The following is a 55,945-nucleotide window of genomic DNA, read 5'->3' on the forward strand; positions in this document are numbered from 1 at the left end:
CCTTCGACGTCGACCACCACCGGCTTCTCCCCGGGCGCGACGGTTGCCGACTCCCGGTAGGAGACGCGACCGGGGATCTCCACGTCGTACAAATGGATCTTCCGGTAGGCGGCGGCGAGCGCGCCCTCGCGGTCGAAGACCAGCGAGGTGTTCCAGGTGTGCGCGGCGTCCGGCCCGGCCTCGTGGAACGAGCCGGCGATCACCCACATGCCCAGCCGCCGGGCGGCCTCGGCGAAGAACCGTCCCACCTCGCCGTCGACCGGCTCCGCGGGGGGCATCCGGTCGGCGGGACCGAGGTAGTCGACGTACTCCGGGAGGAGGGCGAGGTCGGCGCCGGCCGCCGCGGCCCTGACCAGCAGGGCCTCGGCGGCGGCGAGGTTCGCCGCCCGGTCGTCGCGGGCGTTGAGCTGGCAGACGGCGACGCGCATGACCCGAGGGTACGGGCGGAAGCGGGCGGACGACAGGGCTCAGACGCTGGACAGCACGAGCGCGGCGGCGGCGAAGCCGAGTCCGGCCAGTTGCACCGGCCGGAGCCGTTCCCGGTCGACGGCGAGCGCGAGCAGGACGGTGCTCGCCGGGTAGAGCGAGGCGATGGCGGCGACCACGCTCAGGTGACCGCGTCCGGCGGCGGCGAGGAAGAGCGCGTTCGCTGCCGAGTCGAGCAGGCCGGCGGCCGCGGCCCAGCCGAGCACCCGCCGCCCGAGGCGCAGGCGTGTGCCGGTGCGCGCGGCGAGCGCGAGGCCGAACGCGACGGAGCTGACGCGTACCGCCAGCACGGGCCACATGCCGGCGCTCTCGTCGGCCTGGCCGAGCAGGGCGAAGAAGACGCCGAAGAGCAGTCCCGCGGTGAGTGCCATGGCCAGGACGCGGCCGGAGACGCGGCGCGCGGCGCCGCGCTCCCCCAGGCTGACCAGCGCGATGGCGACCACGGCGAGCCCGGCGCCGCCCAGCGCCACGGCGCCGGGGGAATGGGCGAGGACCAGGCCGGCGACGATCGGCACGATCGCCGCGGTGATCGCGGTGACCGGCGCGACGACGGCCATGACGCCGGTGGCCAGCGCGCGGTAGAGCAGCATGACGCCGCCCGCGCCCGCCACCCCGGCCAGCAGTCCCCAGCCCAGGTCGAGCGCGCTCGGGGTGCCGGGCACGACGAGGACGAGCACGACCAGCAGCGGAAGGCTGAGCATCTGCGACACGACGGTGACCGCGATCGGGTCGGCCCATCGGGACGCCTTGCCGCCGGAGAAGTCGGCCGTGCCGAAGGCGAGCGCCGAGACGGCGGCGAGGACAATGGGGAGCACCCCGCAGTCGTACCACAATAGTGACCGTGAAGGACAGTGTGATGACCGACGCAAGCGGCCGGGTCGGCGCGGTGACCTCGGCGGTCGCCCGCCAGGTACGTGAGTTGCGAGCCGCCCGCGGCTGGTCCTTCGAGGAACTGGCCGGCCGGTCCGGAGTCAGCAAGGGCATGCTCGTGCAGATCGAGGGCGCCCGCACCAACCCGAGCATCGGGACGCTCTGCCGGGTCGCCGACGCGTTCGGCGTCAGCATCGCCCGGCTGCTGGAGCCGGCCGAGGAGAGCACGGTACGGATCAGCGCGGCCGATGACGCGCCGGTGCTGTGGCGCGGCCCGCACGGCGGCCTGGCGCGGCTGCTCAGTGGTCTCGGCGAACCCGACCTGGTCGAGCTGTGGGACTGGCGGATGGAACCCGGTGAGGTGCTGCGCTCCCCCGACCACGCCCACGGCACCCGGGAGATCCTGCACGTGCTCGACGGCGCCGCGACCGTCACCGTCGACGGCGTCGACCACGAGGTACGCGCCGGCGAGACTGTCGAGTTCCACGCCGACCGCGAGCACGGCTACCGCACTGCAGGCGACGAGCCGGTACGCCTGATGATGGTGGTGGTCACCCCGTCGGGCGAGTGGGACCGGCGGACCCGCTCACGCGGACCGCGCCCGAGCTGACCCGGGCGCGGTCGCGACGGCGGTCAGGCCGACTTCTCCTCGCGGTCCCGCCGGCGCCGGCCGGTGAACTCGCGGGGCACGATCGTCGGGTTGACGTTCTCCAGCACGGCCTCGCGGGTGATCAGCACCCGTGCGGCGTCGGGGTTGCTCGGCACCTCGTACATCACGGAGAGGAGAACCTCTTCCATGATCGCCCGCAGCCCACGGGCGCCGGTGCCGCGGAGCATGGCCTGATCGGCGATGGCCTCCAGCGCGGGCTGCTCGAACTCCAGCTCCACGCCGTCCAGCTCGAACAGGCGCTGGTACTGCCGGACCAGCGCGTTGCGCGGCTCGGTCAGGATCCGCACCAGGGCCGACCGGTCCAGGCTGCGCACGTTGGTGATTACCGGAAGCCGGCCGATGAACTCGGGGATCAGCCCGAACTTCAGCATGTCCTCCGGCATGACCTGGCTGAAGATGTCGTCGGTCGACCGCTCGGAGACCGACCGGAGCCGGGCGCCGAAGCCGGTGCCGCCGGAGCCGGTGCGGGCCTCGATGATCTGATCCAGCCCGGCGAACGCGCCACCGCAGATGAACAGCACGTTCGTGGTGTCGATCTGGATGAACTCCTGGTGCGGGTGCTTGCGCCCGCCCTGCGGCGGCACGTTGGCGACAGTGCCTTCGAGCATCTTCAGCAGCGCCTGCTGCACGCCCTCCCCGGAGACGTCACGGGTGATCGAGGGGTTCTCCGACTTACGGGCGATCTTGTCGACCTCGTCGATGTAGATGATGCCCGTCTCGGCGCGCTTGATGTCGTAGTCGGCGGCCTGGATCAGCTTCAGCAGGATGTTCTCGACATCCTCGCCGACGTAGCCCGCCTCGGTGAGCGCGGTGGCGTCCGCGATCGCGAACGGGACGTTGAGCATCCGGGCGAGCGTCTGCGCCAGGTGGGTCTTGCCGCAACCGGTCGGGCCGAGCAGCAGGATGTTGGACTTGGCCAGCTCCACCCCGTCGGTGCCGGAGCCCGGGGCGCCGGCGGCCTCGGCCTGGATCCGCTTGTAGTGGTTGTAGACCGCGACGGCGAGCGCCTTCTTGGCCTGCTCCTGACCGACCACGTAGTTGTCGAGGAACTGGCAGATCTCCATCGGCTTGGGAAGCTCTTCCCACTTCACCTCGCCGGACTCGGCCAGCTCCTCTTCGATGATCTCGTTGCAGAGATCGATGCACTCGTCGCAGATGTAGACGCCAGGGCCCGCGATGAGCTTCTTGACCTGCTTCTGCGACTTGCCGCAGAACGAGCATTTCAGTAGGTCGCCGCCGTCACCGATCCGTGCCACCTACGTTCTCCCTGCACTCATCGGCCGGAAGCCGGCCCTGACCTGCGAACGCCGGAGCGCCCGTCCGTCCTGTCGTTCCACCATGCTGTCGGATCCACCCGATCCGACCGGCGGAGCGGTACAGACCCGACGTTACCCGGTGGCCGGGTTTTCTCCGACCCCCAAAACCGGTGTGTCAGAGGTCGACCGGGAACGATACCCCGACCGACCTCCGACCACACGTGGCTCAGCCCGCGGCGTGCGACGCCAGCAGACCCTTCTTGCGGCTGGTCAGGATGGTGTCGACCAGCCCGTACTCCTTGGACTCCTCGGCCGTCATGATCTTGTCACGGTCGATGTCCTTACGGACCTGCTCGATCGGGCGGTTGCAGTGCCGGGACAGCATGTCCTCCAGCTGCGTCCGCATCCGCAGGATCTCCCGCGCCTGGATCTCGATGTCCGAGCCCTGGCCGTAGCCGCCCTCGGTGGCCGGCTGGTGGATGATGATCCGGGAGTTGGGCAGCGCCATCCGCTTACCCGGCGTGCCCGCGGAGAGCAGCACCGCCGCCGCGCTCGCCGCCTGCCCGAGGCAGACGGTCTGGATGTCCGGGCGGACGTACTGCATGGTGTCGTAGATCGCCGTCATGGCGGTGAAGGAGCCACCGGGCGAGTTGATGTACATGATGATGTCCCGGTCCGGGTCGGTGCCCTCCAGCGTCAGCAGCTGGGCCATCACGTCGTTGGCCGACGCGTCGTCCACCTGGACGCCGAGGAAGATGATCCGGTCCTCGAAGAGCTTGTTGTACGGGTTGGACTCCTTCATCCCGTACGACGTGCGCTCGACGAACGACGGCAGGACGTAGCGGTTGTGCACGGCCGCGAACTGGGGCGGCAGGCTCAGGTCGGTCATCGTCAGCTCCTCGGTCAGCTCAGGGTCCCGGCGCCATCCGGAACCTGGGCGGCCCCGATGATCACCTTGTCGATGAAGCCGTAGTCCATGGCCTCCTGGGCGGTGAACCAGCGGTCACGGTCCGAGTCCGCCTCGATCTGTGCCTGGGCCTGGCCGGTGTGGAACGCGACCCGCTCCTGGAACATCCGCTTGGTGTAGAGCATCTGCTCGGCCTGGATCGCGATGTCCGACGCGGTGCCGCCGAGGCCACCCGACGGCTGGTGCATCATGATCCGCGCGTGCGGCAGGGCGTACCGCTTGCCCTTGGTGCCGGCACAGAGCAGCAGCTGGCCCATGGAGGCCGCCATGCCCATCGCCACGGTCGAGACGTCGTTGTCGATGTACTGCATCGTGTCGTAGATCGCCATGCCGGAGTAGACCGAGCCACCCGGCGAGTTGATCCAGAGGAAGATGTCGCGGTCCGGGTCCTCCGCCGCGAGCAGCAGCAGCTGCGCGCAGATGCGGTTGGCCACCTGGTCGTTCACCTCGCTGCCCAGGAAGATGATCCGCTCCTTGAGCAACCGGTTGTAGACCGAGTCGTCGAGGTTGCCAATGGAGTCGCCACCGCGGGCCTCGTTCACCCGGAGCGACTTCTTGGGGATGTGCATGTCGGTCATGGCAGCCCTTCGCTCTCCGTACCGTCCTACCCGACACTAACCGCTCACCCGGGAGGCGTACTCCCGGTCGGGGCACTGTTCGCTCTCAGCGCAGTCACCCGCACGGCGTACCCCGGAAAGGGTTTCGGCCGCCTCCCGGCGCGCAGCGCGGGACGGCGGCCGACACCCCCGACGGTCAGTGCTGGTGGTCGTGCTCGGCCTCGTTCTGGGCCCGCAGCGCGTCGAGGGAGACCTCGTTGCCCGCCGAGTCCTTGATCTTGATCTTCTCCATCACCGCGGCGAGCGCCTTGCCCCGGCGGACGTCGCCGAAGACGGCCGCGGCGGCGCCGGAGCGGACCAGCTGGTCGTAGTACTGCTGCGGGGCCATGCCGGCGCGCTGCGCGCGGTGCACGATCTCGTGCCCGAACTCGTCGTCGGAGACCTGCACGTCCTCGGCGTCGGCGAGGGTGTCCAGCAGGAGCTGGATCTTGACGCCGTCGGTGGCCGCCTCGGTCAGCTCGGTGTCGATCTGCTCCTCGGTCTTCTCCTCCGCCGCGAGGTATTCCTCCAGGGAGGCACCGATGCGCTCGAGCTGGTCGACCATCGCGGCCTTGCGGCTCTCGACCTCCTCCTTGACGACACCCTCGGGCGCCGGCACCTCGGCGGCGGCCACCATCTGCTCCAGGGCCTTGTCGCGGGCGGCGTAGATCTGCTCGACCTGCTTGTTCCGGGTCACCCGCTCACGCAGGTCGGCGCGCAGCTCGTCGATGGTGTCGAACTCGCTGGCCATCTGCGCGAAGTCGTCGTTGAGCTCGGGGAGCTCCTTCTCCTTGACCGTGCGGACGGTCACCGCCACGTCGGCGTCGCGGCCGGCGTAGTCGCCGCCGACGAGCTGCGTGGTGAAGGTGGTGTCGTCGCCGGCGGCCAGGCCGACGAGCGCCTCGTCCAGACCCGGCAGGAGTTGCTTGCTGCCCACCTCGTGCGAGATGTTGCTCGCCGAGCCGCCCGGGACCTCCTCGCCGTCGACAGTGGCGTTCAGGTCGATCTGCACGAAGTCGCCCTCCTGGGCGGCCCGCTCGACGGTCTTCAGCGTGGCGAACCGCTCGCGCAGGCTGTTGATCTGCTCGTCGATCTCGCTGTCGGCGATCTCGATCTCGTCGACGGTCACCTCGATGGTGGCCGGGTCCGGCAGGGTGATCTCCGGCCGGACGTCCACCTCGGCGGTGAAGTTGAGCGAGTCGCCGTCGGCGAACTCGGTGATCTCGACCTCGGGACGGCCGAGCGTCTTCAGGTCGTGCTCCCGGACCGCGGCGAGGATGTTCTGCGGGATGGCCTCCTGCACCGCCTCGTTGAGCACGGTGCCCCGGCCGACCCGCTGGTCGATGACGGCAGCGGGGATCTTGCCCCGGCGGAAGCCGGGAACCTGGACCTGCTGGCCGATCTCCCGGTACGCCTTCTTGAGGCTCGGCTCGAGCTCGACGAACGGCACCTCGATGGCGAGCCGCACGCGCGTCGGGCTCAGAGTCTCGACGGTGCTCTTCACAGGCGTACTCCTTGACGGATCTGGGTGTTGGTTCTGGGGCGTGATTGCGCGCATCGAGTGTAGGCGAGCCGGCCGACGGCATCGGCAGGGCCCGGGCACCGCACGGAAAAACCGGCGGTTCCCGGGACGACCCGGTCGCGAACGACAGTCGGGGTGGCGGGATTTGAACCCACGGCCCCTCGCTCCCAAAGCGAGTGCGCTACCAAGCTGCGCCACACCCCGTGGCGACGAAGAGTGTATGCCGTCCGGTCCCCCACGCGGGTGACCGGGGCGCGGCGCGGCGTCCGCCGGGCGGTGTCGGGTGGTGTCGGGCGCCAGTTCGGGGAAGTGGCTGGGTCCGAGGGCCTGGGAAGGCGCCACCTCGCCGAAGTAGTGGCGATCTTGACGGTCGGCGGCGACCGCGGGGGTATGCGCTTCGCGACGTCTACCGGGATTGGGTACGCTGTCGGCGCGCCCTGCCGTGGTGGGGCGCACGCGGGCGTAGCTCAATGGTAGAGCTTCAGTCTTCCAAACTGACGGTGCGGGTTCGATTCCCGTCGCCCGCTCCAACAGCCTCCGGCCCAGGTCAGAGGCTGCCTCCCCTGATCCTGGGCCGGTCACTCCCCCGGGCCATCAGCTGCTCTGGCCGCATGGGTGTCAGGCGCGGCAGAGGATCTCGCCGTGCAGGATGACGAACCAGCCGTCGTCCGCCGCGGCCCACTCCTGCCAGCCCAGGGAGACGCGGCGCAGATCCTCCTCGGTGGCCATGTCCGAGCTCACGAGCTGCCGGGCCAGGTCTGAGTGCAGGATCCGCTCTGCCCACATTCCGCCCCACCATTGGCGGTCCTCGGGGGTGGCGAAGCACCAGGTACTCGCGGTGGCGGTGACGTGGTCGAAGCCGGCGGCACGGGCCCAGGAGAGCAGGCGCCGGCCGGCGTCCGGCTCGCCGCGGTTGGCGCGGGCGGCGCGTTGGTACAGGGCCAGCCATTCGTCCAGCACGGGGAGGCTCGGGAACCAGGTGAACGCCGAGTAGTCGCTGTCCCGCGCGGCTACGAGGCCGCCGGGGCGGCAGACCCGCCGCATCTCGCGCAGCGCCTGCACCGGATCGGCCACGTGTTGGAGTACCTGGTGGGCGTGGACGACGTCGAAGGTGTCGTCGTCGAAGTCGAGGGAGTGCACATCGGCGACCGCGAAGTCGATGTTGTCCTGGCCGCGTGCGGCGGCCTCGGCCTGGGCGAGCTGCAGCGCCTCGGCGCTCATCTCGACGGCGGTGACACGGCCGGGCGTCACCCGGGCGGCGAGGTCGGCGGTGATGGTGCCCGGACCGCAGCCGACGTCGAGCAGTGACGCGCCCGAGGCGAGTTGGGGCAAAAGGTAGGCGGCCGAGTTCTCCGCGGTCCGCCAGCGATGCGACCGCAGCACCGACTCGTGATGCCCGTGTGTGTAAACGTTTTCGGCACTCACCATTGCAGCCCAGCCTCCCGGACGACTTCCTGACGGCCCGTTGAGCATAGCTCCAATGTCTCGAATTATAGGACGACTATCTTGAATAATGGGATGCGGTCGCATCCACTAGCCTGTCGCCGTGGGAACCGACATCTATGGCTTCGTCGAGGTCCGGCACCCCTTCGCGGATGAGGACTGGTACGAGTGGGAGCCGTGGGTGTGCCTGATGCCGATCGCCCCGCTCTATCTGAACGACGACGACGATGCCTTCGCCTGCCTCTTCGGCGTACGGAACTGGCTCCGCTGGGAGCCGGTCGCGGCTGAGCGTGGCCTCCCGGCGGACGTGTCGAGCGCGGTACGTGGCAGCTATGAGAAGGACAGGCAACTGGACTCGGCCGTTCATGGTGCGAGCTGGGTGTCCTGGGCCGAGTTGCGCGACCTCGACATGTCGGTCGTGCCCCTTGCTCGCGGGCTCCTGCGAGTGGAGGATCCGCCGCTGCTGCGCAGGTTCCGGGTGGACGACGAATGGCCCCGCGCGTTCGTCGACAAGTACGGCGTTCCCCCTGCCGGCGCGTCGCCCGTCGAGGCGGCGCCGGGTCGCTGGGACGCGGGCGGGGTCACCGTCGAGTACGGACCGGTGATGACCCGGCACGACGTGCTCGGGCCGGGCACCGGATGGGAGCACGTGTTCGCCGTCATGCGCGTGCTCGGGCAGCGTTTCGGCGATGACGGCGTGCGCCTGGTGGTGTGGTTCGACTAGAGCCACAGTGGTTCGACTAGAGCCACCCGGCTGGAGAGACCTGGTCCTCTGCCTGCTCCAGCCAACGCCGGTACCAGCGGGCGAAGCCGAGCGGCGTGCCGTCGTGGTCGTGGAGCGGCCGGAAACCACTGCCCTCGCCAGCGCCGGGCGCGGCGCCCAGTCGTGCCAGCCGCTCGCGTACGTCGGACCAGTCGGCGCTCGTCACGCGCGGCACGATACCGGCCCCGCGGCGCCGTCAGCCGGCACCCGGGCTGCCCGCCCGCGCGGCAGGCTTCGCGTCGGCGGCGGGCACTGCCGGCTTCTGTCGCTTCGCGAGAACGATCACGAGCACCAGAAGGAGCACGAGCGAGGCCGGCACCAGCACGGGCGCCAGCGACTGCCAGAGCGGCCACACCGGCTCGGCGAGCCCGTCCGTGGCCAGGTCCGTCCAGGTCATCGCGGCGCCCGGGAGCAGGGCGACAGTCACCAGCACACCCACCAGCCGGGGTACGCGCGGCTGTCGCCGCGCCAGCAGCCAGAACAGGGCCGCGCCGGCGGCGGCGCCGAGCAGGGTGCCGGTGATCGTGGCGGCGAGGAACCCGCGGGGCGCGGCCGGTTCCATGCTCAGCCTCGGCCCGTTCGCCAGGTGGGTGAGCGTGAGCGCCGTTCCGTCTCTCTCGGCCCGCCAGCCGTCACACGGGGAACCCGGCACGTCGCGGAACTCCCGCCACCCCCGCGTCTCGGCGGCGACCCGCAGCCGCTCGGACAGCGCGCAGTCCGCACCGCCGCCGTACTGGAGTTCGACCTCGCCACTGCCGAGGTCGTCGGGAGCCAGCGCGACGCCGTACCGGTAGCCGAGCGCGGTGAGCGAGCCGATCGGCTCGGTCCCGGGGAGCAGTTCCTGGGCCGCGCTCAGCGCCTTGTCGAGGCTGACCGGGACGGCGCCCCGGCCGCCGTACCAGGACCCGGCGGCCAGACCGACAATGCCGAGCAGCAGGGCACCGAGCAGGACCACCGCGACGTGCCGCAGCCGATGCCGCACCGGCCCACCCCCTGAAGTAGTGCGGCTCAGCGTAGCCATCACGCGCCATCCCCGGTGCCCGGCGCGAGGGCCGGAACCGCCTCCTAGTAGTGCTCCTCGATCGGCCGGCGCGCCTCGTCGAACAGCGCCGGTCCGTCGTACCGCACCGGGCGCGGCGCCGGGGTGGCCGGCTTGACCTGCTCGAACTGCTCGGTGGACAGCGCGTACACGACCCGGCCGAGGCCGGACGCGTTGATCGCCACAGTGCACATCGGGCAGGGCTGGCAACTGGTGTACATGGTGGTGGCGACCGCGGCCTCGGGGGCGAGCTGCCGGGCGGCCCAGCGGGCCAGCTTCAGCTCCGGGTGCGCGGTGACGTCCCGTTCGGAGACAACCGTGTTGTGGTCCTCGATCAGGACGGTGCCGTCCGCGCCGACCAGCAGCGACGCGAACGGCCGCTCGCCGGACGCGCCGGCCCGGTCGGCGAATTCCACGGCGCGGCGCAGGAACGCTTCGTCGTCGGGGGTCATCGGCTCTCCAGGTGGTCAGTCGGCGGCGATCTGCTCGACGGATCGGGCGGCGACGGCGAGCAGGACCGGGTCGCCGCCGCGGGCGTACGCGTCGCTCAGGGTGTCGGTGAATTTGATCGCGTGCGCGTCCCCGGTGTCCAGCGCCCGCGCCATGACCTCGCCGAGTTCCAGCCCGGCGGCCGGCGGGAGGGCACGAGCCTCGGCCGGTGCGTAGGCGGCGGTGACGGCGGCGGTCGCCGCCCAGGCGGCGGCCAGGCTCGGCTGCCACAGCGTCGGCGGCAGGGCCGGCAGGGCACGCAGTACGGCGTTCGGCGCGGTCGCCGCGTGCACGAGCATGACCGGGGCGGCGTACCCGTGCGTGCCGTGCCGGAGCACGGCGGCGTCGACGACCGCCGCGAGCCGGGTGGGCGCGTCGTCGGCCGCGTCGCCGGGCACCGCCGCCGTCACGGCCGGCCACCGGGTCAGGTCGGCCAGTTGCGCCAGGCGGGACCGGATGCCGAACCGCTGATCGGGTACGCGGGGCACCGCGTCGAGCGCGGACCGCGCGTCGGTCGCGGGGTACGGCCCGGCGCCCGGCGGCGCGAGCGGCTGCCAGCGGGCGGCCCAGTAGGCGAGCCCGTTGCCGAGTTCGGTGACCCGCGGTCCGGTCTCGGCGTCCAGCAGGGCGCGTACGGCGTGGCCGACCCGGATGACGCCGTGGGTGGCGCCGGCGGCGATGCCCGGCAGCAGTCGTGGCCACCACCGGGCCAGCACGTCGCGCCACGGTTCGCCGGCCAGCTCGCGGTCGAAGAAGTCGAGCCAGTCGCCGGTACGCACCGGGTCGCCGAGCGGATCGCGCCACTCGTCGGCGGCGATGCGCCGGATGCCACGTGGACGTTCCTCCAGCCGGTCGGCGTACGCGTCGATCCAGCGGTGCACCGCCCGCCCGTGACCGTGGCGGACCAGCGCCTCCGCGGCCATCGGCACGTGGTTGGACAGCCACCCGTCGCGCTCGGGACCGGTGTGGCGCACGCGCTCGTACGCCTCGTCGAGAACAGAGTTCGGCACACCCGGAAGCGTCCGACCTGAAGTCCGGTTGACGTCAAGCGGCGCGGAACCCGAGTGGGTCGGACGACGTCGAAGCGGTCATGAGACTTCGTGCCCTACTTGTCGTCGCACTGGCAGCTCTCGGCCTCGTCGTGGTCATGTCACCGGCCGAACCCGCCTGGGCGTGCTCGTGCGTCGGGTCCACCACAGAACAGGACGACCGCGCCGACAGCATCGTCGTCGGCACCGTCTCGCAGGTGACCGACCGCGGGGTCGGGCTCACCGTCGAGTCCGTCGAGAAGGGCGGCGCCCAGGTCGGGCACACCCTCGCGCTGAGCGTCCGGCCCGGCAGCGCCTCCTGCGGCTACGACTTCCGCCTCGACACCCGGTACCGGGTGAACTCGACGGGCGGCGCCACCGGCCTGTGCGCCGGAATCCGCGAGGTGTCGGCCCCGACGTCGGCCACCACGTCGTCCGTGGCCTCGGCGGAGCGTACGCGGGTCGCCGGCCGGCATGTCCCCGCCACCTGGTGGATCGTCGGCGGCGTGACGGTGGCGGCGCTCGCCACCGCCGGGCTGGTGGTGGCGGCCAGGCGGCGGACCGGACGCGGACACCCCTGACGGGCGCGGTCAGGACAGGCGGCGGCGGATCCGCGCCATGTCCTCCTCGGGCAGCGCGTCGGCCACCAGCAGCCGGGGCAGCAGCTCCGTCTCCAGTGTCGTGGCCCGGAACACCAGCGCCACCGTCACGTCGTGGTCGGGCCGGTGCACGACCTCGACCGGGTCTCCGGCCCCGACGCTGCCGGGCGTGACCACCCGCAGGTACGCCCCGGGCCGTACCTCCTCGGTGAACCGCTTCATCCAGCCGCGCTCGCCCAGCCACCCCTGGAACGTGCCGCACGGGATGCGCGGGCAGGTGACCTCCAGCACCAGGTCCGGGCCGATCCGCCACCGCTCGCCGATCAGCGCGCCGTTGACGTCCAGCCCGGTGGTGGTCAGGTTCTCCCCGAAGCAGCCGTCGGCGAGCGGGCGGCCCAGCTCGGCCTCCCAGTGGTCGAGGTCCTCCCGCGCGTACGCGTAGACCGCCTGGTCGGCGCCGCCGTGGTGGGCCACGTCGTAGACCCGGTCGCCCGCGAGCCCGACGGCGCCGGTGCCCTTCGGTCCGGGCGCGGTGACGGCGACCCGGCCGTCCACGGGCCGCTTGTCGATGCCGGTGGCCCCGATGCCCTTCCAGGGGTTCGGTTGCGGTCGGCCCACGTTGACGGAGATCACCCTCATGACGGCGACGGTATGCGGAGCAGGGCCGGACGGGCCAGTCCATTCCCCCGGGCCGGGTGAACGGTGAGGCGGCGCGGCCTGCGTACGATGCGGGCCGGACATCCTCGTCGGGTGGTGGAGGTAGCCGCGGATGGCAGGCCAGCAGGACGGTTTCGCCCTCGGCGTGGACCTCGGCACCTCGAACACGGTGGCGGTGTTGCGCTGGCCGGACGGGCGGACCCGGCCGGTGCTCGTCGACGGCCATCCGATCCTGCCCTCCGGCGTGTACGCCGACGCGGACGGTCACCTGCACGTCGGGCGGGACGCGCAACGCCTGGCCCAGGCCGACCCGGCCGCCTACGAGCCGAACCCGAAGCGCCGGGTCGACGAGGAGACCGTCGAGCTGGGCGGGCGGGCGTACCGGCCGGCGGAGCTGCTGGCCGCGACGTTGCGCGCGGTCGCGGACGCGGCGGTGGCGGCGGTCGGGATGCTGCCCCCGGCGGTGGTCACGCACCCGGCGGCCTGGACGCCGGCCCGCCGTCAGGTGCTGCACGACGCGCTGGAACTCGCCGGCTGGCCGGCCGCGGCCGAGCACACGCTCGCCGGGCCGATCGCGCCCGGCACCCGCCTGCTGCGCGAGCCGGTGGCCGCGGCGCGTTACTTCACGCAGGTGCTGCGCCGGCCGGTGCCGGTGGGCGGTTCGGTGGCGGTGTTCGACTTCGGCGGCGGCACGCTCGACGTGGCGGTGCTGCGCAACGAAGGCGCCGACCCGTGGGGCGACTCCGGCTTCCAGTTGATCGCCACCGGCGGGATCCCCGACCTCGGCGGGCTCGACCTGGACGCGGCCCTGCTCGGACGGCTCGGTGAGCTGGTCGGCCCGGCCCATCCGGGCGAGTGGGCCCGGCTGACCGATCCGACGACCACCGCCGAGCGGCGGGACCGCCAGCAGCTCTGGGACAACGTGCGCGGCGCGAAGGAGATGCTGTCCCGGGCCATGGTGGCGCCGGTGGCCGTACCGGGGGTGGAGGCGGCGGTGCCCCTGACCCGGGAGGACTTCGAACGCCTGGCCGCGCCGCTGCTGGCCCGGGCGGTGACGGAGACACGGGAGGTGACCGCCGCCGCCGGGCTGCGCCCGGAACAGCTCAGCGGCCTGTTCCTGGTCGGCGGGTCGACCCGGGTGCCGCTGGTGGCCCGGCTGCTGCACGCCGAGCTGGGCATCGCGCCGACGGTGCTGGAGCAGCCGGAGATGCCGGTCGCCGAGGGCGCGCTCACCGACCTGCCGCTGCCCCGGCGGTCCGGGCGCCCCGCCGTGCCGGCCCAGCTCGCGTCGGCCCAGCCCGCGCCCACGCAGCCCGAACGGACAGGGCCCGCGCCGGGCGGGACCGGCACCGACACGGCGAGCGCCGCCACGGTCGCGGCCGGTGCGACGAGGACGAGCCCGACCGCGCCCCTCGGCGGTCCGGACGCGGCGCCCGCCGGTCCGCACGGCACGCTGGTCGCCGACGGGCCCGTCCCGCAGACCCCAGCCACCAGGTACGACGGCACGCCGCTCGCCGGCCCGGTTCCGCCCCAGCCCACGAGGTACGACCACATGCCGGCCGCCCACGGTCCGGTTCCGCCGTACCCGGGTTACGGCGTACCCGGACCGTCCGCGCCCCCGCCCGGCGGCGGCCGGCCGTCCGGCGTACCCGGAACGCCCTTCTCCCCCGCGCCGAACGGTGTCCGGCCCGGCGGCGGCCGGCCACGGCGCGGCCGGTGGATCGCGCTCGGCGCGGGTCTCGTGGTCGTCGCCGTGGCGGCGGTGGTGCTGCTCTGGGTGTTCCGGGACCGGCACCCGGCGCTGGACTTCCACACCGCCGAGCTGGTGAAGACGGTGCCCGCCGGTGACACGCGGACGGGCCAGATGTTCACCGCGACGCTCGGGAACCGCTCCTATCTGGTCCGGTCGCTGCCCGACGGCCACCTCCACGTGACAGCCGTCGAGGCGGCCACCGGCACGACGGTCTGGGAGAAGCGGACCGACGCGGCCACGCAGCGGTGGGCGGGGGTCCGGGCGCTGCCCGACGGGCTGCTCGTCCTCGGCGAGGGCACCGGCAGCACCCCGCGCGTGCTCGCGGTGCTCGACGGCGATTCCGGCACGCAACGGTGGCGGACCGAGATCGGCCGCGACGACGCGCTGTTCTTCGGGCCCGACACGGTGGTCCGGGTCGACCGCGCCGGCGAGCGCCTGGTCGGGTTGCGGCTGGACGACGGCCGGCAGCGGTGGGAGCGGCGCAACCCGCGCACCGAGTACGGCGACGCGCGCACGAAGGTGCTGCCGGTCGGCACCGGCGCGGCGCTGGACGGGCCCGGGAACGCCGAGGGCTCACCGCTCGTCCCCTGGGCGGGGAAGGCGGACCGGCTCGTGCAGGTCGGCGCGGACCGCTCGGTCCGGGTCCTGGAGCTGCGCAGCGGCAAGATCCTCAAGGACCGGGGCAACGTGGCAGGCCTCGACGATCCGATGGCCGCCCGCGACGACCGGCTGTACGTGGCGGAGGACGACCGTGGCCTGCGGCTGCTCGCCTACGACCTGGCCGGTCTCGGCACGCCCAGCGTGCTGTACGAGGCGCCGGAGCAGGGCGGCCGGGTGAAGGATCTGGTCACCTGCGGGGAACGTCGCGTGTGCCTGCTGGAGACGCCCGCCGGCGGCGCCGACGGCACCCGGGTCGTGGCGGCGACCGAGGGTGAGGGCACCCGGCAGTGGGCGGCGCCACGCGCCGAGTCGCTGGTGCCGGTCGGTCAGCACGTGCTGGCCGTGCAGGGCTCGCCGGACGCGGTGACGCTGTTCGCGCCGGACGGCACGGCGAAGGTGCTGCGGGACCGGGACGGGTTCGCGGTCCGGCTGGATGCCGGCAACCTGCTGATCTTCTCCGAGGCGCCGAGCGCGTACGAGGACGACCGGGTCCTCGCCGGGACGGCGGTGGACGGCAAGCCGGTCGAGATGGGGCAGTTGAAGCAGATCCGCAGCGAGTCCTGCTCGTGGAACACGGAGATTCTGGTGTGCGGCGCGGACAAGGAGTTCCGGTTGTACCGGTTCGCCGGCTGACCGGAAGTGAGCTTGACAGCGATCGATGCCTCGACTGGTGTGAACGGCAGAGAGATCGACGTTCGTCAGGAGGCCCCGTGTTCGTCCGACGACGGTGGACCGCGCTCGCCACCACAAGCATCCTGATCGCCGCTGTCCTGTCCCATCCCGGCCCCGGCGCCGCCGCGCCGGCCGCCCCCGCGATCACCCTCGCCCCCGCCGAGACCGCCCTGGTGCGCGTCCAACTGGCCGACCGGGCCCAACTCGACCGCCTCGTCGCCGGCGGCGCGGACCTGGCCAACCGTCCCCGCTCCCGCGACGGCGAGTGGATCGCCGACCTGGTCCTCACCGGCCGGCAGCTCACCGACCTCACCCGGCAGGGCGCCACCGCCCTGCAGGTGGTGCAGCGGGCCGACGACGGCACCCGCAGGATCGCGGAGAGCCGCCGCGCCGCCCAGGAGCGCACCCGCGCCGGGCTGCGGACGAGCGGCGCCGCCACCGCTGTCGACACGCTCCAGTTCCTCCAGGCGTACTGGTGGACCACCGGCGGGCGGACCTTCCTCCAGGCCCAGGTCGCCACCACCGCCACCGACGACCCGGACGTGGAGATCACCGTCACCTGGCGTACGGCCGACGGCGCCACCGGCTCGTTCCCGCTGTACCGCTTCGAGGACTCGGGCGAGTACCAGTACCACTACGAGCTGCCGCAGCCGGTGCCGAGCCGGCCGGTGCAGCTCACCGCCACCTCCACGCTGGGCGGCACGAGCCGGCCGGTGACGCCGTCGCTGTGGCCGAACGCGACCCCGCCGCCGCAGCCGGCCGGCTACCAGAAGGACTTCATCGACGCGTATCTGACGCCGGTGGACATCAAGGCGCGCATCGCCCGGCTCGGCCGGCAGTACCGCGACCTGGTCGACGTCATCGACCTGCCGAACAAGACCCAGGGGTACCGCCGCAACGCCGCCGCCTACCTGGGCGACCCGGCGGCCGCCGCCGTGGTGGTGGAGTCGGTCCGCTTCGGCGACCAGGGCATGAACGGCGTGCAGGTACGCACCGTCGACCCGGGCCGGCCGAACCGGCCGCTGAGCATGCGCTACCGGGACCGGGTGCTCACGATTTCGCTGGCCACCGACCGCGCGGGCACTGTGACGAGCACCACCGACGACGTCGCCGCCCTGATCAACGCGCCGCGCGGCGCCCGCTTCCGGGCAACTGTGGAGGAGGGTTCGGCCGGGCTGCCGATGCCGGTCGCCGGGCCGGTACGCCTCGACGACGGATTGCAGGGCACCGAGGTGCCGGCCCGGCCGTGGACGGTGCAGGCGCTGCGCATCGGCAAGCACCGTGACGGCTCCCGGATCGGCGTGCTGGCGTACTCGCAGGAGCACGCCCGCGAGTGGGCCACCCCGCTCGTCACGCTGGAGTTCGCCGAGCGGCTGCTGGCGAACGCGCGTACCGACGCGGCGACCCGCAAGCTGCTGGAGCAGGTGGACGTGTTCGTCATCCCGACGGTCAACCCGGACGGGGCGAACTACTCGTTCCACGACTACAACTTCCAGCGCAAGAACCTGGTCAACCACTGCGCCGGCGAGGCACGGGACCCGAAGTACCGGAACATGTGGGGCGTCGACGTCAACCGCAACTACACCGTCGGATCCCTGTTCGACGGGTACGTGGGCGCGAGCGCGAACTGCCTGTCCGGCAACTACGCGGGCACTGCGGAGCTGTCCGAGCCGGAGAGCCGCAACGTGGTCGACCTGGCCAAGGCCCATCCGAACATCAGGTTCGCGATGAACGTGCACTCCTACGGCGGCTACTTCATGTGGCCGCCCGGGGCGTACAAGGCCGACGGGCGGGTGACGCTGCCGCGCCCGTCGATCGACGAGTCGACGCTGTTCCTGGCCAGCGCCCGGCGCATCGTCGGGGCCATCGCGGCCGAGCGCGGCACCGTCACCTGGCCGTCGCAGACCGGCCCGGTCGCCGACGTGCTCTACTCGGCGGCCGGCAACTCGGCCGACCAGCTCTACTACGAGCTGGGCATCTTCGCCTGGGACTTCGAGGTCGGCAACGACAGGTGGAACGAGGCCACCGGCCAGTGGGAGGGCGTCGGCTTCCAGCCGCCGTTCGACGAGGCGCACGGCGAGGCTCAGGAGTACGCCGGCGGCCTGGTGGAGCTGGTCCGGGTGGCCCGCGACTACGCGGCCCGCAACCCGGTCCGGCGCTGAGGGCAGGCGGTCCCCGGCCGGTGGAGTCCGGCCGGGGACCGCGTCAGCCCTGCCCGTCTCAGCCCGTGGCGCCGAGGTCGCGGAAGACGGTGAGCGCGCCCGGGTCGTCGATGGTCGCCGGGACCGGCTCGTCGCGCCCCTCGACCAGGCCCCGCATGGTGCGGCGCAGGATCTTCCCGGAGCGGGTCTTCGGCAGCGCCGGCACCACAGTCACCCGGCGGAACGCGGCCACCGGGCCGATCCGCTGCCGGACCAGCGCGACCAGCTCGGCGGCGAGCGCGTCCGGGTCGACGTCGGCGCCGGCCTTGAGCACCACGTACCCGCTGGGCACCTGCCCCTTCAGCGCGTCGGCCACGCCGATCACCGCGCACTCGGCCACCGCCGGGTGCGTCGCCAGGACCTCCTCCATCGCGCCGGTGGACAGGCGGTGCCCTGCGACGTTGATGACGTCGTCGGTGCGGCCCATCACGTACAGGTAGCCGTCCTCGTCGAACCGGCCGCCGTCACCGGTCAGGTAGTGACCGGGGAACGTGGACAGGTAGGAGCGGACGAACCGCTCGTCGTCACCCCAGAGCGTGGGCAGGCAGCCGGGCGGCAGCGGCAGCCGGATGACGATCGAGCCGTCCGTGCCGGGCGGCACGTCCCGGCCCGCGCCGTCGACCACGCGCACGTCGTAGCCGGGCACCGGCACCGTCGGCGACCCCGGCTTGATCGGCAGCGGCTCCAGGCCGCGCGGGTTGGCCGCCACCGGCCAGCCGGTCTCCGTCTGCCACCAGTTGTCGACAACGGGTACGCCGAGCCGCTGCCCCGCCCAGGCCCAGGTGTCCGGGTCAAGCCGCTCACCGGCGAGGAAGAGGGTACGCAGCGCGCTCAGGTCGTACCGGTCGATGTGCGCGCCGTCCGGGTCCTGACGGCGGATCGCCCGGATGGCGGTGGGCGCGGTGAACAGGGCGGCCACCCGGTGCTCGGCGGCGACCCGCCAGAACGCCCCCGCGTCGGGGGTGCCGACCGGCTTGCCCTCGTAGAGCACTGTGGTCGTGCCGGTGAGCAGCGGCGCGTACACGATGTAGGAGTGGCCGACCACCCAGCCCACGTCGGAGGCGGCCCAGAAGACGTCGCCCGGCTCGATGCCGTAGACGTTGCGCATCGACCAGCGCAACGCCACCGCGTGCCCGCCGTTGTCCCGCACCACGCCCTTGGGCCGGCCGGTGGTGCCGGAGGTGTAGAGGACGTAGAGCGGGTCCGTGGCGGCCACCGGCTCGCACGGCGCCGGTTCCGCGTCCGCCATCACCTCGGCCCAGGTCAGGTCGCGGCCCGGCACCAGCGGGGCGGGCTCCTGCGGGCGCTGCACCACCACGCAGCGCTCCGGCGCGTGCGCGGCCTCGTCCAGCGCGGCGGCCAGGATCGGGTGGTACGGCACCACCCGGTCGGCCTCGATGCCGCAGGAGGTGGCCACCACCACCTTCGGCCGCGCGTCGTCGATCCGGACGGCCAGCTCGTGCGCGGCGAAGCCGCCGAAGACCACCGAGTGCACCGCGCCGATCCGGGCGCACGCCAGCATGGCGATCACCGCCTCCGGGACCATCGCCAGGTAGAGCAGCACCCGGTCGCCCCGGCCGACGCCGAGCCGGCGCAGCGCACCGGCGAACCGGGCCGTCTCGGCGACCAGTTCGGCGTAGGTGAGCGTTCGGACCGTGCCGGTGACCGGGCTGTCGTGGATCAGCGCGGGCTGGTCGCCCCGCCCGGCGGCGACGTGCCGGTCGAGCGCGTTGTGGCAGGTGTTCAGCACCCCGTCGGGGAACCAGCGGTACAGCGGCGCCGCCTCCTCGTCCAGGATGCGCTCCGGCGGGATGACCCAGTCGATGTCGGCCGCCGCGTCCCGCCAGAAGCCGGCCGGATCGGCGATGCTCCGCTCGTACGCTGATCGATACGCGCCCATGCCGTCATGCTGCGCGGCGGCGGCGCGGCGGCACGACGGCCGGACGGGTCCGGTGCGCCGGAAGCACGCCCCGGCTCGCTGAACGGCCGCCCACGGCGGCGGGCGGTACCGTCGCCTGTCGTTTCCGGCGGCCCTGCCGGGGGTAGGGCGGGCACATGGAGACGAACACGAAGGCGTACCTGGTGGGCGGTCCCCGCGACGGCAGCACCCAGGACGCGGACGGCAAGGCCCTGGTGGAGATCGAGATCGACGGGATGATCCACCGCTACATCCGGACGACCAAGCAGCACGGCGACGACGGTGTGGTCTACAACTACGACGGCATGGTGGCGCCCGGTGGCGGCGAGCCCGGCGTCGAGGACCCGGCCGCCCGGGTCGCGTCGCCGAAGGCCGACGAGCAGCGGTGACCGCTCAGCCCAACGGGCGACGGATGAAGCCCGTGGGGCGGGGTAAGGCAACACGGTCCTGGTGGAGAGACGACCGGTGCCGCGGCGTACCGCGGCCGGGCACGCGGGCGGGCGGCGAGATGCCGTCCCGCCCGCGCATCCCAGGGCCGACCCGGGCAAACCGACTTTGATCAATGACGGCCGTCGACTAGCGTGCGCAGGCGTGAAATCGAACCGGATCTTCCCGATCCTCCTGACCTGTGCCGTGCTGGCCCTCGCCGGGTGCGGCGACGAGAAGCCCTCGACCACGGCCGGGCCGGCGGCCACGTCGGCCTCCGCGGTCCCCTCCACGGCGGCGCCCTCGCCGTCGGCGGCCGCCGTGAGCGACAAGGACCTCTGCACCGCCGCAGAAAAGATCAACAAGGACATGCGGACGAAGCTCATGGCCGTCGTGCAGGGAGGCGGCGACCTGACGAAGGAGACCGGCGCGATCCTGACCGAACTCGGCGACCGGGTGACCAAGCTGGCCGGAACCGCCGGCGACGGCGAGGCGGCCACCGCCCTGAAGGAGTTCGCCGCGGAGGCCGGCAAGGCGGGCTCGGCCCCCGACCCGGGCACCGCCGCCGACAACCCCGCAATGGAGAAGGCCAGCAAGGACATCAACGCCGCCTGCAAGACGGCCGGCGCACCGACCACCTTCTGACGCCGACGTCCCCTGTCGTCCGTCCGGCGTGCGCCGGACGGACGACAGTCACCTAGACGCCTGTCACCCAGTTCCAGGCGGAGACCACCCACTCGGTCTGCTGCAGGTACGCCACCCCCACGCCGACCAGGAACAACGCGGTGACCAGGTGAGCGCCCTTGGCGCTGCGGCGCACCCGGCCCAACTGCCGCTCCAGGACCAGCCGCCCGAGCAGCCGGGCCAGCGCGAACAGGCCGACCGCGGTGAGCAGGCTGAGCACGAACGTGAGCAGCGGGGCGATCAGGTTGCCCCGCCCGGAGATCGCCCAGATGCCCCAGCAGACGAACGCGAACAGGGCCCCGGCGGCGCTCAACTCGCCGCCCTTGCGAGCCTGGGCGAGGTGCCAGCTCATCGGCCGGCGCGGCGCCGGCTCACCGGCCCAGTCGCCGTGCTGCTCGACGGTGGGGAACTGCTCGGTGCGGGGCGTACGCGGCGTGCGCGGCTGACCGACCGCCGCCACCCCGCGCTGGAACGCGTCCCGCTGCGGGGGCACCACCCCCGGCTGGGGCGGCACCTCCACGGTGCGCTCGGCCCACGGCTGTGTCTGGTCCGCCATCTTCGTCCTCCCCCTCGACCGATTCCGGCCTCGGTTCCGAGGGTAGCCAGCCCGCAAATAGGGTGCCGACCCCCGTCACGGTGCGATACACACGTGCCGTGACCGACGTGCTGGTATCCCGGGCTGAGGACTTCGACGACATCGCGGCGCTGCTGGCGCTGGCCTTCCACGGTGATCTCGACCCCGACGTGCAGGCGCTCGAACGCCCGATCTTCGAGCCGGACCGGTCGTTACTGGTCCGCGACGGCGGGACGGTCGTGGCAAACGCCGCCGCGTTCAGCCGCGAGATCGCGGTACCCGGCGCGCACGTGCCGGCCGCCCACGTGACCATGGTCGCTGTCGCACCGACGCACCGGCGGCGCGGCCTGCTCACCACGCTGATGCGCCGCCAGCTGCGGGACGTCCGCGACGCCGGCCGGGAACCGATCGCGGTGCTCTGGGCCAGCGAGAGCCGCATCTACCCCCGCTTCGGCTACGGGTCGGCGGCCCCGCGGTACGTGCTGTCCGTGGACACCACCGGGCTGCGCCTGCCCGCCCCGACGTCCGCCGAGGGCACGCTACGACTGGACCGTCCGGACGCGCACCGGGACGAGCTGGCCCGGCTGTACGAGCAGGCACGCGCCGACCGTCCCGGCTGGTCCCGCCGCGACGAGCGCTGGTGGTCGTACCTGCTGGCGGACCTCAAGGCGCACCGGGGCGGCGCCACCGAACGCCGGGTGCTGCTGCACGAGGGCCCCGGCGGGCTCGACGGGTACGCGCTCTACCGGACGAAGGACAGCTCCTCGGCCACCGGCCCGCAGGCCGAGACGCATGTCGGCGAGGTGGTGGCGCTGACGCCGGAGGCGTACACGGCGCTGTGGCGGCTGCTGCTCTCGGTCGACCTGACCCGCCGGCTGTCGTTCCCGATCGCGGCACTGGACGAGCCGCTGCTGCGGCTGGTGGACGAGCCCCGCCAGCTCTCCCCGCAGCTCGCCGACGCGCTCTGGGTACGGGTGGTGGACGTGCCGGCCGCGCTCGCCGCCCGGCGCTACGCCACCGACGTCGACGTGGTGATCGAGGTCACCGACGAACTGCTGAAGGAGAACACCGGCCGCTGGCGGCTGGTCGGCGGTCCCGACGGCGCGCAGTGCACGCCCACCACCGCCCCCGCGGCGCTGGCGTGCGACGTACGCGCTCTCGGCGAGCTGTACCTCGGCGGCGCGAACCCGTCCGCGCTGGCCGCCGCCGGGCACGTCCGGGAGCTGGTCCCGCACACCCTGACCGCGCTCACCCCCGCGTTCAGCTGGCACCGCGCCCCCTCCCCCATGGAGGTCTTCTGACCGCCCGCGCTCGTGGGAGCGCCGATGGGTGTGGGGCGGTACGGTCGGGGGATGGGTGAGGCGGAGCGACGGCGGCGACGGCTACGGCATCACGGCGAGGCCGGCGCCCCGGCCGACAGCGCCGACGGCTCCACCGCCAGCACCGCTCCCGTACACGACGATGTGACGCCCCGGTCCCCGCGCGGCGGCCGGCCGGGCGAGCCGGAGCCCCGCGCGCGCCGCGCCGCGCCCGCCGAGGAGGGCGAGCGCGGGCTGCGCGGGCTGGTCGGCTCCGGCTCGTCGCAGGTGAGCGTCACCGCCGCGCTGCGGGCACGGGACGCCGCCCGCCCCACCGACGACGATCTCGCCGTGGCCGAGGAGCGGGTGGTGCTGATCCGGCGCAACTGGGTGCCCCGCGAGGAGCTGCCCCGCAACGGGCGGTGAGCCCGGCGGCGTCCGGTCAGGCGGGCAGCTCGGGCAGCTTGCGGCTCTGCTCGTAGGCGGCCACCTGCTCGATACGCCGGCTGTGCCGGGGGTTGCCGGAGAACGGCGTGGTCAGGAACGCCTCCACCAGCGCGGTCGCCTCGTCCAGCGTGTGCTGCCGGGCGCCGATCGCGACGACGTTGGCGTCGTTGTGCTCGCGGGCCAGCTGGGCGGTCTCCACGTTCCACGCCAGCGCCGCCCGGACGCCGGAGACCTTGTTCGAGGCGATCTGCTCGCCGTTGCCGGAGCCGCCGATCACCACGCCGAGGCTGCCCGGGTCACCGACCACCCGGTCGCCGGTGTGCAGGCAGAACGCCGGGTAGTCGTCGTCCGGGTCGAAGGCGTGCGGACCCACGTCCACCACCTCGTAGCCCTGCTTGGCCAGGTGGTTGGCGAGGTGCACCTTCAACTCGAAACCGGCGTGGTCGGATCCCAGGTAGACGCGCATACCGCGCAGTCTGACAGGCCCGCCTCCGGGTCGGCGCACCGGCGGCGGCCCGGAGGCGGTACGTCACACGGTCAGTGCGGCAGCTCGGCCACGACCAGGCCGGCCCGCGCCTTCGGGGTGAACCAGGTGCTCTTGCGGGGCATCTTCTCCCTGGCCAGGTTCACCGCGACGAAGTCGTCCACGGTCACCGGTGCGACGAGCACCGCCAGCTCGGCCCGGCCGGCGGCGACCTCACCGACGAGCCAGCTCGCCGGGTAGTCGCCGCCCACGTACGTGATCCGCTTGTCGCCCGGGTCGAGACCCAGCGCGTCGCGCAGCAGCAGACGCTCGACGAGCGCGTGGTCGAGGTTCTCCAGCCGGCCGGCGCCGACGTGCGGCAGCGTCACCGCGTACCCCCGGTCGCCGAGGTAGAGGTGCACGACGCCGCCGGTCGCCGGCACGTCCACCGGCCCGTCCACCGCGGTGATCTCCGCGCCCGCGGCACGCAGCCGGTCGAGCAGCTCGTCCGGCGTGGTGGTCAGCTCGCTGACCAGCCGGTTGTAGGGCTGGATGGCGACCGACGCGGGCGTGGTGACCACCGCCAGGAAGCGCGGGAACCCGCCGGTCTGCGCGGCCAGGCTGCGGTGGTTGCCGTCCGCCACCACCAGATCCCCGCCGCCGGCGAGCGCGGTCAGCTCGTCCTGCGCCGGGCCCGGGCCGAGCAGCCAGATGGCGTGCGTGCGACCGGACTGGTCGACGTCGGTCGCGGCGGGCGCCCCGGCCGCCTCGGTCGCCGCCGCGAGCGCGGCGTGCAGCTCGTCGCCCTTGCCGGTCTGGAGCAGGAGTACGGGCGAGAGCAGGTGACCGATCGCCTCGGCCAGGGCGACGCGCTCGCGCACCTTGGCGATGAACACGTCCTCGTTGCGGATCACCAGACCCGGCTCGTCGGCGCGGGTGGAGATCTGGTCGGTGTCGACCATCGCCCACAGCCCGTACGCGCTCTCCTCGCCCGGCGCGCTGATCCGGTAGAGCACCACGACCTGCTCGGCGGGGGTGTAGCTGCCGTCCGCCTTCGCCTCGGCCAGGCGCGCCACCGCGTCCGGCAGCGCGTCGAGGAAGGACTTCCCGAGGCTGCCCGGCGCCCGGTGGGGCATCTCGATGCCCAGAGCGCTGTGCGGATTCGCCTCGACGATGGAGGTGATCTCCGCGTCGTCGGCGAACTCGTCGTAGTTCTGCGCGCCGGTGCCGCCAGTGGTGATCCAGGCCCGGGTGATCGGATGCACGACCGTCATGTCCGCTGACGCTACCCGGGCCCCGATCGCCCCCGCCGCCGGACTCACCCGCTTACCACCAGGTGAAAGGAAGGGCCCCCTGTTAACGCCTCCGGTAGAGGAAGGGCCCCTTCTTAACACCGGGAAGGTGACTCAGGCGGTGGGGTTGCGGTGCCGGCCCGGAGTCGGACGGCGGGCCGGCGCGGCGGGGCGGGAGCCGGCGTTGAGGCGTACCGTCGTCGCACCCGCGGCTGCCGGGTGGGCCGCGGCGCCGGTCCGCGACGGCGCCCGGCCGGGCCGGACGGTCTCGGCCGGCGGTGTCATCCGCGAGGTGGCCACCACCCGGGCCACACCGACCACGATCGGCGGGGCCAGCAGGTCGGCCACCTCGGCCGGGCCGGCCGGCCAGTCGCTCTCGGTCACCGACCAGTACGTCGCACCGGAGTCCTCGGTCGCCTGCTGCGGCGCGTCGTCGGACATGCGGCGGTGCTTAGCCATGGGAACGCCTCCAGGAGCTGCCGTGGTGCGGCCCCGCGCGGGCCGTCGGCTGGGACACCCGGTGAAACGAGCCCCGCACCGGCCCGGTGACGGGCGGCGCGGGGCTCGGGGCGCGGCGTCGCGAGGGCCCGGGGTGTTAAGAAGGGCCCCTTCCTCTACCGGAGGCGTTAAGAAGGGGCCCTTCCTTACACCGCGTCAGTCGAAGATGGGGCCCTGCTCGCGGGTGCGCTTGAGCTCGTAGAACCCGGGGGTGGCGGAGACCAGCAGCACGCCGTCCCAGAGGCGGCCGGCGGCCTCGCCCTTGGGCGCCGGGGTGATCACCGGGCCGAAGAAGGCGACCTGCCCCCCGTCCGGGCCCGGCGCGTGGACCACCGGCGTGCCGACCTCGGTGCCGACCGGCCGCATGCCCGCCTCGTGGCTGGCCCGCAACGCGTCGTCGTACTGGGTGGACTCGGCGGCGTCGGCGAGCGCCGGGTCCAGACCGACGTCGGTGAGCGCGCCCACCAGCATGTCGCGGCCCAGCTCCTCCTTGCCGAGATGGATCCGGGTGCCCATCGCGGTGTAGAGCTTCGCCAGCGCCTCGGCGCCGTGCGCCTGCTCGACGGCGATGCACACCCGCACCGGACCCCAGCCCTTGACCATCAGGTCCTGGTACTCCTCCGGGAGGTCCCGGCCCTCGTTGAGCACGGACAGGCTCATCACGTGGAACCGGATGTCCACGTCCCGGACCTGCTCGACCTCGAGCAGCCAACGGGAGGTGATCCAGGCCCACGGGCACAGCGGGTCGAACCACATGTCCGCGGTGACACGTTCGGTCACGGTGTCATCCCTTCACGACTTCGTCCGCGCCGGGGACCCGGCACGGTCACCCCCGATCCTCCACCCCCTGCCGTATCGACCGGTACCGGAATGAGAGCGTGACCTCGACCACCGAGAGCGGTCCGTGCATGGAAGACTCGGTTCTCAGCGGACCGTCACGAGCGGGCCGGGAAAGACCGGTGCCGCGGGGCGCGGCGAGACGAGTGGGATGGAGACGAACGTGCCGGGAGTGCGCAACCTGACCCAGGTCGAGGCGACCGAGCGGGCCCGCCTGCTCGAGGTGACCGGGTACGACATCAGCCTTGACCTGTCGACCGCGGTGCAGCCCACCGGTCGCACGTTCCGCTCGGTGACCGAGGTCCGGTTCCGCTGCGCCGAGCCGGGGGCCACCACCTTCATCGAGGCGGCCGCCGAGTCGGTGCGCTCCGCCACGCTCAACGGCGAGCCGGTCGACCTGTCCGGCTGGTCCGCCGAGAAGGGCCTCACGCTGACCGGCCTGGCCGCCGAGAACGTGCTCGTGGTCGACGCCGACTTCGGCTACTCCAACAGCGGGCAGGGTCTGCACCGCACCGTCGACCCGGTGGACGGCGAGACCTACCTCTACAGCCAGTTCGAGACCGCCGACGCGCAGAAGGTCTACGCCTGCTTCGACCAGCCCGACCTGAAGAGCGTCTACACCTGGCACGCCACGGTGCCGGACCACTGGCGGGTCGTGTCGAACATGCCGGTGGCCCGCGAGGAGGCGGCCGGCGAAGGGCTGAAGACGGTGCACTTCACCGTCTCGGAGCGGATGAGCACGTACATCACCGCGCTCTGCGCCGGGCCGTACCACGAGGTGCGCCGCAGCCACGACGGCATCGACATGGGTTACTTCTGCCGGGCCAGCATGGCCCCGCACATGGACGCCGACGACCTGCACCTGATCACCACGCAGGGCTTCGACTTCTTCCACGAGAAGTTCGGCGTGCGTTACCCGCTGCCCAAGTACGACCAGCTCTGGGTGCCGGACTTCAACGCCGGCGCGATGGAGAACTTCGGCTGCGTCACGCACGCCGAGTCGCACTACATCTTCCGCTCGCAGGTCACCGACTTCGAGTACGAGCAGCGCGCCAACACGATCCTGCACGAGCTGGCGCACATGTGGTTCGGTGACCTGGTCACCATGCGCTGGTGGAACGACCTGTGGCTCAACGAGTCGTTCGCCGAGTGGGCGAGCCACTGGTGCAACACGCACGCCACCCGCTTCACCGACGCGTGGACCACGTTCCTGTCGATCCGCAAGAACTGGGGTTACCGGCAGGACCAGCTCTCCTCCACCCACCCGGTCTACTGCGAGATGCCGGACCTGGAGGCGGTCGAGGTCAACTTCGACGGCATCACGTACGCCAAGGGCGCGAGCGTGCTCAAGCAGCTCGTCGCGTACGTCGGTGAGGAGCCGTTCCTGGCCGGCCTGCGCGCCTACTTCGGCAAGTACGCCTGGGGCAACGCCACCTTCGACGACCTGCTCTCCGAGCTGGAGACGGCCTCGGGCCGGGAGCTGCGCAAGTTCGCCGCGCAGTGGCTGGAGACCGCGCAGGTCAACACGCTGCGCCCGGAGGTGACCATCGGCGCCGACGGCACGTACGAGCGGGTGGTGGTCCGGCAGGAGGCGCCGTCGGGCTACCCGACGTTGCGTACGCACCGCATCGGCGTGGGCCTGTACGACCTGACCGACGGCCGGCTGGTGCGCCGGGAACTGATCGAGACGGACGTGACGGGCGAGCTGACCGAGTTGTCCGCGCTGCACGGCAAGCCGGCCGCGGATGTGCTGCTGCTCAACGACGAGGACCTCACGTACGCCAAGCTGCGGCTGGACGAGCGCTCCATGGCCACCGTGGTGCAGCACATCGCCGGCTTCGACTCGTCGCTGGCCCGGGCGCTGTGCTGGACGGCCGCCTGGGACATGACCCGCGACGCGGAGCTGTCGGCCCGCGACTACGTGGCGCTGGTGCTGGCCGGGCTGACCGCCGAGACCGACATCAACCTGGTCACCGCCACGCTGCGGCAGGCGACCACCGCGCTCACCTTCTACGCCGACCCGGAGTGGGCGCCGACCGGCTGGGCCGACCTGTCCCGGACCGCCCGGACCGCGCTGGCCGCCGCCGAGCCGGGCAGCGGCTTCCAGCTCGCCTGGGCCCGCGCGTACGCCTCCTCGGCCCGCTCCGGGGAGGACCTGGCCACGCTGCGCGGCTGGCTGGAGGGCAACGGGGTGCCGGAGGGGCTGACCGTCGACACCGAGCTGCGCTGGACCGTGCTCCAGTCGCTCGTCGCCAACGGCGCGGCCGGCGCCGCCGACGTGGACGCGGAACTGGCCGCCGACCGTACCGCCAGCGGCGAGCGGGAGGCCGCGTACGCGCACGCGCTGGTGCCGACCGAGGAGAACAAGGCGGCGGTGTGGGCGCTGCTCACCGGCCCGGACGCGCTGCCCAACTGGCGCAACCGGGCGCTGCTGCAGGGCTTCACCCACTCGGCGCAGGTCGAGCTGACCGCGCCGTACCGGGAGCGGTACTTCGCCACCGTGGACCAGGTGTGGGCGCAGCGCGACAGCGAGCCGGCGCAGGAGTTCGTGCAGCTCGCCTACCCGGCGCACCTGGTCGAGGAGGACACGGTCGCGGCCACCGACGCGTGGCTGGCCCAGGACGGGCGGCCGGCGTCGCTGCGGCGGCTGGTGGCCGAGGGCCGCGACGGCGTGGTCCGCGCGCTGAAGGCCCGCGAGCGGGACGCCCGCACCGCCTGAACAGAGGTACGGCGGCCGGCGCGGGCTGCCGCCCACGCCGGCCCCGGCCGAGAACACGGGAAAGCCCGGTCCCGGCCAGAACACGGGAAAGCCCGGCCCGCGCGGTGCGCGGGCCGGGCTTCGTCGTGTGCGGGGCGGATCAGCCCTTGCCGGCGTGACTGGCGAGCTGGTCGAGGCCCTGGATGATGCCGCCGGCCAGGTCGCCGCCGCCGAAGGCGGCCACCATGGAGAGCGCGGCCAGCTTCGCGTACGTGTCCGGGATGCGCTTGCGCGCGTACCGGCCGGTGACGACCTCCAGCTGCCGCTGGTTGGGCGACACCGCGATCAGCACCGAGCGGTCGGGCTCGGCGAGCTGGCGGTGCAGCCGCTCGGCGTGCTCCCGGATCGGCTCGTCGAGCCCGCCGACGTAGACCGAGAAGACCAGGCCGGTGCCCTGGTCGGCGAGGCGCAGCGCCTCGTCGATGCGGAGCAGCTGACGGGTCGAGAACGGTCCGTCCAGCACGTCGGGCGGAGTGTCCGTCCCCGTCGTGGGCCGCGCTTCACCAACGGTCACTTGCGCCTCCGGTTCCACCGGCCGGCGCCTCCCGGCCGGCCTGCTCCTGCTTGCGGCTGGTCAACGCCGGCGCCTGCGCCCCGGCGGCCAGGGCCGTGCCGGCCGAGTCGGCCAGCTGCTCCGGACGGCCCAGGAACCAGACCGGAGTGAAGTCGAAGGGCCGGCCCGGCCGGTAGCGCTTGGCGCCGCCACCGTTGCCACGGCTGCCGACGGCCGCGAGGCCGGCGATCAGCAGCACCGCGGCGGCCGGGATGCCGACGAAGACCACCAACGTCTCGGTAACAGACAATCCCAACGCCCCCAGGCGGAAAGAGAGACCAGGAATGGTTCGGGTCGGGTGACCGGTCAGGACCGGCCGCGCCCCACCTCACTTGTGATGTTCACGTTAGCGGAGTCGGTGGCCAGCCAGATTGCGGGGTGCTGATCCCATCCGCCACTCGGGTGCTCAAGCTGCGCGGCAGTGGCGACCAATGTCGCGTCGTCGCCGTACCGGCCGGTGAGCAGCACCCCGACCGGCAGGCCGTCGGCGGTCCGTCCGACCGGCAGCGAAACGGACGGATCGCCTGTGACGTTGAAGACCGCGCAGTACGGCGAGAAGCGCCGCTGCCTGTCGAAATCCTCCGCCGGTTCGAGGGCGGCGAGCGCGCCCACCGGCATCCGCGGGGCCGCGAGCGTCGGGCAGAGCAACAGGTCACAGCCGGCGGTACGGCGCACGCCGAGGCGTACCTGCGCCTGCAGCTCGCCGAGCGCGGCCATCAGCGCGGGGACGCCCAGCGCCGCGCCGCGGCCACGCAGGAACCGGGTCAGCGGCAGCAGCTCGCCCTCCCGGTCGGGCGGGACCGGCGTGACCGCCAGCGCGTACCAGAGGGTCTCGAACAGCGGCCACGCCTCGGGGCCGAGCGGCGCGGGGACGTCGACCACCTCGTGCCCGGCGTCGGCGAGCAGCGCGGCGGCCCGGTCGACGGCGGCGACGCAGTCCGGGTGGACCGGCTCGTCGGCGAGCATCGGCGTGGTGAAGCGGCCGACGCGCAGCCGGCCGGGCCCGGTGGCGCGGGCGGACCGGGCGACGCCGAGGTAGCCGCCGACGGGCGCGGCCGGCGGCAGGTACGGCTCGCCGGGCACCGGCCGCGCCAGCACGTCGAGCATCGCGGCCACGTCGGCGACGGTACGGCCGATCGGCCCGTTCACCGGCAGCCCGAAGCCGCCGAAGCCGAGTGGCCCACCGGAGACCATGCCCCGGCTCGGTTTGTAGCCGATCAGGCCGCAGAGCGCGGCCGGGATGCGCAGCGAGCCGCCGCCGTCGGAGCCCTGGGCCACCGGCACCAGCCCGGCGGCGACCGCCGCGGCCGCGCCGCCGCTGGACCCGCCCGCGGTGCACGCGAGGTCCCACGGGTTGCGGGCGGGCGGCGCGACGCGCCCCTCGGAGTAGAGCGAGCAGCCCAGTTCGGAGGTGGTGGTCTTGCCGACGCTGACTAGTCCGGCTTCGGCCAGGAGGCGGACCACGTCGGCGTCGACCGGCGGGACGAAGTCGGCGAAGGCGGCCGAGCCGAAGGTGGTGCGTACCCCGGCGGTGAGTGTCAGGTCCTTGATCGCGGTCGGCACCCCGTGCAGGGGATGCCGGTCCGCCGCCGGGACCGCGTCGGCCGCCCGGGCCGCCGCCCGCGCGTGCCCGGCGGTGACAGTGACGAACGCGCCGACGGTGTCGCCGAGCGCCTCGACCCGGCGCAGGTGGTGCTCGACCAGCTCCAGGCTGGACAGCTCGCCCCGGCGGATCGCGGCGGCCTGCTCCAGCGCGGTCAGGTCGTGCGGCTCGGCCATGCCGTCCATCCTGCCGGGCCGGTGGCCGGGAGGCCGGGCGACACGTCCGGCCTGTCCTGAACAGCGCCGGGTGCGTCCGTCGACTCTAGGGCGACGACGGACGCACCCGCGCCGGCCTCAGCGGCCGAGGAACCGCAGCGCGTTGCCGCCGAGCAGCGCGGCCCGCTGCTCGTCGGTGAGGAAGTCCGCCCGGTGCACCACCTGGCCCACCGGCCGCTCCCCCAGCGGGTACGGGTAGTCGCTGCCGAGCAGCACCCGCTCGGCGCCCATGGTGTCCACGAGCAGCCGCAGCGCGGCCGGCTCGAAGACCACCGAGTCGACGTGGAACCGGTCCACGTACGAGCTGGGCGGCGCGCTCGACGCGCCGCGTACCAGGTCGCCGCGGCGGTGCCAGGCGTTGTCGGCGCGACCCAGCCAGAACGGGAAGCTGCCGCCGCCGTGCGCGAAGCAGATCCGCAGCGTCTCCGGCACCCGGTCGAACACGCCGCCGAGGATCAGTGCCAGCACCGACAGGTGCGTCTCGGCCGGCATCCCGGTCAGCCACCGGGCCATCCACCGGTCCAGGCGGGGGCCGCCGGGCATGTCCCACGGGTGCACGAAGACCGGCGCGCCGACCTCGGCGCAGTGGGTGAGGAACTGCACGATGCCCGCGTCGTCCAGGTCGCGGTCGCCGACGTGGTTGCCGATCTCCACTCCGGCGTGCCCGGCCGCCAGGCAGCGGTCCAGCTCGGCGCAGGCCGCGTCCGCGTCCTGCAACGGCACCTGGCAGAACGGCACCAGCCGGTCGCCGCCGGCCGCGGTGACCTCAAGTGTGAGGTCGTTGAAGATCCGGGCCACCTTGACCGCCTGGTCGGCCGGGCGGTCGTAGCTGAAGAAGACCGGGGTGGGCGAGACGACCTGCACGTCCACGCCGTCGGCGGTCATGTCGGCGAGCCGGGTCGGCGCGTCCCAGCACTGCGCGCCGACCGGCCGGAACTCCGTCTCCCCCACCATGATCATGGCGGCGCGTTCGGAGTCCACCCGCAGCCAGGGCCAGCCGGACCCGCCGCACGCCGCGGCGAGGTCCGGCCACCCCTTCGGTACGACGTGCGTGTGCACGTCCACGACCGGCACGCGTCAGCCCTTGCCCGGGTGCAGCGCGCCGCAGTTGTCGCAGGTGCGGGCCTTCTCGTCGGCGTAGAACGCGGCGAAGACCGGGGGCAGGTCGGCGGCGATGTCGCGGACCTGCAACTCGACCTCGTGCACCTTGTGGTGGCACTCGAGGCAGTACCACTGGAACTTCTCCAGCGTGCCCTCCTCGCGGACCCGCTCGATCACCATGCCGATCGAGCCGGCCTCGGGACGCTGCGGCGAGTGCGGGGTGTTGCGCGGCAGCATCCACATCTGCCCCTCGCGCACGTGCACCGTACGCGGCCCCTCGGGGAGCATCAGGTTGACGTGCATGTTGCCCTTGACCTGGTAGAAGAACTCCTCGTACGGGTCGACGTGGAAGTCCGTGCGCTGGTTCGGGCCGCCCACCACCATGACGATGAAGTCGTCGCTGCCGGGCAGCATCTCCTTGTTGCCCACCGGGGGCTTGAGCAGGTGCTGGTTGTCGCCGATCCAGCCGGAGAAGCTGAACGGCTCGGCGATCTCACTCATGGGAACCTCCCGACGGAAGTAGGGCGACGGCCTGCATCTCGATCAGCAGATGCGGGTGCGGAAGCTGGTGTACGGCCACCGTGGTCCGGGTCGGGCCGGTGGCGTCGAAGAACTCGGCCCACACCTGGTTGTAGCCACCGAAGTCGTTCATGTTGACCAGGTAGCTGGTGACCTGCACCAGGTCGGTCAGGTCGGCGCCGACCGTGCGCAGCAGGTCCCGGATGTTCTCGATCACGGCCCGGGTCTGCTCCCGGATGTCGAGGTCGGTGGTGCCGAGCTCGTCCACTGCGACGCCGGCGAACGTGTTGTCCGGCCGGCGCGACGACGTGCCGGACACGTAGACGAATCCGCCGGCAATCTTGACGTGCGGGAACGCGCCCCGCGGCACGGCCTTCCCGGCCACCACGCGGGCGGTCATGGGAGAGCCTTCAGGGAGGCGGAACCGAGCTTCTCCACAGTGGCGCGCACGTGTGCGCCCGGTCGCAACGGCACCGCTGCGGTGGCCGCGCCGGCCAGGAACACCCAGCCCTTGCGCAGCCGGACGCCGTGCCGGCCGGCCAGCCGCAGGCCCTCGTCCAGGGCGCGGCGCGGGTCGCCGAGGATGGCGGCGGTCGAGCCGACCTGCGCCACCCGCCCGTCGATCTCCAGCAGCACGCCGAGGTTGTCCAGCCCGTCCGGCACCGGCGACCAGGGGCCGACCACGAACGCGGCGGCCGAGGTGTTGTCGGCGATCACGTCCGGCAGGGAGAAGGTGAAGTTCGCGTACCGGGAGTCGATCAGCTCGATCGCCGGGGCGACCGCGCGTACCGCCCGGGTGAACGAGCCGACCGGTTCACCCGGGTCGGGCAGCCGGTCCAGCAGGAACGCCACCTCCGGCTCGACGCGCGGGTGGATGAAGTCGCCGACGTCGACGGCGCCGCCGTCGGGCACCCGCATCACGTCGGTCAGCCGGCCCCAGATCACCTCGTCCACGCCGACCTGGGCCATCTTGGCCTTGCTGGTGAGGCCCATCTTCAGGCCGACCAGCCGCTCGCCCCGGTCGAGGCGGCGCTTCACCAGCGCGGTCTGCACCGCGTACGCGGCGTCCACGTCGAGGCCCGTCTCGGCGGCGAGCTGCGGGATCGCGGTGGCGGTGTCGGCCGCCGCGCCCAGCTTCTCCGCGATGCCGGCGGTGTCCGGCCCGATCATGCTGTGCCACCTTTCGTTCGCGACTGCGGGGCTCGCAGACCCGGCTCACTCCTCGCGCTCACCGAGGCCACCTTTCGTTCGCGACTGCGGGGCTCGCAAACCCGGCTCACTCCTCGCGCTCACGGCCTCCTTACCGGCCAGGTCCAGTGCCACGTCCACGATCATGTCCTCCTGGCCGCCGACCATCCGGCGACGGCCCAGCTCGACCAGGATCGAGCGGACGTCCACGCCGTACTTGGCCGAGGCACGCTCGGCGTGACGCAGGAAGCTTGAGTAGACGCCCGCGTACCCCAGGGAGAGCGTCTCCCGGTCCACCTGGACCGGCCGGTCCTGCAAAGGGCGGACGAGGTCGTCGGCGGCGTCCATCAGCGCGAACACGTCGCAGCCGTGCTTCCAGCCGTGCAGCTCGGCGACCGCGACGAAGACCTCCAGCGGCGCGTTGCCCGCGCCCGCGCCCATGCCGGCGAGCGACGCGTCCACCCGGACGGTCCGCCCGGACGGCGAACCGAGCGGGCCGTCGCCGAGGATCCGGCCGTGCTCGACCGCCAGCACGCTGTTCGCCACGCCCAGGGACAGGTTGTGGTGCGCGTGGATGCCGATCTGCGTCTCCGGCTCCAGCACCTGCCGGTACGCGTCGACGCGCTGCGCCACGTCCGACATCAGCAGCCGCCCGCCGGAGTCGGTGACGTAGACGCAGTGCGCGCCGTACGACTCCATGAGCTTGGCCTGCGCGGCCAGCCCGGCCGGGTCGTTGAGGTGCGACATCATCAGGAACCCGGAGACGTCCATGTCGTTCTCCCGGGCCCAGGCGATGTGCTGGGCCGAGATGTCCGCCTCGGTGCAGTGCGTGGCGATCCGGACGCTTGTCACGCCCAGCGCCTTCGCCGCCTTCAGGTCGGCGATGGTGCCGATGCCCGGCAGCAGCAGCGTGGTGAGCCGCGCGGTGGTGAGCACCTCGGCGGCGGCGGCGATCCAGTCCGCGTCGGCGGCGGCGCCGTGCCCGTAGTTGACGCTGGAGCCGGCCAGGCCGTCGCCGTGCGCCACCTCGACAGCTGCCACGCCGGCCGCGTCGAGCGCGGCGGCGATGGTACGCACCTGGTCGACTGTGTAGCGGTGCCCGATGGCGTGCATGCCGTCGCGCAGCGTCACGTCCTGGATGTAGAGGTCGGTCATCGCGCACTCACCTCCGTCGCGCGCAGCGCCACCAGCCGCTCCGCGGTGCGCAGCGCGGCCGACGTCATGATGTCGAGGTTCCCGGCGTACGCGGGCAGGTAGTGCCCGGCGCCGGAGACCTCCAGGAACACCGACACCTGCAGGCCGGTGAAGTGCCGGCCGAGCACCGGCGCGTACGTGTCGACAGGGTCGAACTGCACGTCCTGCTTGAGCCGGTAGCCGGGCACGTACTCCTGCACGGCCTTCACCATGTCGGCCACCGACGCGGCGATCGCGCCCCGGTCGGCGTCGGCGTCCGGGCACAGGCAGTAGACCGTGTCGCGCATCAGCAGCGGCGGGTCGGCCGGGTTCAGCACGATGATGGCCTTGCCGCGCTCGGCGCCGCCGACCACCTCGATCGCCCGCGCGGTCGTCTCGGTGAACTCGTCGATGTTGGCCCGGGTGCCCGGACCGGCCGACTTCGAGGCGATCGAGGCGACGATCTCCCCGTACGCGACGGGGGTGACCCGGCCGACCGCGTGCACGATCGGCACCGTGGCCTGCCCGCCGCAGGTCACCATGTTGACGTTCGGCTCGCCCAGGTGCTCGTCGAGGTTCACCGGCGGCACCACGTACGGGCCGATCGCGGCCGGCGTCAGGTCGACAACGGTGCGCCCGTGCGCCCGCAGCACCTCGTCGTGGCGCTTGTGCGCGCCCGCCGAGGTGGCGTCGAAGACGAGTTGGACGTCCGCGAACTCGGGCAGCGCGACCAGCCCGTCGACGCCCTCGGCGGTGGTGGTCACGCCGAGCCGGCGGGCCCGGGCCAGACCGTCCGAGGCCGGGTCGATGCCGGCCATCGCCACCATGTGCAGGCTCTCACTGAGCCGCAGCACCTTGATCATCAGGTCGGTGCCGATGTTGCCCGACCCGAGCACCGCCACTCCGACAGTCATGACGTTCCCTCCGTCGAGAAACAGGTACGCACCGAGCCGAGCCCGGAGATGCGCGCCTCGTACGCGGCGCCGGGCGTGACCGGCACCATCGGCCCGAGCGCGCCGGAGAGCACCACGTCGCCCGCGCGCAGCGGGTCACCGGCGCGGGCCATCGTGCCGACCAGCCACTGCAACGCGTGCAGCGGATTGCCGAGGCAGGCCGCGCCCGCGCCGACCGAGACCGGCTCACCGGCGTGCTCCAGCACCATGCCGCACAGCCGCAGGTCCACGTCGGCGAGCCGCCGGGGCGCGGTGCCGAGCACGAACAGCCCGCTGGAGGCGTTGTCCGCCACCGTGTCGACGATGGAGATGTCCCAGTCGGCGATCCGCGAGTCGACGATCTCGATGGCCGGCAGCACGTGGTCCACCGCCCGGATCAGGTCGACTGTGGTGACCCGCTCGTCCGGCAGGTCCGCGCCGAGCACGAAGGCGATCTCCGCCTCCACCCGCGGCTGGAGCAGCCGCCCGATCGGCACCTCGACGCCGTCGCCGACGGCCATGTCGTCGAAGAGCACCCCGAAGTCGGGCTGGAAGACGCCGAAGCTCTCCTGCACGGTCCGCGACGTCAGGCCGATCTTCGCGCCGACGCGGCGGTGCCCCTTGCCCAGCCGCTGCCGGGTGTAGACCTGCTGCACCTGGTACGCGGCCTCGACGTCGCCCTCGGGCAGCAGCCGGCCGCGCAGTGGCGGGCAGGGTTTGCCCTCCTGCCGGGCCACTGCGAGTTCCCGGTTGGCGGCCTCGATGTCCACGGTCATGGCGGTTCCTCGCTTACGTCGCTGGGGATTCCGGCCATTCTGCCCACCACGCGCGACCGCGCCAGCCTTCGCGCTCATGTGAGATCCACACAGACGTTCGTCAGCTCGGAGTAGAAGTCGAGCGAGTGCACGCCGCCCTCGCGGCCGACACCCGACGCCTTCACCCCGCCGAACGGGGTTCGCAGGTCGCGCAGGAACCAGGTGTTCACCCAGACGATGCCCGCGTCGAGCCGGGCGCCGGCCCGGTGCGCCCGGCCCACGTCCCGCGTCCACACCGTCGCGGCCAGGCCGTAGTCGGTGCCGTTGGCGAGCGCGAACGCCTCGTCCTCGTCGTCGAACGGCGCGACGTGCACCACCGGGCCGAAGATCTCCTCCTGGTTGGTGCGGGCGTCCACGCCGAGCCCGGTGAGCACCGTCGGCTGCACGTACGCCCCGCCGTCGCGGCCGTCGCCGAAGCGCGGCGTGCCGCCGCCCGCGCGGACCTCGGCGCCCTCGGTGCGGGCCAGCGCGTAGTGGCCGAGCACCTTGTCCCGGTGCCCGTGCGAGATCAGTGGCATGTTCGCCGTCGCCTCGTCGTGCGGCCAGCCGTACGCCAGTTCGTCGGCGCGCTTGGCCAGCCGCGCGGTGAACTCCTCGAACACCGGCCGCTGCACGTAGATCCGCTCGGTGCAGAGACAGACCTGGCCGCCGTTGGTGAAGCTGGACCGCACCGAGCCGGCGACCGCCGCGTCCAGGTCGGCGTCGGCGAAGACCAGGCCGGCGTTCTTGCCGCCCAGCTCGAAGCTGACCGCCTTCACCCCGTCGGCGGCGGCCCGCATGATCGCGCTGCCGGTAGCCGACTCGCCGGTGAACGTGATCGCGTCCACGCCCGGGTGGCGGGTCAGGTGCTCGCCGGCCGAACCCGGGCCGAACCCGTGCACCAGGTTGAACACGCCGTCGGGCACGCCGGCCGCGGCCATCACCTCGGCCAGCAGCGTGGCCGACGCGGGGGTCTCCTCGCTGGGCTTGACCACCACGGCGTTGCCGCAGGCCAGGGCCGGGGCGACCTTCCAGGTGAGCAGCAGCAGCGGAAGGTTCCACGGCACGATCACCGCGACCACGCCGACCGGCTTACGGACCGCGTAGTTGAGCGCCCGCCCGCCGGTCGGGGTGACAGTGGTGAACGACTCGGTGGGCGCGGTCGCGACGATCTCGGCGAACGCGCGGAAGTTGGCGGCGCCGCGCGGGATGTCGAGCGTCCGGGCCTGCGAGATGGCCTTGCCGGTGTCCGCCACCTCGGCGGCCACCAGGTCGTCGAAGCGCCGTTGCAGCTCGTCGGCGACCCGGCGCAGCACCTCGGCCCGTTCCCGCTCCCCCATCCGGCCCCACGGGCCGCGCAGCGCCGCCCGGGCGGCGGCCACCGCGTCGTCCACCGTGGACTGCGACGCCTCGACCACCTCGAACACCGGCTCGCCGGTGACCGGGCTGCGCTTGGTGAACCGGGAGCCGGCGTCGACGAACTCGCCGCCGACGAAGTTGCGCAGCAGGCCGGGGCCGTCCGGCGCGTACCCGGCCATCAGCCGGGGATCCCAGAGCGTCATCGCCGCCGCCCCAGCGCCGCGCGGACCCCACCGGCGAGCAGCGCCACCGCGCCGGCCGCGACCGCGCCGACTACCGCGTACTGCGCGCGCACCCGGCGGCGCACCTGCGCGTACGGGGTGGTGGAGAAGGAGACCAGCTCGTACTGGGAGACGTAGCGGCCGGGCAGGACGCGCTCCAGCGCGTGCTCGACCTGCTTGCGGGTGCGGAACACCGGTGAGGCGACCTTGTCCCGCATCTCCACGAAGTTCGCCAGCGCCATCCGGGCGATCGCCTCCGCGTTGTCCTGCCGGCGGTGCTGGTAGAGCGGCAGCGCGGCGGCCCACTCGTCGTCGCACTCGTCCAGGCAGCGGTCCAGCTCGACCACGTCCTCGAACGCGCAGTTCGCGCCCTGGCCGTAGAACGGCACGATGGCGTGCGCGGCGTCGCCGATCAGGCCGACCTTCCCGGCCACCTGCCACGGCGTGCAGCGCACCGTGCCGAGCAGGCCGACCGGGTTGTGCTGGTAGTCGTCGACCAGGTTGGGGGCCAGCGGGACCAGGTCCGGGTAGTGGGTGGCGAAGAACCCCTCGATCGCCGCCGGGCTGCTCAGCGACGCGAAGCTGCGCGTGCCGTGGGTGGGCCAGAACAGCGTGCAGGTGAAGGAGCGGTCCGGGTTCGGCAGCGCGATCATCATCGAGGTGCCGCGCGGCCAGATGTGCAGCGCGCCCGGGTCGAGCGCGAACTCCCCGCCCAGCGGCGGGATGGTCAGCTCCTTGTAGCCGTAGTCGAGGAAGTCGAGGCTCTCGGTCACTCCCCCGTACGCGAGCAGCTGCCCGCGCACCGCGGAGCCGGCGCCGTCGGCGCCGAGGATGACCGAGGCGGCGGCGGTGATCTTGCCCTGCGGGGTCTCGAACGTCATCTCGCCGCCCAGCGGGTCGAGGCCGACCAGCCGGTGGTCGAACGCGACCCGCACGTTCGGCAACGCGGCGGCGGCGTCGAGCAGCGCGTTGTTCAGCGCGCCCCGGCTGATCGAGTTGATCGCCCGGTCCCCGGAGCCGCTGTAGGACTGGAACTCCGGCTCACCCTCGACCGGGTGGATCATGCGGCCGCGCATCGGCAGCGCGTCCGCCATCACCTCGTCCTCCAGGCCGATGCGGCGCAGCGCGTCCAGGCCGCGCTCGGACAGCGCCAGGTTGATCGAGCGGCCCCGCTCGGCGGTGCCGGCACGCGGGTCGGGCCGCCGCTCGTAGAGGGCCACCGGGTAGCCGCGCCGCGCCAGGTAGCAGGCCAGCAGGCAGCCGGCCAGTCCGGCGCCGACCACAGCGATCTCGTCGCGCTCGCTCACGTGCCTGCCTTCCGTCCGCGACTGCGGGGCTCGCAGAACCGGCTCACTCCTCGCGCTCACGAGCCCTCCTTCTCAAACGTCGCCGCCAGCGCCTCGGCGACCCGCCAGCAGTCGTGGTACGTCGAGTAGAGCGGCACCGGGGCGAACCGGACGATGTCCGGCTCCCGGGCGTCGGCGACGACGCCGTGCTCGTGCCGCAGCCGCTTGGTCAGCTCGTTCGCGCTACCGACTCCGATCCGCACCGAGAGCTGGCAGCCGCGCCGCGCCGGGTCGCGCGGGGTGACCACGGTGAGCGGGCGCCCCGGCGTGACCTCGTCGAGCAACTGCTCCAGGAAGGCGGTGAGCCGCAGGCTGCGCTCGCGCAGCGCCGGCATGCCGACGGAGTCGAACAGCTCCAGCGAGGTACGCACCGGGCCCATCGCGAAGATCGGCGGGTTGGAGATCTGCCACGCCTCGACGGTGGCCGGCGGCCGGGACACCGGGGTCATCTCGAACCGGGTGGCCGCCTCGGTGCTCCACCAGCCCTCGAAGCGCTGGATGGACGGGTCGCCGAGGTGCCGCTCGTGGACGAAGACGCCGCCCAGCGCGCCCGGGCCGGAGTTGAGGTACTTGTAGGAGCACCAGGCGGCGAAGTCGACGTCCCAGTCGTGCAGCGCCAGCGGGACGTTGCCGGCGGCGTGCGCCAGGTCCCAGCCGACCACGGCGCCCGCGGCCCGCCCGGCGGCGGTGATGGTGGGGATGTCCATCAGCTCGCCGGTCAGGTAGTTCACGCCGCCGAGCATCAGCAGCGCCACGGTGTGGCCCTCGCGGGCCAGGAAGTCCAGCACGTCCTCGGTGCCGAGCGTGTCGGAGCCGGGACGCGGCTTGAGGCGCACGACGGTGGTGTCCGGGTCCAGGCCGTGGAAGCGGGCCTGGCTGCGCACGGCGTAGCTGTCCGAGGGGAACGCGCTGTCCTCGATGACGATGCGGGTGCGCTCGCCGGCCGGCCGGTAGAAGCTGACCATCAGCAGGTGCAGGTTGACGGTGAGGGAGTTCATCACCACGGTCTCGGCGGGCAGCGCGCCGACCAGGCGGGCGGCCGGCGCGGTCAGCAGCTCGTGGTACGGCAGCCAGGGCCGCTCCGACTCCAGGTGCCCCTCCACGCCCAGGCGCTGCCAGGCGTCCAGGTCGGCGAGGAGCTCGTCCCGGGTGGCCCGGGGCTGCAGGCCGAGCGAGTTGCCGGCCAGGTACGCCGTGTCGGGGTAGCGCCCGCCGTCGGCGGGCGGGATGTGGAACAGGTGCCGGTGTCCGGGGTCGGCGGCGTCGCGGCGGAGGGCTTCGTTCTCGGGGGTGTGCATGCTGTTCTCTCTCGTCACATCGCGGTGCGGGCCGACCACAGCTCCGGGAAGACCACCCGGGCCATGCTGCGCTGCAACCATGCCAGTCCGGCGGAACCGCCGCTGCCGACCTTGGCGCCCATGGTGCGCTGCACGGCCTTGACGTGGTTCCAGCGCCAGTCGCCGAACTCCTCGGCGATCTCGGTCAGCGCGTCGCCGAGCAGGCGCAGGTGGTTGTCCGGGCCGCTGTCGCCGTAGATCTGGACCCAGGCCGCCTCGATCGCCGGGTGCGCCTCGTGCTCGCCGTTCACGTCCCGCTCCAGCAGCTCGGCCGGCACGTCGAAGCCCTTGCGGGCCAGCAGCGCCACCACCTCGTCCCAGAGGCTCGGCGTGGCCAGCGCGGCGGTCAGCTCGTCGTACACGTCGGTCTGCCGGCGGAACGGGCGGATCAGCGCCCGGTCGCGCAGGCCGAGCAGGAACTCCAGCTGCCGGTACATCGCGGACTGGAAGCCGGAGCCCTCACCGAGCCGGTCACGGAAGCGGTTGAAGTCGGCCGGGCTCATCCAGCGCAGGCCGTGCCAGGCGGCGTTGAGGCCCTCCAGGTGCAGTGCGGCCCGGCGCAGCGGGGCCAGCGCCTCCCAGATCCGGTCCTCGCGCAGCTCGCGCTTGGCGTGCCGCAGCTCGTGGCAGGTCAGCCCGAAGTACAGCTCCATGATCTGGCTGACCATCAGGAAGGACATCTCGCCCGGGTCGTCGCTGAGCGGCTCCTGGAGCCGGTGCAGGGTGCTGGCCCGTACGTAGGCGTCGTACGGCACGCGCTCGGCGAATTCCAGCGTCGGCTCGCCGCCGTTGCGTGCCGCCCGAGCCGCCCGTTCCTGGGGGGTTACCGGGCGCACCGCCGTCGTCTGTTCCACAGTCGTTCTCCGTCCGTGCGCGGGGTAGACGTCATGATCCCGCTGGTGGGCGGCCGAATGGAATGCCTGTTCAACGGCGGTATGGTGGTCTCACCTCGCGAACTGAAACCATCTCGCGTCGCTCCCTTTACGGAAGGAAGGTCCCCGCGTGGACGACATGGACTGGGCGTTGCTGCGTGAGCTCCAGGCCGACGCCCGGCTCTCGTACAGCGAGTTGTCCCGCCGGGTCCACCTGTCCCCGCCCGCTGTGGCCGAACGGGTGCGGCGGCTGGAGGAATCCGGCGTGATCACCGGCTACCACGCCCACGTCGACCTCACCCGGGCCGGACGCACAGTGCTCGCCCTGATCCGGATGTCCTGCTACGGCGCGCGCTGCATCCTCAACGACCCCGATGTCTCCGGCTGGCCGGAGATCATGGAGATCCACCGGATCACCGGGGACGCGTGCAGCATGCTCAAGGTCGCGGCCACGAACATGGGCGAGTTCGAGGAGGTCATCGACCGGCTCGCCCCGTACGGCCAGCCGTCCAGCACGATGGTGCTCTCCACCCCGCTGGCCTGGCATCCCGTGGTGAAGGCGCCTCGTTAGCTTCCCCCGCCCCCCGGGAAAGCAGGCGCCGCTGCCCGTCAGTGGGTCCGGCGCACCGTCGCGCCGGGAGGGGGGAACCATGCGAGGGCTCCTGTCACACCGCGTGCTGTCGTCCGTACTGGGTCTGTTCGGCCTGGTCGCGGCGTTCGTCCTGACCACCGCGCCACCGGCGCGGGCCGGGGAGAGCGTGTTCATCGAGGTGACGCCGAACAGCGTCCAGTCCGGTTCCCGGGTGAACCTGCGGGCCGGCTGCGACAACAGCAACAACCGCCAGGCCCAGGTCACCTCGGACGCCTTCGGGCGGGTGATGCTGCGACCCGACAACGGCTTCCTCACCGGCTCGGTCACCGTGCCCGGCAACAAGGCGCCCGGCGACTACCCGGTGAACCTGGACTGCTCCAACGGCAACACCGCCTCGACCATGCTCACGGTGCTGAACATGGCGCAGCCGAGCAAGGGGCCGGCGACCGGCGGCGGGGGCGCCGCGGGCGGCCGGGGCGCGGGCTCGCTGCTGCTGGTCGGCGGCCTGGTGGCGGTAGCCGTGGTGGCCGGCGTGAGCGCCCGCCGCAAGACCGGTAACCGCGTCTGACGAGGCGCCGCAATGGCCCGCTCATCGCGCCGCCGGGACCGCGCCGGCCCGGCGGCGGACCGCACCCGCCGTCGCGCCGCCGGCCGCCGGTCGCCGGAGCGCGCGAAACGGCTCCGGGCCGCGCTGCGGCTGACGTCCCGGGCCGCACGCCGGTTCGTCCACGTCGCCGGGCACGCCTTCACGGCCAGTGTCACCACCGCCGACCCGCGGCCGGTCCCGGCCCGCGCCGCCACGACCACCACCCGCCGGTACGCGCCGAGCCGCCACCCGGGCGTCCCGGTGCTCGTGGTGGCGAGCGTGATGGCGCTGATCGTGGCCATGCTCGGGCTGGAACGGGTGACCGGGGTCAGCGTGCTGCCGGACCGGATCGTCGCCGGCCTGCGGCCGCCGCCGAAGAAGTTCCCGGTGCTGCCGGCCAGCCCACCGACGGACCTGAGCATCGGCAAGCTCGACCTGCGCGCGCCGGTGCACCGCGTCGGCATCGCGCCGGACGGCAGCATCGACGTGCCGGACGTGGACCGGGCCGGCGAGGTCGGCTGGTACGACCAGGGCCCCACCCCCGGCCAGTACGGCCCGGCCGTGCTCGTCGGGCACGTCGACACCACCACCGGTCCGGCCGTCTTCCACGGGCTGAAGAACCTCGACGACGGCGACCGGATCGAGGTGACCCGCGAGGACCGCTCGGTGGCGGTGTTCGAGGTGACCTCGATCGAGCGGTACGGCAAGGAGAAGCTGCCGGTGGAGGACGTCTACGGCGACTTCAGCCGGCCCAACCTGCGGTTGATCACCTGCGGTGGGCGCTGGGTGGGCGGGGAGACCGGGTACGCGGACAACCTGGTCGTCTACGCCGCGTTGGTCAAGGCGCGCTGAGCGCGCCGGTCAGGCCGCCTCGGACTCGGGCTCGCGCAGGTCGAGCCAGTCCGCCCAGCGCGGGTCGGGCGCGCGGTGCCCGAGGACCCGCCAGGCCGCCCCTTTCGGGGGGGCCGGCAGGTGGTGCAGCCGCCAGCCCAGCTCGGCCGGCGTCTTGTCGCCTTTGGTGTGGTTGCACCGCGCGCAGGCGGCGACCACGTTCTCCCAGGCGTGCCGGCCGCCCCGGCTGCGCGGGAAGACGTGGTCGATGGTCTCCGCCGGCCCCCGGCAGTACGCGCACCGCCACCCGTCGCGGGCGAACACGGCCCGCCGGGACAGCCCGACGTGTGTGCGGTAGGGCACCCGGACGTAGCGGGTCAGGCGTACCACCGAGGGCACCGGTAACGCGTTACGCGCGCTGTGCAGGACGCCCTCGCCGTCGGCCACGCAGATCGCCTTGGCGGAGAGGACGAGGATCGCGGCACGACGCACCGACACGACGCACAGGGGTTCGTAGGTGGCGTTGAGAACGAGCGCACCGGAGCCCGCCGTGGGTCGTATGTCAGGCATCGCGCTCACCCTCCCGGTCCAGCCGCTCCCGCCGCCTGCGCGCCGGAACCGCCCGCGAACAGCGCGGAACGACTCCGACGGCGGCCGGATCACCGACGTCCGTTGCGCCAATAGTCCCTGATCGCGCCCTCGATTGCACGCACGAATCTGCAAGCGGCCCGCCGGATCACCCGCATCGGGGCGGTTCGCGCCCTCGCTCTACGCCGTCCCGACGCCACGCAGGGTGTCGAGCCGGACCCACTGGCCGGCGTGGGTGCCGGAGTCCAGACGGTAGTGCTGGACGCCGTCGAGGGCGGCGCGCAGATTCACCGTCACGGTGTCGCCGACGGCGAGACCGGCGGTCACCGCCGTCACCTTCCTGGCGTCGTCCAGGGAGTACGCCTTGCCGGGCGCGGCGACGACCACTGCCGACCGTGGGATGCGGTAGCCGATCGGGGCCGCTCTCCCGACCTGGTACGACCGGCCGGGGATCTCCTTGACCAGGTAACCGCTCAGGCTCCCCTCGCTGATGTCGTACCAGATGCCGGTCTGCCGCATCACCTTGTGCCGTTCCGTGGAGGCCGCTTCGGCGGGCCTGGTCAGGGAGATCCGCTTGCGGTCCAGGACCGTGCCGGCCGCGTCGAACTTGTAGCCGACGTGGTCCCCGGGGGCGAGCCGGATCGTTCCGGAGACCCCGTACGTGGGGTGGTCGGAGTAGAACAGGTCCATGATCCCGGCGAAGGTCGGGTCGCCGGTGATCGCGTGCAGCACGGCGTGCTGGATGATGTGCGTCGAGTGGTACATGCCCGCGTCCTTGCGGTGGGTGAGGCAGTACCTGCTCCGCCACTGGCGGGTGCGGACGAGCCGGTGGGCGTCCCGGGCGGTGGTGATCGCCCCCTGGAGCATCTGCCTGGCCCGGGCGTCGCGGCTCAGGCTCCAGTAGTCCCAGAGTCCGAAGGCCGAGAAGATGTGCCCGTTGTAGGTCTGGTCGCCGCGCACCCGCGTGGGGTGGGCGTACTCCTCCAGCCAGAGCAGCCCGTCCTTGACGTACACCCCCCACGGTTGGCCGGCCACCGGCGGGAGCAGGTAGGACGCGAACGTCGCGTCGGCCGCCTGACGCCAGTGGGTGCGGTCGCCGACGATCTGCGCCAGCCGGACGAACAGGCTCATCGCCTGGCCCTGGGCCATCATCGAGTACCACGGCGTCTCGTAGACGTCGGTGCCGCGGTGCATGGCGTGCCGGAACCGGTACGGGTAGAACCAGCCGTCCCGGCGGACGACCCGCCTGTCGATCAGGCGCTGCGCCTGCGTCATCGCCCGCTTGAGGTACACCTGCTCGCCGGTGACCCGGTAACTCTCCAGCAGGTTGATGCCGTACTGGGCCTGGGCCACGGGATGGTTGTAGAGCTTCCCGCCGAGCAGCGCCATGCGTACGCCGTGCTTGTCGTGCGTGCCCGTGTCGACGATCGGCAGCCGGACGCCGCTGTAGTAGGGCCGCTGCCCCTGCGGCAGGTCGCGGATCTCGAACGGGTCGCTGCGGAACTTGACAGGCGATTCGGCCGACCACCTCGCCGCGCCGGTCGCCACCAGCGGCGCGGCGCCGGCCGCCGCCGCCACCACCGTCAGCACCTGACGACGGGACCAGGATCGGCGCGCGCCTAAGAGCTCCTCCGTCATGTCGCTTCTCCCCTTGCTCCGCCCAACTGCGAGCTGGACGGCCAGTCGCGGGGCCCCCGTGCGGGCCGGGGCGTTCTTGCCGCCCCCCGGTACAACGGAGCAGGAAGGAAGGCGGGTTGCCCGGCCGGCGGTGGGTCCGCGCCGGACGGCCGCGGCGCGTGCGGTACGAAAGCACTGTGAATCTCTCCGACCTGATCTCCGCCCTGCTGTCCGCCGTCTCCGACCGGCGGCCGGACTGCCAGGGCAGCAGCTCCTGCGAGTGGGTGTACCGGGTCACCGACTCCGCCTGGTTCGCCGAGAGCAGCTACTGGATCCTGTTCAAGCCGCTGCGGGTGGCGCTGATCCTGCTGCTCGCGGTGGCCGCCCGCTGGGCGCTGCACCGGACCATCAACCGGCTGGTGCGGACCACCACCGAGGGCGCGGTGCCGACGATGCTCCGCCCGCTGCGGGAGCGGATTCCCAGCGCCACGCCGGACCCGGACCAGTTCGTGCCGGAGCGGCGGCGGCAGCGGGCCGAGGCGATCGGGTCGGTGCTGCGCAGCATGGTCACCGCGTTCGTCTTCGGGATAGCGCTGCTGATGGTGCTCAAGGAGTTCAGCTTCGACCTGGCCCCGCTGCTGGCCAGCGCGGGCATCGCCGGTGTGGCGCTCGGTTTCGGCGCGCAGAGCCTGGTCAAGGACCTGATCGCCGGCCTGTTCATGTTGATCGAGGACCAGTACGGCGTCGGTGACACGGTCGACCTCGGCGAGGCGACGGGCGTGGTGGAGGCGGTGGGACTGCGGGTGACCACGGTCCGTGACGGCCGCGGGGTGCTCTGGTACATCCGCAACGGGGAGATCGTCCGCGTCGGCAACAAGAGCCAGGGCTGGGCCCTGGTCGTGGTAGACCTGCCGATCGGCTTCGCCGGCACCGAGGACGCCACCGCTGTGCTGCGTACCGCGGCGGCGTCGGTGGCGCTGGACCCGGAGCTGGCGCCGAAGATCGTCGAGGCGCCGGAGGTCCTCGGCGTCGAGCAGATCACCGTGGACGGCGCGGTGATCCGTACCGTCGTCAAGACCACCGCGGACGGGCAGTTCGCGGTGGGCCGGGAGCTGCGCCGCCGCCTCGCCGAGGCGCTGGAGAACTCCGGTATCACCGCGCGGATCGCGGCGGCCCGGCTCTTCCCCGGGCTGCCGCCGCAGACGCCGACGCAGCCCGCGACCGAGGGCACGGGTACCAGCGGACCCACCTGAGTCGCCGGACAAGCCGGACTATTTTCCGGGGGTCGCGCTCCGCGCGGCCCCTCGGGTATCGTCCGTTCGGTTCAGTCGGAGATGCGACGATCAATCCGTTCGCCCTAGCCAGTTGTCAGACGATCGGGCAGAATCCGGTGAACACGCTCCACCGGGGAGCGTGCTCGTGTCCTCGCTGATCGGTTGATCTGACGACGGTTCCCGGTCGGGCCATCACAAGTGGTCGACCAGGAACGATGGAGGCGACGGTGTCCGACGAGCGACCCGCACCGGAGGGCCCGGCCACCTTCCGCGACGTGTTCGGTCAGCCGGAGTTCCGGGCGCTGTTCGCCGCCAACATCCTCTCCTGGGTCGGCGACTATCTCGCCAAGGCCGCGGTCACCGTGCTCGTGCTGCGCGAGACCGAATCGGTAGCGCTCTCCGCCGCCGCCTTCGCGGTCAGCTATCTGCCCTGGCTGCTCGGTGGCCCGTTGCTCTCCGCACTCGCCGAGCGGCACCGCTACCGCCGGGTCATGGTGATCTGCGACCTGATCCGGATGGCGCTGATGCTGCTCGTCGCCATGCCGTTCATGCCGGCCTGGTCGATCCTCGCGCTGATCTTCCTGGCCACGCTCGCCAATCCACCGAGCCAGGCGGCGCGCTCGGCGGTGATGCCGCAGATCCTCACCGGCGACCGACTGGTGGTGGGCCTGTCCGCGTTCACCAGCGCGTCCCAGGCCGCCCAGGTGGTCGGCTACCTGATCGGCGCGACCATCGCCGCGCTGAATCCGAACGCCGCGCTGCTCGTCAACGCGGCGACCTTCGCCCTGTCGGCCCTGCTGGTCCGCGTCGGCGTACGCGACCGGCCGTCGACGATGACCGCGAAGCACCGCAGCCACCTGCTGCGGGAGACCGGCCAGGGCTTCCGGATCGTCTTCGAACGGCCGGTGCTGCGGGCCATCGCGATGCTGGTGTTCAGCGCGATGCTGTTCTCGATCGTCCCGGAAGGGCTGGCCGCCGGCTGGGCCGCCGAACACACCGACGGCACGATGGACACCGGTACCGCCCAGGCGGTCATCATGGCCGCCGGTCCGGTCGGGTACGTCCTCGGCGGGCTGATCATCGGGCGGCTGATCGCCCCGGCGCGCCGGTTGGCGCTGATGCGGCCGCTGATGGTCATCGCGCCCGCGGTGCTCGTGCCCGCGCTCCTCGACCCGGCCCCGTCGGTGGTGGCGTTGCTCGCCGCCGCGTGCGGCTTCGCGGTCGCCGGGCTGGTGCCGGTCGCCAACGGGCTGTTCGTGCAGGCCCTGCCGGACGGCTACCGGGCCCGGGCGTTCGGGGTGATGGCCACCGGCACCCAGGTCATCCAGGGCGCCGCGGTGCTCGCCACCGGCGCCCTCGCCGAACGGTTCTCCGTCCCGTCGGTGGTCGGCACGTGGAGCGCGGCGGGCGTGCTGCTCATGCTCGTCGCGGCGTTCGCCTGGCCCCGGCCGCGCACCATCGACGCGGCGATCGCGGCCGCCCGCGCCGAGTCGTCAGCGGACCCCCTCGCGCCCACGCACACCGCGCGGGGCCCGGCGGCGGGCGACCGGGGCCGCGAGCACGGGCGGCGCCGGCACGCGGTGACGTGATCCGCGCCGCCCCGCGGGCGGGCGCGGCTTCGGGGCCGTACCTGGCAGGATGGAAGCGTGACTTCCCCAGGCGAGTCGATGACCCTCTTCGAGGCGATCGGTGGTGAACCGGCCTTCCGTAAGCTGGTGGACGAGTTCTACGCCGGCGTCGCCGAGGACCCGGTGCTGCGGCCGATGTACCCGGAGGAGGATCTGGGCCCGGCGGCGGACCGGCTGACCCTCTTCCTCATCCAGTACTGGGGTGGCCCGCACACCTATTCCGAGCAGCGCGGGCACCCCCGGCTGCGGATGCGGCACGCCCCGTTCCGGATCGGCGCCGTCGAGCGGGACGCCTGGCTGCTGCACATGCGCCGGGCGGTGGACGCGCTGGACCTGCCGCCGCAGCTCGCCGCCGCGCTCTGGGACTACCTGGAGCGGGCCGCCTACTTCATGGTGAACGTGATGGAGGATCCGGCCGCCGGCTGAGCCGCCCGGCTCTCAGAGCAGCGCGCCCTCGTCGTGCAGCCAGTCGACGAACGTGGTGGCGACCGCGGCGCCGCAGTCGAGCATCTCGACGAGCAGCGCGTCGTGGGCCCCGGCGCCGAGCGGGACCTGGAGCTCGGCGTAGATCGGGAGCTGGCCGCGCTCGGTCGGGTCGCCGATGTACGCCTTGCAGAAGCGGCGGGTGTGGTTCCACTCGTTGACCACCCGGTACGCCCGGTCGGCCCAGTCCGGCGGGACTGTCGCGTGCGGGCGGGCCCGCATCACCAGGATCTCGTCCTCCGGGCCCTCCAGCGCGACGAGCACGGCGTGCCGCTCCCACATGGCCAGCAGGTTGCCGTCGCCGTCGGCCAGGTAGCGCACGTCCAGCAGGTCGAGCGCGTCGCAGACCCGGCTCAGGGTGACCGGGGCGACAGTGGCCGGCATGTCGGCCAGGTCCGGACGCTCGGGCACCGGCGCGTCGTCTCCCGGTTGGCGCGGGGTCGGTGGTCCGACCCGGATGGTGTCATCCACTGTGACTCCGCTTCGAGTCTCCGGTTCGCCGCCAGCGGCGGGACCAGGGCGCCATGACCACCACGGCATCGCTCGCGCACCTCACTCCCCAGCGGATCCAATCGCCTACGGTGCGTTGGATCCGAGGAAGGACGGTACCCGGACAGACGGCATGAGGCATCCCCCCAACGACCGCCCCAAACCGGAAGGACGATGACGGGTCATACGTTCGGACGACCCGGTGTCGGCCTGAGTGCAAGATCAGCGACAGTACGCGACCAGACCGCGCCGAACGGACCGACGAGCCCGACCCACCGGCCCGCGGCCCGCACCTGAACGTCGTCCTCGCCGCTGCCGGCGAAACCCATCCGGACCAGGCCCTGCACCAGCCGCTGCGACACCTCCACCGGCGTGCGCGGGTCCTCGTCCGGCGTCACCACCACCGCGACGTGGTCCAGCAGCGCGTCCCGCAGCACCCGCTGGCCGACCGCCCGGCCGGCCACCCCGTGCGTGGCCGCCTCGCGCAGCGTCCCGGCCGCCGCCTCCGCGATCCGGCGCAGCTCCGCGCCGGGCAGCGACTCCACCGCCCGGCTCGCGCCCGGCGGCAACTGCCAGCGCCAGCCGTCGTCCCGGCGTACCGGCAGCGCCGCGCCCCCGGCGGTGAGTTCGGCGAGCAACTCCCCCGCCCCGACGGTGACGTCCCCGGGGGCGCCACCGGGGACGGTGCGGACCACGAGCACCTCCCAGGGCAGCCGCGCCCAGAGCGCCGTACGTCCGGCGCCGGGCACCGGCCGCAGGCGGACCAGTGTGGCCGGGTCGAACCGGACCAGCCGGGCCAGGAAGGCGCCCGCGTCGGCCACCCCGGTCAGCCCGTGCCCGGTCGTCATCCGGTCAGCCCCGGCGCGTAGCGGAGCAGGAACGCGCGCTCGTCCGCCGAGATCCGGCGTGGCCGCTGGGCGGCGAGGTCGAACGGCACCAGCACCGACCGGGCGGTGCTGGCCAGCGTGTCGCCGTCGTACAGCTCGTAGGCGACCGAGAACGAGGCGTTGCGGATCTGGTCCACCCACAGCTCGATCCGCACGGTCGGGGCCGCCTCCGCGCTGGCCCGGCCGAGCGCGTAGTCGACCGGGCGCAGGTAGTCGACCTCGTGCCGCCGGATGACCACCCCGTCGGCGAACGAGCCCACTCCCCACGCCCGGCCGCCGGCGAACATCATCGCCACCCGGGCCTCCTCGTAGAGCGTGAGGAAGCGGGCGTTGTTGATGTGGCCGTACGCGTCCAGGTCGGACCAGCGCAGCGCGCAGTGGTAGACGAAGCGGTCAGTCACGGGTGAGCTTGCGGTAGGTCACCCGGTGCGGCCGGGCGGCCTCGGCGCCGAGGCGGTCGATCTTGTTCTTCTCGTACGCCTCGAAGTTGCCCTCGAACCAGAACCACTTCGCCGGGTTCTGGTCGTCGCCCTCCCAGGCCAGGATGTGCGTGGCGACCCGGTCCAGGAACATCCGGTCGTGGGAGATGACCACGGCGCAGCCGGGGAATTCCAGCAGCGCGTTCTCCAGGCTGGACAGCGTCTCCACGTCCAGGTCGTTCGTCGGCTCGTCGAGCAGGATCACGTTGCCGCCGATCTTCAGCGTCAGCGCCAGGTTGAGCCGGTTGCGCTCGCCGCCGGAGAGCACCTTCGTCGGCTTCTGCTGGTCCGGCCCCTTGAAGCCGAACGCCGCGATGTACGCGCGGGACGGCATCTCGACCTTGCCCACCATGAGGTGGTCCAGCCCGTCCGAGACGACCTCCCAGACCGTCTTGTCGCCGTCCAGGCCCTGCCGGTTCTGGTCGACGTACGACAGCGAAACGGTCTCGCCGACCCGGACCGAGCCGCTGGTCGGCTCCTCCAGCCCGACGATCGTCTTGAACAGCGTGGTCTTGCCGACGCCATTCGGGCCGATGATGCCGACGATGCCGTTGCGGGGCAGCGAGAACGACAGGTTGTCGATCAGCACCCGGTCGCCGAACGCCTTGGTGAGGTTCTGCGCCTCGATGACGGTGTTGCCCAGGCGCGGGCCCGGCGGGATCTGAATCTCCTCGAAGTCCAGCTTCCGGGTCTTCTCCGCCTCGGCGGCCATCTCGTCGTAGCGGTCCAGACGGGCCTTGGACTTGGTCTGCCGCGCCTTGGCGTTGGAGCGGACCCACTCCAGCTCCTCGGAGAGGCGCTTCTTCATCTTGGCGTCGCGACGCCCCTCGACGGAGAGCCGGGCGGCCTTCTTCTCCAGGTAGGTGGAGTAGTTGCCCTCGTACGGGTAGGCCCGGCCGCGGTCCAGTTCCAGGATCCAGTTGGCCACGTTGTCCAGGAAGTACCGGTCGTGGGTGATCGCCAGGACGGTGCCCGCGTACTTGGCCAGGTGCTGCTCCAGCCACTGCACGCTCTCCGCGTCCAGGTGGTTGGTGGGCTCGTCGAGCAGCAGCAGGTCCGGCGCCTCCAGCAGCAGCTTGCACAGCGCCACCCGGCGGCGCTCACCACCGGAGAGCGTGGTGACGTCGGCGTCCGGCGGCGGGCAGCGCAGCGCGTCCATCGCGAGTTCGAGCTTGGAGTCGATGTCCCACGCGTCGGCGGCGTCCAGGTCCTCCTGGAGCTTGCCCATCTCCTCCATCAGCTCGTCGGAGTAGTCGGTGGCCATCTGCTCGGCGATCTTGTTGAACCGCTCCAGCTTGGCCTTGGTCTCGGCGACCGCCTCCTCGACGTTGCCGAGGACCGTCTTGGTGTCGTTGAGCGGCGGCTCCTGCGCGAGCATGCCGACGGAGTAGCCGGGCATGAGCCGGGCCTCGCCGTTGCTGGGCCGGTCCAGCCCTGCCATGATCTTGAGGAGGCTGGACTTACCGGCGCCGTTCGGACCGACCACCCCGATCTTGACACCCGGCAGGAAGTTCAGCGTCACGTTGTCGAGCACGACCTTGTCGCCGTGCGCCTTGCGCGCCTTGTCCAGGACGTAGATGAACTGGGCCACGGTGCGGGCTACCTCCGTCGGTTGCGATCGCGGGCTTGTCGGGTGCGGGGCGCGGGCGCCGATCTCCGCCCGCCGCCGCCGGCCGGGAGCCGGCCGCACGCACGCCGCCGTCAATCCTGACAGGTACGGACCGCCACGCCCACATCACCCCACCCCAGCGGTACGGCGGCGCGCCTCGTTGCCAACACCGGTACTACTCGTTAACTTCTCCAGTATGACCAAGAAGATCGCCATCAGCGTGCCCGACGACGTGGCCGAACGACTGGCCCAGGAGCCGAACGTCTCCGCGTTCGTCACCGAGAGCGTGCGGCAGCGGATGGCGGGAGAGCGCACCCGGCGCACGCTCCGGCAGGTCGGCTTCCGGCTGTCCGACAGCGGGCTCGCCGACGCGGGCCACGCGCTCGACGAGGCCCAGGCGAAGATCACCCCGGAACTGCGGGCCCGGGCCGCCGCACTGCTGAACGAGTCGTCACGTGGACGGCAGACCCGTGACTGACCCCGGGCTGGTGCTCGACACCGCCTGCCTGCTGGCCTACTCGGACGGCACCGAGGCGGTCGGGGAGCAGATCGCGTCGGTCGCGGACCGGGGGCAGTCGGTGATCGTGCCGGCGCTGTGTCTCGCCGAGGCGTACCGGCAGGTGGCCGTCGACGGCTGGCGCCTGCTGGACATCCTCGGAGATCTCGACCACGTGGTCGTCACCCCCGTGGCGCACGACATGTGCATGTTCCTCGGCGGCTGGTCGCGCACGCTCCTGAGCATGGACCTCGCCCAGGTGGCGCTGGAGGCCGCGCGGGCCACCACACCGATCATGAGCGACCGGCGGGAACTGCTCGGTGAGGTGCTGCCCAAGGAGTGGCCGATCATCGACCTCTGAGCCACCGGTGTCGACAAGATCACGCGGTGGGTTCGGCGGTTCTGGGACGGGTAGGTAACTCCGGCACGGGGCAACAGAGGCCGCAGCTACGCTCAGTACGCTCATCGCGGTGGACCCGTCAGTACCCGGAGGTGGCCGATCGTGACCGTCCGTAGCTCCTTTGTCGTAGTGGCCAACCGCCTGCCGGTCGACGAGGTGAGCACACCCGAGGGGCGGCAGTGGCGGCGCAGCCCGGGCGGGCTGGTCACCGCGCTGCACCCGGTGCTGGCCGAGCACCAGGGCACCTGGGTGGGGTGGGCCGGCGGCACCGGCGCCGCGCCCGAGCCGTTCGACCTGGAGGGCATCCGGCTGCACCCGGTGCCGCTGAGCGCCGAGGAACTGGAGCGCTACTACGAGGGCCAGTCGAACGCGACGATCTGGCCGCTCTACCACGACGCGGTGGAGACGCCCGCCTACAAGCGGCGCTGGCGTGAGGCGTACCGATTGGTCAACGCCCGGTTCGCGGAGGCCGCCGCCGACGTGGCGGCCGAGGGCGCCACGGTCTGGGTCCAGGACTACCAGCTCCAGCTGGTGCCGGCGATGCTCCGCGAGCTGCGGCCGGACCTGCGGATCGGCTTCTTCCTGCACATCCCGTTCCCGCCGATCGAGCTGTTCATGCAGATGCCGTTCCGCACCGAGATCCTGCGCGGCCTGCTCGGCGCGGACCTCGTCGGTTTCCAGCAGCGGCTGGCGGCGCAGAACTTCGTCCGGCTGGCCCGGCACCTGCTCGGCCTGCGCTACGAGGGCCAGATGATCCAGGTCGACGGCCGGCAGGTGAAGGCCGGCGCGTTCCCCATCTCGATCGACACCAAGGAGATGGAGCGGCTGGCCGAGGACCCGGCGATCCAGGCCCGCGCCAAGCAGATCCGTGAGGAGTTGGGCAACCCGAAGACCATCATCCTGGGCGTCGACCGGCTCGACTACACCAAGGGCATCGAACTCCGCCTGAAGGCCTTCCGCGAACTCCTTGCTGACGGAAAGTTGACAGTTCCCGACGCGGTTATGGTGCAGGTCGCCACGCCCAGCCGCGAGCGTGTGGAGCACTACCAGGCACTTCGGGTGAAGGTGGAACGCGAGGTTGGCCGGATCAATGGTGAATTCGGCCGGGTCGGCGTGCCTGCAGTGCATTATCTGCATCAGTCGTACAGTCGCTCCGAACTGGCCGCGATGTACGTCGCGGCCGACGTCATGATGGTGACCCCGCTGCGAGACGGAATGAATCTGGTGGCCAAGGAGTACGTCGCATCGCGCGCCGACCAGGGCGGCGCGCTCGTGCTCAGTGAGTTCGCCGGCGCTGCCACCGAGCTGCGCCAGGCGTTCCTGTGTAATCCGCACGACCCGGACGCGGTGAAGGACGCGTTGCTGCGGGCCGTGCATGTCGAAAAGCCCGAAGCCCGCCGCCGGATGCGCGTCATGCAACGCCATCTGCGCAGCCACGACGTGGGCCACTGGGCCAAGTCGTTCCTCAGCGAGCTCGGCGTCGGAGATACGGAGGCTGCGTGACCTCGCCCGCCCTCGCCGCCGCCCACGGCGGCGTGCTGGATCCCGAACTGCGTGCCGCCATCGGCCGCATCGCCCGGGTTCCGCAGCTTCTGGTCGCCTGCGACTACGACGGCACGCTCGCGCCGATCGTCGAGGACCCGAGCAAGGCCGTGCCGCTGCCGGAGTCGGTGGCCGCGGTACGCGCCCTGGCCTCGCTGCCGCAGACCAGCGTCGCGGTCGTCTCCGGCCGCGCGCTGCGCGACCTGGCCACGCTCTCCCGGCTCCCAAGCGAGGTGCACCTCGTCGGCAGCCACGGCTCGGAGTTCGACATCGGATTCGTCGAACGCCTCACACCCGAGCTGATCGCGGTCCGGCACCGGCTCCGCGAGGCGCTGCGGGAGATCGCCGCCGAGCACCCGGGCATC

Annotated in this window: 57 protein-coding genes, 2 tRNA genes and 1 pseudogene (2 of these 60 running past the window's edge); 21 read left to right on the forward strand and 39 right to left on the reverse strand. The window is 72.7% G+C overall.

What is annotated here, in order from left to right; all coding sequences use genetic code 11:
- Positions 1–428, reverse strand: partial view of a carbon-nitrogen hydrolase family protein gene (locus MicB006_RS19530; protein WP_116508026.1) — the 5' portion only. 370 nt of this gene lie to the left of the window's left edge; the window shows 428 of its 798 coding nt (coding positions 1–428); the start codon lies at positions 426–428; its stop codon lies off the left edge, out of view.
- 39 nt (positions 429–467) lie between these two features.
- Positions 468–1,301 carry an EamA family transporter gene (locus tag MicB006_RS19535; RefSeq protein WP_116511625.1) on the reverse strand — a complete coding sequence of 278 codons (834 nt, stop codon included), beginning with the start codon at positions 1,299–1,301 and terminating at the stop codon, positions 468–470.
- Positions 1,302–1,342: 41 nt separating this feature from the next.
- Here MicB006_RS19535 and MicB006_RS19540 point away from each other — a divergent pair, with 41 nt between their 5' ends.
- Positions 1,343–1,966, forward strand: a complete 624-nt coding sequence (locus MicB006_RS19540) for a helix-turn-helix domain-containing protein (protein ID WP_073830711.1) — start codon at positions 1,343–1,345, stop codon at positions 1,964–1,966.
- A 23-nt stretch (positions 1,967–1,989) separates the two neighbouring features.
- Here MicB006_RS19540 and clpX read toward each other — a convergent pair whose 3' ends face one another.
- From clpX to MicB006_RS19565, 5 genes are all read right to left on the reverse strand, one after another.
- Positions 1,990–3,282 carry an ATP-dependent Clp protease ATP-binding subunit ClpX gene (clpX, locus tag MicB006_RS19545; protein ID WP_116508028.1) on the reverse strand — a complete coding sequence of 431 codons (1,293 nt, stop codon included), beginning with the start codon at positions 3,280–3,282 and terminating at the stop codon, positions 1,990–1,992.
- Positions 3,283–3,508: 226 nt separating this feature from the next.
- Positions 3,509–4,171, reverse strand: coding sequence for an ATP-dependent Clp protease proteolytic subunit (locus MicB006_RS19550; protein ID WP_013288034.1), 663 nt, complete (start codon positions 4,169–4,171; stop codon positions 3,509–3,511).
- A gap of 14 nt (positions 4,172–4,185) precedes the next feature.
- A complete protein-coding gene (locus tag MicB006_RS19555; RefSeq protein WP_073830695.1) occupies positions 4,186–4,827 on the reverse strand; it encodes an ATP-dependent Clp protease proteolytic subunit in 642 nt (213 codons plus the stop codon).
- Between the two features lie 175 nt (positions 4,828–5,002).
- On the reverse strand, positions 5,003–6,349 hold the full coding sequence (tig, locus tag MicB006_RS19560; protein ID WP_073830694.1) for a trigger factor: 1,347 nt from the start codon (positions 6,347–6,349) through the stop codon (positions 5,003–5,005).
- Between the two features lie 148 nt (positions 6,350–6,497).
- A tRNA-Pro gene (locus tag MicB006_RS19565) sits at positions 6,498–6,571 on the reverse strand.
- A gap of 252 nt (positions 6,572–6,823) precedes the next feature.
- Here MicB006_RS19565 and MicB006_RS19570 point away from each other — a divergent pair.
- Positions 6,824–6,897, forward strand: a tRNA-Gly gene (locus MicB006_RS19570).
- Between the two features lie 88 nt (positions 6,898–6,985).
- Here the strand turns inward: MicB006_RS19570 and MicB006_RS19575 are convergent.
- Positions 6,986–7,795 (reverse strand): methyltransferase domain-containing protein, encoded by an 810-nt coding sequence (locus MicB006_RS19575; RefSeq protein ID WP_116508030.1) that lies wholly within the window; start codon positions 7,793–7,795, stop codon positions 6,986–6,988.
- A 118-nt stretch (positions 7,796–7,913) separates the two neighbouring features.
- Between MicB006_RS19575 and MicB006_RS19580 the strand changes: the two genes are divergently transcribed.
- The gene (locus MicB006_RS19580) at positions 7,914–8,534 is read left to right on the forward strand and encodes a hypothetical protein (protein WP_116508032.1); all 621 of its coding nucleotides are present in this window, start codon (positions 7,914–7,916) and stop codon (positions 8,532–8,534) included.
- Positions 8,535–8,550: 16 nt separating this feature from the next.
- Here MicB006_RS19580 and MicB006_RS19585 read toward each other — a convergent pair whose 3' ends face one another.
- The 4 genes from MicB006_RS19585 to MicB006_RS19600 form a co-directional block, all read right to left on the reverse strand.
- Complete coding sequence (locus tag MicB006_RS19585) at positions 8,551–8,739, reverse strand: hypothetical protein (RefSeq protein WP_152037856.1); 189 nt, start codon at positions 8,737–8,739, stop codon at positions 8,551–8,553.
- A gap of 30 nt (positions 8,740–8,769) precedes the next feature.
- Entirely contained in the window at positions 8,770–9,555 is a 786-nt protein-coding gene (locus MicB006_RS19590) for a hypothetical protein (protein WP_116508036.1), read from the reverse strand.
- Positions 9,556–9,638: 83 nt separating this feature from the next.
- Complete coding sequence (locus MicB006_RS19595) at positions 9,639–10,064, reverse strand: nucleoside deaminase (protein ID WP_116508038.1); 426 nt, start codon at positions 10,062–10,064, stop codon at positions 9,639–9,641.
- A 15-nt stretch (positions 10,065–10,079) separates the two neighbouring features.
- Complete coding sequence (locus MicB006_RS19600) at positions 10,080–11,111, reverse strand: questin oxidase family protein (protein WP_116508040.1); 1,032 nt, start codon at positions 11,109–11,111, stop codon at positions 10,080–10,082.
- 80 nt (positions 11,112–11,191) lie between these two features.
- On the opposite strand from MicB006_RS19600, the gene MicB006_RS19605 reads away from it, so the two are divergent.
- Positions 11,192–11,710 carry a hypothetical protein gene (locus MicB006_RS19605; protein ID WP_116508041.1) on the forward strand — a complete coding sequence of 173 codons (519 nt, stop codon included), beginning with the start codon at positions 11,192–11,194 and terminating at the stop codon, positions 11,708–11,710.
- 9 nt (positions 11,711–11,719) lie between these two features.
- On the opposite strand, the gene MicB006_RS19610 is transcribed toward MicB006_RS19605, so the two are convergent.
- Entirely contained in the window at positions 11,720–12,367 is a 648-nt protein-coding gene (locus MicB006_RS19610) for an MOSC domain-containing protein (protein ID WP_116508043.1), read from the reverse strand.
- 130 nt (positions 12,368–12,497) lie between these two features.
- On the opposite strand from MicB006_RS19610, the gene MicB006_RS19615 reads away from it, so the two are divergent.
- Entirely contained in the window at positions 12,498–15,431 is a 2,934-nt protein-coding gene (locus tag MicB006_RS19615) for an Hsp70 family protein (protein ID WP_116508045.1), read from the forward strand.
- A gap of 77 nt (positions 15,432–15,508) precedes the next feature.
- On the forward strand, positions 15,509–17,632 hold the full coding sequence (locus tag MicB006_RS19620) for a M14 family zinc carboxypeptidase (protein WP_116508047.1): 2,124 nt from the start codon (positions 15,509–15,511) through the stop codon (positions 17,630–17,632).
- A gap of 58 nt (positions 17,633–17,690) precedes the next feature.
- Here MicB006_RS19620 and MicB006_RS19625 read toward each other — a convergent pair.
- Positions 17,691–19,637: pseudogene (locus MicB006_RS19625) on the reverse strand (propionyl-CoA synthetase); the annotation flags it as partial.
- An 89-nt stretch (positions 19,638–19,726) separates the two neighbouring features.
- Between MicB006_RS19625 and MicB006_RS19630 the strand changes: the two are divergent.
- Positions 19,727–19,978: a hypothetical protein gene (locus tag MicB006_RS19630; RefSeq protein WP_116508050.1), complete on the forward strand. Its 252-nt coding sequence runs from the start codon at positions 19,727–19,729 to the stop codon at positions 19,976–19,978.
- Between the two features lie 202 nt (positions 19,979–20,180).
- Entirely contained in the window at positions 20,181–20,660 is a 480-nt protein-coding gene (locus MicB006_RS19635; protein ID WP_116508052.1) for a hypothetical protein, read from the forward strand.
- Between the two features lie 52 nt (positions 20,661–20,712).
- Here MicB006_RS19635 and MicB006_RS19640 read toward each other — a convergent pair whose 3' ends face one another.
- The gene (locus tag MicB006_RS19640) at positions 20,713–21,255 is read right to left on the reverse strand and encodes a hypothetical protein (RefSeq protein ID WP_116508054.1); all 543 of its coding nucleotides are present in this window, start codon (positions 21,253–21,255) and stop codon (positions 20,713–20,715) included.
- A 98-nt stretch (positions 21,256–21,353) separates the two neighbouring features.
- Here MicB006_RS19640 and MicB006_RS19645 point away from each other — a divergent pair, with 98 nt between their 5' ends.
- Positions 21,354–22,574, forward strand: a complete 1,221-nt coding sequence (locus tag MicB006_RS19645; protein WP_225980422.1) for a GNAT family N-acetyltransferase — start codon at positions 21,354–21,356, stop codon at positions 22,572–22,574.
- Between the two features lie 51 nt (positions 22,575–22,625).
- Complete coding sequence (locus tag MicB006_RS19650; RefSeq protein ID WP_116508057.1) at positions 22,626–22,997, forward strand: hypothetical protein; 372 nt, start codon at positions 22,626–22,628, stop codon at positions 22,995–22,997.
- A 16-nt stretch (positions 22,998–23,013) separates the two neighbouring features.
- On the opposite strand, the gene MicB006_RS19655 is transcribed toward MicB006_RS19650, so the two are convergent.
- From MicB006_RS19655 to MicB006_RS19670, 4 genes are all read right to left on the reverse strand, one after another.
- Positions 23,014–23,484 (reverse strand): ribose-5-phosphate isomerase, encoded by a 471-nt coding sequence (locus tag MicB006_RS19655; RefSeq protein ID WP_116508059.1) that lies wholly within the window; start codon positions 23,482–23,484, stop codon positions 23,014–23,016.
- Between the two features lie 71 nt (positions 23,485–23,555).
- The gene (locus MicB006_RS19660; protein ID WP_116508061.1) at positions 23,556–24,755 is read right to left on the reverse strand and encodes a DUF1015 family protein; all 1,200 of its coding nucleotides are present in this window, start codon (positions 24,753–24,755) and stop codon (positions 23,556–23,558) included.
- A gap of 132 nt (positions 24,756–24,887) precedes the next feature.
- The gene (locus tag MicB006_RS19665; RefSeq protein WP_225980423.1) at positions 24,888–25,214 is read right to left on the reverse strand and encodes a hypothetical protein; all 327 of its coding nucleotides are present in this window, start codon (positions 25,212–25,214) and stop codon (positions 24,888–24,890) included.
- 213 nt (positions 25,215–25,427) lie between these two features.
- Positions 25,428–26,051, reverse strand: coding sequence for a disulfide bond formation protein DsbA (locus MicB006_RS19670; RefSeq protein ID WP_073830675.1), 624 nt, complete (start codon positions 26,049–26,051; stop codon positions 25,428–25,430).
- Positions 26,052–26,280: 229 nt separating this feature from the next.
- Here MicB006_RS19670 and pepN point away from each other — a divergent pair, with 229 nt between their 5' ends.
- Positions 26,281–28,827 (forward strand): aminopeptidase N, encoded by a 2,547-nt coding sequence (gene pepN / locus MicB006_RS19675; protein WP_192900311.1) that lies wholly within the window; start codon positions 26,281–26,283, stop codon positions 28,825–28,827.
- A 139-nt stretch (positions 28,828–28,966) separates the two neighbouring features.
- On the opposite strand, the gene MicB006_RS19680 is transcribed toward pepN, so the two are convergent.
- The 14 genes from MicB006_RS19680 to MicB006_RS19745 form a co-directional block, all read right to left on the reverse strand.
- On the reverse strand, positions 28,967–29,380 hold the full coding sequence (locus MicB006_RS19680) for a DUF5130 family protein (protein ID WP_030502180.1): 414 nt from the start codon (positions 29,378–29,380) through the stop codon (positions 28,967–28,969).
- Positions 29,367–29,651, reverse strand: coding sequence for a hypothetical protein (locus tag MicB006_RS19685; protein WP_073830674.1), 285 nt, complete (start codon positions 29,649–29,651; stop codon positions 29,367–29,369). Before MicB006_RS19685 ends, MicB006_RS19680 begins: the two co-directional genes overlap by 14 nt.
- Positions 29,652–29,725: 74 nt before the next feature.
- Positions 29,726–31,198 (reverse strand): amidase, encoded by a 1,473-nt coding sequence (locus tag MicB006_RS19690; protein ID WP_116511629.1) that lies wholly within the window; start codon positions 31,196–31,198, stop codon positions 29,726–29,728.
- A 117-nt stretch (positions 31,199–31,315) separates the two neighbouring features.
- Entirely contained in the window at positions 31,316–32,311 is a 996-nt protein-coding gene (locus tag MicB006_RS19695) for an amidohydrolase family protein (RefSeq protein ID WP_116508065.1), read from the reverse strand.
- Between the two features lie 3 nt (positions 32,312–32,314).
- Positions 32,315–32,839 (reverse strand): 3-hydroxyanthranilate 3,4-dioxygenase, encoded by a 525-nt coding sequence (locus MicB006_RS19700; protein WP_073830671.1) that lies wholly within the window; start codon positions 32,837–32,839, stop codon positions 32,315–32,317.
- Positions 32,832–33,257, reverse strand: coding sequence for a RidA family protein (locus MicB006_RS19705; protein WP_073830670.1), 426 nt, complete (start codon positions 33,255–33,257; stop codon positions 32,832–32,834). The genes MicB006_RS19700 and MicB006_RS19705 overlap by 8 nt, the downstream gene beginning before the upstream one ends.
- Positions 33,254–34,027 (reverse strand): 2-keto-4-pentenoate hydratase, encoded by a 774-nt coding sequence (locus MicB006_RS19710; protein WP_073830669.1) that lies wholly within the window; start codon positions 34,025–34,027, stop codon positions 33,254–33,256. The genes MicB006_RS19705 and MicB006_RS19710 overlap by 4 nt, the downstream gene beginning before the upstream one ends.
- A gap of 45 nt (positions 34,028–34,072) precedes the next feature.
- Positions 34,073–35,200, reverse strand: coding sequence for a 4-hydroxy-2-oxovalerate aldolase (gene dmpG / locus MicB006_RS19715; RefSeq protein ID WP_225980424.1), 1,128 nt, complete (start codon positions 35,198–35,200; stop codon positions 34,073–34,075).
- Positions 35,197–36,132, reverse strand: coding sequence for an acetaldehyde dehydrogenase (acetylating) (locus MicB006_RS19720; RefSeq protein WP_073830667.1), 936 nt, complete (start codon positions 36,130–36,132; stop codon positions 35,197–35,199). Before MicB006_RS19720 ends, dmpG begins: the two co-directional genes overlap by 4 nt.
- Complete coding sequence (locus MicB006_RS19725) at positions 36,129–36,926, reverse strand: 2-keto-4-pentenoate hydratase (protein WP_073830666.1); 798 nt, start codon at positions 36,924–36,926, stop codon at positions 36,129–36,131. The genes MicB006_RS19720 and MicB006_RS19725 overlap by 4 nt, the downstream gene beginning before the upstream one ends.
- Before the next feature lie 74 nt (positions 36,927–37,000).
- The gene (locus MicB006_RS19730) at positions 37,001–38,482 is read right to left on the reverse strand and encodes a 2-hydroxymuconic semialdehyde dehydrogenase (protein ID WP_116508067.1); all 1,482 of its coding nucleotides are present in this window, start codon (positions 38,480–38,482) and stop codon (positions 37,001–37,003) included.
- A 20-nt stretch (positions 38,483–38,502) separates the two neighbouring features.
- Positions 38,503–39,831 carry an NAD(P)/FAD-dependent oxidoreductase gene (locus MicB006_RS19735; RefSeq protein WP_116508069.1) on the reverse strand — a complete coding sequence of 443 codons (1,329 nt, stop codon included), beginning with the start codon at positions 39,829–39,831 and terminating at the stop codon, positions 38,503–38,505.
- Positions 39,832–39,887: 56 nt separating this feature from the next.
- Entirely contained in the window at positions 39,888–41,168 is a 1,281-nt protein-coding gene (gene kynU / locus MicB006_RS19740; protein ID WP_116508070.1) for a kynureninase, read from the reverse strand.
- A 14-nt stretch (positions 41,169–41,182) separates the two neighbouring features.
- On the reverse strand, positions 41,183–42,061 hold the full coding sequence (locus tag MicB006_RS19745) for a tryptophan 2,3-dioxygenase (protein WP_116508072.1): 879 nt from the start codon (positions 42,059–42,061) through the stop codon (positions 41,183–41,185).
- Between the two features lie 148 nt (positions 42,062–42,209).
- Between MicB006_RS19745 and MicB006_RS19750 the strand changes: the two genes are divergently transcribed.
- The 3 genes from MicB006_RS19750 (at position 42,210) to MicB006_RS19760 (ending at position 44,109) form a co-directional block, all read left to right on the forward strand.
- Positions 42,210–42,650: an Lrp/AsnC family transcriptional regulator gene (locus tag MicB006_RS19750; RefSeq protein WP_073830662.1), complete on the forward strand. Its 441-nt coding sequence runs from the start codon at positions 42,210–42,212 to the stop codon at positions 42,648–42,650.
- Positions 42,651–42,729: 79 nt separating this feature from the next.
- Positions 42,730–43,239, forward strand: a complete 510-nt coding sequence (locus tag MicB006_RS19755; RefSeq protein ID WP_116508074.1) for a hypothetical protein — start codon at positions 42,730–42,732, stop codon at positions 43,237–43,239.
- A gap of 12 nt (positions 43,240–43,251) precedes the next feature.
- Positions 43,252–44,109: a class F sortase gene (locus tag MicB006_RS19760; RefSeq protein WP_116508076.1), complete on the forward strand. Its 858-nt coding sequence runs from the start codon at positions 43,252–43,254 to the stop codon at positions 44,107–44,109.
- A gap of 9 nt (positions 44,110–44,118) precedes the next feature.
- Here MicB006_RS19760 and MicB006_RS19765 read toward each other — a convergent pair whose 3' ends face one another.
- The gene (locus MicB006_RS19765; RefSeq protein WP_116511631.1) at positions 44,119–44,658 is read right to left on the reverse strand and encodes an HNH endonuclease; all 540 of its coding nucleotides are present in this window, start codon (positions 44,656–44,658) and stop codon (positions 44,119–44,121) included.
- 198 nt (positions 44,659–44,856) lie between these two features.
- Complete coding sequence (locus tag MicB006_RS19770; protein ID WP_116508078.1) at positions 44,857–46,314, reverse strand: D-glucuronyl C5-epimerase family protein; 1,458 nt, start codon at positions 46,312–46,314, stop codon at positions 44,857–44,859.
- A gap of 176 nt (positions 46,315–46,490) precedes the next feature.
- Here MicB006_RS19770 and MicB006_RS19775 point away from each other — a divergent pair, with 176 nt between their 5' ends.
- From MicB006_RS19775 to MicB006_RS19785, 3 genes are all read left to right on the forward strand, one after another.
- Positions 46,491–47,546 carry a mechanosensitive ion channel family protein gene (locus MicB006_RS19775; protein ID WP_225980425.1) on the forward strand — a complete coding sequence of 352 codons (1,056 nt, stop codon included), beginning with the start codon at positions 46,491–46,493 and terminating at the stop codon, positions 47,544–47,546.
- A gap of 236 nt (positions 47,547–47,782) precedes the next feature.
- A complete protein-coding gene (locus tag MicB006_RS19780) occupies positions 47,783–49,156 on the forward strand; it encodes an MFS transporter (RefSeq protein WP_116508080.1) in 1,374 nt (457 codons plus the stop codon).
- 78 nt (positions 49,157–49,234) lie between these two features.
- On the forward strand, positions 49,235–49,621 hold the full coding sequence (locus MicB006_RS19785; RefSeq protein ID WP_116508082.1) for a globin: 387 nt from the start codon (positions 49,235–49,237) through the stop codon (positions 49,619–49,621).
- Positions 49,622–49,633: 12 nt separating this feature from the next.
- On the opposite strand, the gene MicB006_RS19790 is transcribed toward MicB006_RS19785, so the two are convergent.
- From MicB006_RS19790 to ettA, 4 genes are all read right to left on the reverse strand, one after another.
- Positions 49,634–50,218, reverse strand: a complete 585-nt coding sequence (locus MicB006_RS19790) for a YbjN domain-containing protein (RefSeq protein ID WP_116508084.1) — start codon at positions 50,216–50,218, stop codon at positions 49,634–49,636.
- Between the two features lie 131 nt (positions 50,219–50,349).
- Positions 50,350–51,015 carry a hypothetical protein gene (locus MicB006_RS19795; RefSeq protein WP_116508086.1) on the reverse strand — a complete coding sequence of 222 codons (666 nt, stop codon included), beginning with the start codon at positions 51,013–51,015 and terminating at the stop codon, positions 50,350–50,352.
- A complete protein-coding gene (locus tag MicB006_RS19800) occupies positions 51,012–51,455 on the reverse strand; it encodes a thioesterase family protein (RefSeq protein WP_116508088.1) in 444 nt (147 codons plus the stop codon). Before MicB006_RS19800 ends, MicB006_RS19795 begins: the two co-directional genes overlap by 4 nt.
- The gene (ettA, locus tag MicB006_RS19805) at positions 51,448–53,124 is read right to left on the reverse strand and encodes an energy-dependent translational throttle protein EttA (protein WP_116508090.1); all 1,677 of its coding nucleotides are present in this window, start codon (positions 53,122–53,124) and stop codon (positions 51,448–51,450) included. The genes MicB006_RS19800 and ettA overlap by 8 nt, the downstream gene beginning before the upstream one ends.
- A gap of 214 nt (positions 53,125–53,338) precedes the next feature.
- On the opposite strand from ettA, the gene MicB006_RS19810 reads away from it, so the two are divergent.
- The 4 genes from MicB006_RS19810 to otsB all read left to right on the forward strand — a co-directional run.
- Complete coding sequence (locus MicB006_RS19810; protein ID WP_116508092.1) at positions 53,339–53,620, forward strand: hypothetical protein; 282 nt, start codon at positions 53,339–53,341, stop codon at positions 53,618–53,620.
- The gene (locus MicB006_RS19815; protein WP_152037857.1) at positions 53,598–53,999 is read left to right on the forward strand and encodes a hypothetical protein; all 402 of its coding nucleotides are present in this window, start codon (positions 53,598–53,600) and stop codon (positions 53,997–53,999) included. Before MicB006_RS19810 ends, MicB006_RS19815 begins: the two co-directional genes overlap by 23 nt.
- Positions 54,000–54,140: 141 nt before the next feature.
- Positions 54,141–55,541: a trehalose-6-phosphate synthase gene (locus MicB006_RS19820; RefSeq protein ID WP_043328887.1), complete on the forward strand. Its 1,401-nt coding sequence runs from the start codon at positions 54,141–54,143 to the stop codon at positions 55,539–55,541.
- Positions 55,538–55,945 carry the beginning of a trehalose-phosphatase gene (gene otsB, locus MicB006_RS19825; RefSeq protein ID WP_116508096.1) on the forward strand. 2,193 nt of this gene lie beyond the right edge of the window, so 408 of the gene's 2,601 nt are visible here — the first part of the coding sequence; the start codon lies at positions 55,538–55,540; its stop codon lies beyond the right edge, outside the window. The genes MicB006_RS19820 and otsB overlap by 4 nt, the downstream gene beginning before the upstream one ends.

Origin of the sequence: Micromonospora sp. B006 (assembly GCF_003408515.1) — a bacterium.
In the GTDB taxonomy this organism is placed as follows: Bacteria; Actinomycetota; Actinomycetes; order Mycobacteriales; family Micromonosporaceae; genus Micromonospora; species Micromonospora echinospora_A.

Bases quoted from the DNA above. Each gene is read 5' to 3' on its own strand.
- MicB006_RS19615 (WP_116508045.1), top strand. From the start codon at position 12,498: ATGGCAGGCCAGCAGGACGGTTTCGCCCTCGGCGTGGACCTCGGCACC.
- MicB006_RS19790 (WP_116508084.1), bottom strand. From the start codon at position 50,218: ATGCCGTGGTGGTCATGGCGCCCTGGTCCCGCCGCTGGCGGCGAACCG.
- MicB006_RS19770 (WP_116508078.1), bottom strand. From the start codon at position 46,314: ATGACGGAGGAGCTCTTAGGCGCGCGCCGATCCTGGTCCCGTCGTCAG.
- kynU (WP_116508070.1), bottom strand. From the start codon at position 41,168: ATGCACACCCCCGAGAACGAAGCCCTCCGCCGCGACGCCGCCGACCCC.
- MicB006_RS19605 (WP_116508041.1), top strand. From the start codon at position 11,192: ATGAGACTTCGTGCCCTACTTGTCGTCGCACTGGCAGCTCTCGGCCTC.
- MicB006_RS19630 (WP_116508050.1), top strand. From the start codon at position 19,727: ATGGAGACGAACACGAAGGCGTACCTGGTGGGCGGTCCCCGCGACGGC.
- MicB006_RS19785 (WP_116508082.1), top strand. From the start codon at position 49,235: ATGACCCTCTTCGAGGCGATCGGTGGTGAACCGGCCTTCCGTAAGCTG.
- MicB006_RS19660 (WP_116508061.1), bottom strand. From the start codon at position 24,755: ATGACGGTCGTGCATCCGATCACCCGGGCCTGGATCACCACTGGCGGC.
- MicB006_RS19665 (WP_225980423.1), bottom strand. From the start codon at position 25,214: ATGTCCGACGACGCGCCGCAGCAGGCGACCGAGGACTCCGGTGCGACG.
- MicB006_RS19655 (WP_116508059.1), bottom strand. From the start codon at position 23,484: ATGCGCGTCTACCTGGGATCCGACCACGCCGGTTTCGAGTTGAAGGTG.
- MicB006_RS19575 (WP_116508030.1), bottom strand. From the start codon at position 7,795: ATGGTGAGTGCCGAAAACGTTTACACACACGGGCATCACGAGTCGGTG.
- MicB006_RS19730 (WP_116508067.1), bottom strand. From the start codon at position 38,482: ATGGCCGGGTACGCGCCGGACGGCCCCGGCCTGCTGCGCAACTTCGTC.
- MicB006_RS19550 (WP_013288034.1), bottom strand. From the start codon at position 4,171: ATGACCGACCTGAGCCTGCCGCCCCAGTTCGCGGCCGTGCACAACCGC.
- MicB006_RS19555 (WP_073830695.1), bottom strand. From the start codon at position 4,827: ATGACCGACATGCACATCCCCAAGAAGTCGCTCCGGGTGAACGAGGCC.
- MicB006_RS19690 (WP_116511629.1), bottom strand. From the start codon at position 31,198: ATGGCCGAGCCGCACGACCTGACCGCGCTGGAGCAGGCCGCCGCGATC.
- MicB006_RS19780 (WP_116508080.1), top strand. From the start codon at position 47,783: ATGGAGGCGACGGTGTCCGACGAGCGACCCGCACCGGAGGGCCCGGCC.
- MicB006_RS19705 (WP_073830670.1), bottom strand. From the start codon at position 33,257: ATGACCGCCCGCGTGGTGGCCGGGAAGGCCGTGCCGCGGGGCGCGTTC.
- MicB006_RS19795 (WP_116508086.1), bottom strand. From the start codon at position 51,015: ATGACGACCGGGCACGGGCTGACCGGGGTGGCCGACGCGGGCGCCTTC.
- MicB006_RS19720 (WP_073830667.1), bottom strand. From the start codon at position 36,132: ATGACTGTCGGAGTGGCGGTGCTCGGGTCGGGCAACATCGGCACCGAC.
- MicB006_RS19810 (WP_116508092.1), top strand. From the start codon at position 53,339: ATGACCAAGAAGATCGCCATCAGCGTGCCCGACGACGTGGCCGAACGA.
- MicB006_RS19700 (WP_073830671.1), bottom strand. From the start codon at position 32,839: ATGAGTGAGATCGCCGAGCCGTTCAGCTTCTCCGGCTGGATCGGCGAC.
- dmpG (WP_225980424.1), bottom strand. From the start codon at position 35,200: ATGACCGACCTCTACATCCAGGACGTGACGCTGCGCGACGGCATGCAC.
- MicB006_RS19760 (WP_116508076.1), top strand. From the start codon at position 43,252: ATGGCCCGCTCATCGCGCCGCCGGGACCGCGCCGGCCCGGCGGCGGAC.
- MicB006_RS19540 (WP_073830711.1), top strand. From the start codon at position 1,343: ATGACCGACGCAAGCGGCCGGGTCGGCGCGGTGACCTCGGCGGTCGCC.
- MicB006_RS19640 (WP_116508054.1), bottom strand. From the start codon at position 21,255: ATGGCGGACCAGACACAGCCGTGGGCCGAGCGCACCGTGGAGGTGCCG.
- MicB006_RS19650 (WP_116508057.1), top strand. From the start codon at position 22,626: ATGGGTGAGGCGGAGCGACGGCGGCGACGGCTACGGCATCACGGCGAG.
- MicB006_RS19710 (WP_073830669.1), bottom strand. From the start codon at position 34,027: ATGATCGGGCCGGACACCGCCGGCATCGCGGAGAAGCTGGGCGCGGCG.
- MicB006_RS19755 (WP_116508074.1), top strand. From the start codon at position 42,730: ATGCGAGGGCTCCTGTCACACCGCGTGCTGTCGTCCGTACTGGGTCTG.
- MicB006_RS19725 (WP_073830666.1), bottom strand. From the start codon at position 36,926: ATGACCGTGGACATCGAGGCCGCCAACCGGGAACTCGCAGTGGCCCGG.
- MicB006_RS19610 (WP_116508043.1), bottom strand. From the start codon at position 12,367: ATGAGGGTGATCTCCGTCAACGTGGGCCGACCGCAACCGAACCCCTGG.
- MicB006_RS19765 (WP_116511631.1), bottom strand. From the start codon at position 44,658: ATGCCTGACATACGACCCACGGCGGGCTCCGGTGCGCTCGTTCTCAAC.
- MicB006_RS19595 (WP_116508038.1), bottom strand. From the start codon at position 10,064: ATGACCCCCGACGACGAAGCGTTCCTGCGCCGCGCCGTGGAATTCGCC.